Source organism: Frigoribacterium sp. VKM Ac-2836 (genome assembly GCF_013248995.1).
Lineage (GTDB): Bacteria > Actinomycetota > Actinomycetes > Actinomycetales > Microbacteriaceae > Frigoribacterium.
In genome coordinates, this window is record NZ_JABRPK010000001.1 from 1257779 (window position 1) to 1313371 (window position 55593).

Below are 55593 nucleotides of genomic sequence, written 5' to 3' on the forward strand. Positions count from 1 at the left end.
GGTAGAAGGTGCCGACGCCGGCGGCGACGAAGAGCCCGGCGATGATCCAGAAGCGGACCACGACCGTCACCTCGGCCCAGCCCTTGAGCTCGAAGTGGTGGTGCAGGGGGCTCATCAAGAAGATGCGCTTTCCCTTCGTGATCTTGAAGTACGCGCGTTGCAGGATCACCGACCCGGTGACGACGATGAAGAGACCACCGATGAGCACGAGCAGCAGCTCGGTGCGACTGAGGATGGCCAGCGCGGCCAACGCGCCGCCCAGGCCCAGCGAGCCGGTGTCGCCCAGGAAGATCTGGGCGGGCGAGGTGTTCCACCAGAGGAATCCGATGAGCCCGCCGCAGATGCAGGCGGCCACCACGGCCAGGTCGAGCGGATCGGCCACTTGATAGCAGGCCGCACGCGTCGCCTCGTCGAGACGGACGCTCGTGCAGAGCTGGTTGTTCTGCCAGAAACCGATGAAGATGTACGACGCGATGGCGAGGATCGAGGCGCCGGTCGCGAGTCCGTCCAGACCGTCGGCGACGTTGACGCCGTTGGAGGTGCTGACGGTGATCAGGACGACCCAGATCAGGAACAACCCGCCACCGATGATCGTGCCGAAGAACATGAAGTCGAGCCACGGGATGTCGCGCAGACCCGAGATCATCGTCGACGCGGGTGCGAGACCCCGTTCGTTCGTGAACGACAGGGCCAGGACGGCGAACACCGCCCCCACGACGACCTGCCCGGCGATCTTCGCCCACCCCCCGAGCCCCAGGCTGCGCTGGTTGCGCACCTTGAGGAAGTCGTCGAGGAATCCGACCACGCCGAGTCCGACCATCATGAACAGCACGAGCAGCCCGCTGAGCGTGAGCTCGTCCCCGCCGACCAGATGGCCGATGAAGTAGCCGAGCACGGTGCCGATGATCAGGACGATGCCGCCCATGGTCGCCGTACCGCGTTTGGTGTGGTGCGACTGAGGGCCGTCGTCGCGGATGAACTGCCCCCAGCCGAGTCGGTGGAAGAGCTTGATGAACGCGGGCGTCATCAGCAGCGTGAAGGCGAGGGAGAACCCGCCGCCGATCAACAGGGCGATCATGCCGTCACCCCGGCCAGGCGGTCGCCGAGGAGGCGCAGGCCGGCCGACTTGGACGACTTCACGAGCACCACGTCACCTTCTCGCAACGTGCTCTGCAGGAGGTCGTAGGCCTCGTCGATCGTGTCGACCAGCACGCTTTCTCCGTCCCACGAACCCTCGAGGCCCGCCGCCATGTGGATGTGTCGCGCCTCGTGCCCGACGACGACGAGTTGTCGGACGTTGAGCCGCACGACGAGACGGCCGACACGGTCGTGCTCGTCTCGCGCGTAGTCACCGAGCTCGGCCATCTCGCCCAGGACCGCGACCGAGCGGCGCTCGGGACCCGTGATCTGGGCGAGGGTCTTCAGCGCCGCAGCGACCGAGTCCGGGCTCGCGTTGTAGGCGTCGTTGACGACGGTCACACCGCCGGGGGCGTCGAGGACCTCCATTCGCCAGCGCTCGGCACGCGTCACACCTTCGAGGACCGTGACGGCCCGGTCGAGGTCGACCCCCCATTCGCCGACGACGGTGAGGGCCGCCAGGGCGTTCATCACGTGGTGCTCGCCGAGGATGCGCAACGACACACGGCGGCTCGTGCTGCCGTGCTCGAAGGTGAATGACGTGCCAGAGGCCGAGACGTCGAGGTCGGACGCCCGGTAGTCGGCCGACGGGCTCTGCCCGAACGTGACGACCCGGGCGGCGGTCACGGCCGCCATGCCGGCGACGCGGTCGTCGTCGGCGTTCAAGACGGCCGTCGCCGTGGCGGGCAGGTCGGTCACCATCTCTGCCTTGGCCGCACGCGTCCCGTCGATGCCGCCGAAGCCGCCGGCGTGGGCCAGGCCGACCTTCAGCACGACCCCGGTGTCCGGACGGGCGATGTCGACGAGCCGAGCGATCTCGCCCGGACCGCTGGCACCCATCTCGACCACGAGGTACTCGGTGGCCTCGTCGATGCGGAGCATCGAGATCGGCGCCCCGACGTGGTTGTTGAACGAGCCCTCGGGTGCGACGGTGGGCGCCACGTCGCTGAGGACGGCGCGGAGCATGTTCTTCGTGCTGGTCTTGCCGTTCGACCCGGTGATCCCGACGACCTTGAGCCGACCGAGAGCGCGGACGTGCTCGACGACCGCGGCGGCGAGGCGGGACAGCGCGACGACTCCGTCGTCCACGACCACGAGCGGCGCGCTCGTCTCGACCTCGTGCTCGGCGACCACGAGTGCGGCGCCCTTCGAGGTGGCCGCCTCGACGAAGAGGTGGCCATCGGTGACCTCACCACGCAGGGCGAAGAAGATGGACCCCGCGGTGACCAGACGCGAGTCGGTCTCGACCGTGCCGTCGACGGTGGTCTCGACCCGCGCCTCCTCGGGGTGCACCAGACGCCCGCCGGTGATCTCGGCGATCCGGCCGGGCGTGAGGGCGATCACTCGGACCACCCGGCCTCGCGCAGGGCCGCACGGGCCTCGTCGCGAGCGGAGTATGGGGTGCGCTCGCCCCGGATGTCGCGGTAGTCCTGGTGGCCGGGACCCGCCCAGAGGATCGAGTCGCCGTCGCCGGCCAGTGCCACGGCCGCTCGGATGGCGGCCTCGGGCGGGCTGACCTCGTGGATCTCGTGTCCGGGGTAGGCCTCGCGGGCGGCGTCGACCAAGGTCTTGCGGATCGAGGCGGGATCCTCGAAGCGGGGGTGGTGGTCGGTGACGACGAGGATGTCCGAACCAGCGGCGGCCACTCGGGCCATCTCGCCGCGCTTGGTCGTGTCCCGGTCGCCGTCGGCGCCGAACAACATGATGACCTTTCCGGGCGTGAAGGTGCGCACCGCTGCGAGGGTGGTCAGGAACGCGTCGGGGCTGTGACCGAAGTCCACGTAGACGCTCGGACCGGTGTCACCCGAGACCCGCTCGGTGCGCCCGGGAAGGTACGCCACGATGCCGCCGTCGGCGTCCACGGCCTGGCCGATGGCCTCGAGCTCGAAACCCGCCTCGACCAGCATGACGATCGCCAAGGCCGCGTTCGCGACCATGTGCCATCCGATCAGCGGGACGCGCGTGACGAGCGACCGCTGCTCGGGACCCGACAGGCGGAACTCGGTGTAGGCGGCCTGCTCGTCGAGGATCTCGACCGTCCAGTCCGCCTCGACGTCGGGAAGGATCGTGATGGTCGTCAACGGGATGCGGGCGTTGTCGACGACGCGTTGGCCGTAAGGCGAGTCGAGCGAGACGACGGCACGGCGTGCGCGGTCCGGCTGGAACAACGGCAGCTTGGCGTGGAAGTACTCCTCCATGTCGGCGTAGTCGTCGAGGTGGTCGTGGCTCAGGTTGGTGAACGCGGCGACGTCGAAGACCAGACCGTCGACGCGGTTGCGGCTGAGCGCCTGCGCGCTGACCTCGACGGCCACCGCACGCACCTCGCTCTCGCGCATCCGCGCCAGCAGAGCGTGCATCTCGCTCGCCTCGGGGGTCGTGAGGCGACTGACGACGGTGAGGTCGCCGATGTGCCGCTCGGCCGTGCTGCTGAGACCGGTGACGAGGCCGAGCTGGCGCAGGACTCCCTCGAGCAGATAGGACGTACTGGTCTTGCCGTTGGTACCGGTGACGGCGAAGAGCAGGGGGGCGTCGTCGCTGTCGGTGCGGTAGATCCACGCCGAGAGCTCACCGAGCGCGGCCCGGGGCGAGTCCACGAGGACGACCGGCAGGCCGCTCGACCGGGCCAGTTCGGCCCCGACGGCGTCGGTCAGCAGGGCCACCGCCCCGCCGTCGCGTGCCTGCTCGGCGAACTCGGCGCCGTGCCGGTGCTGACCGGGCACGCCCACGTACAGATCGCCGGGGTGGAGGTCCGCCGTGCTCAGCGTGATGCCGGTGATCTCGATGCCGTCGAGGGAACCCTCGTGCTCGAGTCCGAACTCGCTGACCAGTTGGGCGAGTGACCTCGCCGACGGATGTTCCGGTCGAAGGACCGGGGGGATCCGGGCGCTCAAAGAATCCTCTTCTCTCACCAGGTCTCGGGCAGGCTGGGTGCCGGCTCCGTCGACGGAGGGACCCGATACATCTCGAGGACCTGGGACATGATCTTGTTGAAGGTCGGCGCCGCAGCGGCCGACGTCTTGATGGTACTGGGCTTGGTGAAGGTCACGACGACGACGTACTGCGGGTTCTCGGCCGGTGCGATGCCCGCCACCGAGACGATGCGGTCTGAACCGTAGCCGGTTCCGTCGGAGCGCGCGACCTCGGCGGTGCCGGTCTTGGCGGCGACGCGGTAGCCCGGGATCGTCAGGACGTCCTTGAGGTCGCCGTCGCTGACGACCTTCTCGAGCATGTTGACGGTCGTGTCGGCCGCCCAGGGCGAGACGACGGTCGTGCCCTCGGCCGACGGGGTGTCGGTCACGGTGCCGTCGGGGCCCGTGCAGCCCGCGACGAGGTTGACCGGCAGCCTGACGCCGTGGTTGGCCAGGGTCTGGTAGATGCTCGCCAGGTGGATCGCGGTGGTCGAGATGCCCTGCCCGAACATGGTGTTGATGCTCGTCTGCTGGTCCCACTGTGACGCGGAACGGATTCCCGTCGTGGGTTCACCGAGGAAATCGACGCCGGTCGGATCGTTCAGACCGAACTTGACCATGTAGTCGTGCCGCTGTTGCGCCGACAAGGACTGGCCGAGCAGCGAGATACCGACGTTCGAGGAGTCGCGCAGGATGCCCGTGAGCGTGAGGTTCTCGGTCGGGTGGAAGGTGGCGTCGTGGATCTCGCCTCCCCACGGGAAGCTGCGGGAATACGGCACGGTGGCCCGCGTCGCAGGATCGGCCTTGCCCGAGTCGAGCAGCATGGCCGCGGTCATCGCCTTGAAGGTCGACCCCGGCTCGTACGACGAGGTGAAGGCCTTGCTGCCCAGATCGTCGACGGCGGTGCCGTTCACGTCGTTGGGGTCGACGGCGGGGTAGTCGGCGACCGCGAGCAACGAAGCGTCGCTCGCCTTCATCACGACTGCCGTCGCCGACTCGGCGCCGATGGCCTCGGCTTGTTCGCCGAGCGCCTGCTGGGTCATGTACTGGAGATCGCCGTCCACCGTGAGGCGGAGGGTGCCACCGGCCACGGCTTCTTTGGTCGTCACCGTGCTGCCGGGCAACTGGACGCCGTCGGCTCCGCGTTCGTAGGTCTCCGAGCCGTCGGTACCCGCCAGGCAGGAGTCCTGGCTGAGCTCGAGACCGGCTTGTGGCCCGTCGGTCCCGATGAACCCGGTGAGGTTTCCGGCCACCGCCCCGTTCGGGTAGGTCCGCGCGGCCTGGCGCTGGAAGTACACCCACGACACGTTCATCTCGCGGACCTCGCGGAAGGCGTCGACGTCCACGCCCTTGACCAGATAGGCGAAGTTCGCCTCGGGGTCGGTGGTGAGCGCCTTGGTCATGGCTGAGGCGTCGCCACCCGTGATCTTCGCGATGCGGTCGACGACCTGGTCGACCGTGAGCTCGTGGGTCGTGCCGTCGTCGCCCTTGACCTTGGCGGTGGTGGCGAAAGCCGGAGCCGCCGTGATGTTGTACCGGGTGACGCTGCCCGCGAGCACGGTTCCGTCGACGTCGGTGATGTCGCCGCGATCACCGTAGGTCGTCTGCACGATCTCGCGTTTGTTCTGGGACTGCTCGTTCAGTTCGGCCGCCTGGACGAGCTGGATGTCGGCCAGGCGCACGACGAACACGCCCACGAGCGCGATGATCAACGCCATCGCCAGGGTCACGCGGAGGCGGCGGCTTCGGGGAGCTGCTTTCACGAGAGGTTCCTCACCGCGGCCAGGCCTCTGCCCGACCCGCTGTCGTCGATCGATGTACCGTGACGGCACGCCACTAGCGCGTCTGGGGAGCCGCCAGCTCGTTCGCGCCCGACGCTACCGACTCGTCGGCCGATCCCCCGTCCGCCGCGCCTGCATCGGTCGGAACGGCCGCGGCACCCGCAGTCGTCGGGGCCCCGATGGACGTGGCCGCGGGGTCGGCGGCCGCGCCTTCGGCGGCGGCCGCGGGGGCCTTCGTCGTGAGGGGGACGCCTTCGAGCAGGGTGTTGGGGATGAGGTTGCCAGAGGTGGCTTCGTCGGCACCGGCGGCGGGGGCCGGCGAACCGTGGACCGCACCCGTGGCGAGATCGAGGTAGACGGGATTCGAGTTGCGGACCATGCCGAGTTCGTCCGCGTTGGCGGCGAGGTTCTGCGGCGAGGAGAGGACGTCGCGCTGCTCGCTGTACTTCTGCTGGTCGCGGACGAGCTCGGTCTTGGCGGCCTGCAGGTCGGAGATCTTGTAGGCACCGTCGCTCAGGGCGATGCTGATGGCCAGCTGCGCCAACAACAGGACGAAGAGCGCCGCCGTGGCGATGAGCGCATAGGCGATCTTCGGTCGAGCCCGCCGCTGCGACCGGCTCGTGACGATCTCGACCGGGCGGGCCACCGGCGTCGACGACGGCTGCGGACGGGTCGACGGGGTCGCGATGGCCAGGTTGCTGCTCATGCTGTTCTCCGGATTCGTTCGGCGGCGCGTAGTCTCACGGGCTTGGCACGGGGGTTGAGGTCGCGCTCGGTGTCGGAGGCCAGTTCGGCCCCCCGGACGAGGAGGCGGAAGTCGGGACGGTGCTCGGGCAGCTCCACCGGCAGGCCCTGCGGAGCCGTCGAGGTGGTGCGGGCGGCGAGTTCGCGTTTGACGAAACGGTCCTCGAGGGACTGATAGGCCAGCACGACGATGCGCCCGCCGAGGGCGAGACGGTCGAGAGCGACGGGGACGGCCGCTTCGAGCGAGGCCAGTTCGCCGTTGACCTCGATGCGCAACGCCTGGAACACGCGTTTGGCGGGGTGACCGGCGCGCTGAAGCGCCATGGGGGTCGCCGCGATGAGGAGGTCGACGAGCTCCCCGCTGCGGGTGAGCGGGGAGTGGGCCCGGTGCTCGACGATGCGTCGGGCGTAGCGGGGGGCCAACTTCTCTTCGCCGTACTGGTAGAAGATGCGACGCAATTCGCTCTCGGGGTATTCGGCGAGGATGCGTTCCGCCGTGACGGGTGAGGTGGGGTCCATGCGCATGTCGAGCGGCGCGTCCTTCGAGTACGAGAAACCGCGCTCGACACGGTCGAGCTGCAACGAGGAGACGCCGAGGTCGAAGAGCACCCCGTCGACCGTGTCGAGGTCGAGGTCGTCGAGGGCCTCGGCGATTCCGTCGTAGGTCGTGTGCACGAGGCGGGCCCGCTCACCGAAGGGGGCGAGCCGTTCGCCGGCCAGGGCGAGGGCCTCGGTGTCGCGATCGAGCCCGACGACCGTGAGCTCGGGGAAGGCCTGCAGCATCGCCTCGCTGTGACCGCCCATGCCGAGGGTGCAATCGACGACGACGGCGCCGGGACGCGAGACGGCAGGAGCCAGGAGCTCGAGGGTGCGCTCGAGGAGGACGGGAGTGTGGATCTGATCGGCCATGACGACGCGGGCTGTGCTCGTCGGCCCTGATCCCCATCCGTCGGGACCTGGCACCGGGGAAGGTGTGCCAGGGCTGACGGCTGAGGGTCGGGGCCCACGGGCTAGAAGAGCCCGGGGATCACCTCCTCGGTGGTGTTGGCGAACTCGGCTTCTTGTGCCTCGTAGTAGGTGTTCCACGCGTCGGTGGCCCAGATCTCGGCGCGGTTGCCCGCGCCGATCACCGTGAGGTCGCGACCGAGACCGGCGTACTCGCGCAACGTCGCCGGGATGGTCACCCGATGCTGCTTGTCGGGGATCTCGTCGCTCGCACCGGAGAGGAAGAGACGCATGTAGTCGCGGGCCTGCTTGCTCGTGACGGGTGCCTGACGGATGCGCGAGTGCATGTCTTCGAACTCACGCTGACTGAAGACGTAGACGCACCGCTCTTGCCCGCGGGTCATGACGAGGCCCGGAGCCAGTTCGTCACGGAATTTCGCGGGGAGGATGATGCGCCCTTTCTCGTCGAGCTTGGGCGAATAGGTGCCGAGGAACATGCGCCCGTCTCCCCTCACCCCCGCGCCTCTCTGTGGCACGTACCTCCACTTTACTCCACAACACCCCACCAATCAACGATCCAACCCGTCGAGCACGAGGTTTTGCCGCCACGATCCGCTCCACTTCGGGGGCCACGTAGGTGGAGGACGGTGGAGGGGAAACGACTCGAGGAGGCGCGGCCCGCGTGTCGAGGTCCTCGTGTCGGGTGGCCGGGCGCACGAAAAAGGGGCCGGCCCGAAGGCCGACCCCAGAGGTCGTGGTGCGTGTGGGCGCTAGGCGTCCCGCCCGTCGCCGTCCTGGCGGCGGTCCCACCGGTCGTTGAGACGGTCCATCAGACCGCCCTTGGCAGGGTGGGGCGGACGAGAAGTGGAGGATCGGGGAGCGGAGGGCATCGCCGACGTGGAGGCACCCTTGCGCTTGGGCGGTGCGATGGCGAAGAGGACGCCGGCGAGCATGACGACGAAACCCGCCACGCCGATGAGCGGCTGGCGGAAGATGACGCCGGCGACGATGACGGCGATGCCGACGAGCGCACCGAGGACACCGACCACGACGAGGGTGTAGTTGGGTCGGCCACCGCGGTTGCCGACCGTCGCCACGAAGTCGGAGTCGTTGTTGTAGAGACTCCGCTCCATCTCTTCGAGGAGCCGCTGCTCCTGTTCGGAAAGTGGCATCTTGGTGTTCCCTTCGAGCACGGGCTCTCAAGCGCGAGGCGGGAGCCTCGGGATCGACGCGATGAGTAGCTGCGAGTGTATGCCCGACAGCTATCGCTAGGCTAGGCAGCGTGGCTGAGAGTACGCGGTTAGTGGACGTCGTTCAAGAGCGCATCGATCGGTTCCTCGAGCGGCAGCGACCGACCCTGACGGGCATCGCTCCCGACCTCGACCCCTTCTCGATCTACTCGGGCGATCTGCTCCGTGGTGGGAAGCGCTTCCGGGCACTCTTCTGTTACTGGGGCTGGCAGTCGGTCGCCGGACTCGACACAGGATTCGATCCCCTCGGAGAGGCCCGCGACGAACGGGAGATCGACGCCGTCATGACGGCGTCGGCAGGGCTCGAGTTCTTCCACGCGGCGGCGCTCGTGCACGACGACATCATGGACAACTCCGACACACGCCGCGGACTGCCCGCGGCGCATCGGCGCTTCGAGTCCCTGCACCGCGAGGGTCAGTGGCTCGGGTCGGCCGAGGCGTTCGGTCGGTCGGGCGCCCTCCTCATGGGCGACCTGTTGCTGGCGTGGAGCGATGAGCTGCTGAGTGAGGCCCTCGACTCCCTCCCCTCCCGCGAAGCCGCCCGCTCGGCGCGCCTCGAACTGAACCGCATGCGGACCGAGGTCACGGTGGGCCAGTACCTCGACATCCTCGAGGAGAACGCCTGGCAGACAGTCGACGAGTTGCAGCTGCTTCCCCGCGCCCAGCGGGTGATCGTCTACAAGTCGGCGAAGTACAGCGTCGAGGCCCCTCTGACCGTCGGTGCGGCGATGGCCGGCGCCGACCGACCCGCGCTCGAGTCCTTGCGGCACTTCGGGCTACCCCTCGGCATCGCCTACCAATTGCGTGACGACCTGCTCGGGGTCTTCGGCGACCCGTCGGTCACGGGCAAGCCCGCGGGCGACGACCTGCGAGAAGGCAAGCGGACGGTCCTCGTGGCGACCGCTCGCCGGGCGCTGCCCCCGGGTGCCGTCCGCCTGCTCGACGAACTCCTCGGTGACCCCGAGCTCGACGACGACCAGATCAGCATGCTGCAGGCGACGCTCCGCGAGAGCGGCGCCGTCGATTCCGTCGAGCAGACCATCACCGATCAGGTCGAGCGCGCCGTGCACGCCCTCGAGAGATCCGGGCTCGCACCGTCGGCACGCACGCAACTGACGCGACTGGCCGAGACCGTCACGCGCCGCGCCTCCTGAACCCTCCGGCTCGTCCGGGCCGCGGGCAGACGGCGGGCCGGCGGGGCTAGAGCAGGCTCTGTGCCACGCGACGGACCTCGGCCTTGCGTCCGGCACGGAGGGCGGCGACCGGGCTCGTGCCGAGGGCCTCGTCGAACGACAACAGCCAGTCGAGCGCCTCGTCGTCGTCGAAGCCGTTGTCGGAGAGGACGGTCAACGTGCCCCTGAGGTCGTGCCGAGGCTCGGACCCGTCGAGGAAGACCGCGGGCACCTTCGTGACGCCGTCCACGCGGGTACCGACGAGGGCGTGCTCCTCGAGCAGGCGACGCACACGGCTCACCCCGAGGCCGAGTCGCTCGACGAGGTCGGGCACGGTCAGCCACTCGGTGTCGGCGAACCAGGGGCGTTCTGAGAGATCGGTCACGCGACAACCTTGCCACGGGTTCGCGACGCGTGCCGCGCCTCCTCGAGCCGCTCCCCCGGTGCACGTCACATTCGCAACATCCGCCCCACTGATTGACTTGAATATGCACCTGTGCCAACTTGGGACGACGTGGCACCGCGGCTCTCCGATCACCCAGCGACCGTGTCCCCGCCCCCGAACCGAGGATCAGCCCATGAACGACGTCAGTTCCGCCCGCCCCGACTCCGAGTCCGCTACGACACCGGACGGTCGCTCGACCAGCGCGTTCGGCCCCATCGGCGGACTCGAGGAGCGCAAGCCGCTCTCGCGCATGGCGCGGTCCATGCTGAACACGGTCCCGATCGTCGTCGCAGGTTCGATGGCACTCAGCATGGGTGTCACTGGCCCCGTGTTCGCGCTCGACCAAGGCCCCACGAAGAAACCCGACGCATCCCCCCGTCCCGTCCTCCCGCCCCGGCTCTCGGCCCCCGAGCAGAAGACGGCGTCGACGGTCGAGACCGCCTCGAGCTCGGCGACGGTCTTCGGAGCCGCCCCGGCCACGTACACCGTCCGATCGGGAGACACCGTGGCGAGCATCGCCGGCTCGTTCGGGTTGAGCACCGCGTCGGTGCTCGCACTCAACGGCCTGAGCTGGAAGTCCACCATCTTCCCGGGCCAGACACTCAGCTTGAGCGCGGCCACGAGCGCCGCGTCCAAGGCATCGTCCGCGCCCACGCCGACGAAGGCGACGGGCGGGCGATACGTCATCGTCCGCGGAGACACCTTGAGTTCGATCGCGCGAGCCCACGGCGTCACGACGAGTGCACTCATCCAGGCGAACGGGCTGGGCCTGTCGAGCATCATCTATCCGGGACAGTCGCTGTCGATCCCCTCGGGTGCACCCGCCGCCGCGACGCCGGCCCCCACGGCAGGGCCTGCGGTGGGCAGTTACGTCATCCAGCGGGGCGACACCATCGCGTCGATCGCCACCAAGTCGGGTACGAGCGTCAAGGCGCTCCTCGCAGCGAACGGCTTGTCCTTCACCAGCACGATCTACGCCGGCAAGACCCTCACCCTGCCGGGCGCCTCGGCCCCCACCGCGACGACCGTGGTCGCGTCGACGACGGCCACTCCGATCGGCGTGAGCGCGACGCTGACCGCGGAGCAGGCCGCGAACGCCCGCACCATCATCTCGGTGGGACGCCAACTCGGCGTCGGGGACCGCGCGATCGTCATCGCGTTGGCCGCGGCCGCGCAGGAGAGCAGCCTGCGCAACCTCGACCACGGTGACCGCGACTCGCTCGGCCTCTTCCAGCAGCGCCCGAGCACGGGATGGGGCACTCCTGCCCAACTGCGCGACCCCGCGCATGCGACCAAGCTGTTCTTCGGCGGTGCGACCAACCCGAACACGGGCAAGACGAGGGGCCTCCTCGACGTCAAGGGGTGGCAGTCGATGACCTTGACCAAGGCGGCGCAAGCCGTGCAGTACTCGGCCTTCCCCGACGCGTACGCCAAATGGGAGGCTCCCGCCACCACCTGGCTCGCGACCCTCGGCTGACTCGCAGACGACCTGCATTCCGGGCGGTTTGCCGCCCTGCGGTGAGTTGAGGCACCCGCAGGGCCCACGGTCCGTAAAATCACGAAGGTGAGCGTGAACCAGACTGACCCGATGATCGGCCGTCTCATCGAGGGCCGGTACGAGGTCCGTTCGCGCATCGCCCGGGGCGGCATGGCCACGGTCTACCTCGCGACCGATCTGCGTCTCGAGCGTCGGGTCGCCATCAAGATCATGCACGGCCACCTCGCCGATGACGCCTCGTTCAAGGAGCGGTTCATCCAGGAGGCACGTTCGGCCGCGCGCCTCGCGCATCCCAACGTCGTCAACGTCTTCGACCAAGGGCAGGACGACGACTCGGCCTACCTGGTGATGGAGTACCTGCCCGGCATCACGTTGCGCGAACTCCTGCAGGACCACAAGGTGCTCACGCCCCAACAGGCGATGGACATCCTCGAGGCCGTCCTCGCCGGTCTCGCCGCCGCCCATCGGGCCGGCATCGTGCACCGCGACCTCAAGCCCGAGAACGTCCTCCTGGCCGACGACGGGCGCATCAAGATCGGCGACTTCGGTCTGGCGCGCGCCGCGACGGCCAACACGGCCACCGGGGCCGCCTTGCTGGGGACCATCGCCTACCTCTCCCCCGAGCTCGTGACGCGCGGCATCGCAGACACCCGGAGCGACATCTACGCGCTGGGCATCATGATGTACGAGATGCTCACGGGCGAGCAGCCCTACAAGGGCGACCAGCCCATGCAGATCGCCTACCAGCACGCGAACGACACGGTTCCGACCCCCAGCTCGGCGAACCCGCACGTGCCGGTCGAACTCGATGAACTCGTCCTCTGGGCCACGGCGCGTGACCCCGAGCAGCGACCGCGTGATGCCCGTGCCTTGCTCGATCAGCTGCTCGACGTGCAGCGGGTCCTCGCCGATCCATCGGGTCCGCCGGCGAACAGGACGATGGTCCTGCCGGCGGCGGGGACGACCTCTGTCCTACCGACCGCCGGGACCGGCGAGACGCAGGTCCTGCCCAAGGCCCGGCACCGCACCGGTCCGGTCCGAGCCGAATCCGACGACGCCGCCACCACGCTCGCCGCAGGAGCCGATCGGCGGCGCCGACGTGGTCGAGTGCTCCTGGCCCTCGTCGTCGTGGTCGCCCTGCTCGCGGGTGGCGTGGGTTGGTGGTTCGGCTCGGGGCCAGGTGCCCAGGCGTCCGTCCCCGACGTGACGGGACAGGACCCGGCCGCGGCGTCGGCCGCCCTCACCTCGGCCGGGTTCGTGGTCGCGCCCGACCCGCAGTCGGACTTCTCCCCCGTGGTGCCCACGGGGCAGGTCACACGCACCGACCCCGATGCCTCGGCCCGTGTACAGAAGGGGTCGACGATCACCCTCGTGGTGTCCCAGGGCCCCCGGCAACTTCCGGTTCCCACCGTGGTCGGCGAGACCGAGACGGCGGCGACGGACGCGCTCACGGACTTCGCGCTGCAGCCGACGTCGATCCAGTTCGACGAAGCGGCCGCCGGCATCGTCCTGGCCGTGAGCGGCGTGGACGAGGCCGGCACCCCGGTCGATCTCGCCGGTGCGGCCCAGTACGGCGAGCAACAGCCGGTGACGCTGACCGTGTCGCTCGGCCCCGTCCCGGACGTGGCAGGCCTCTCGGTGACCGACGCCCAGGGGGCCCTCACCGAGGCCCAGCTGACGGGAGTCGAGAGCGGTACCGAGTTCAGCGAGGACGTCGCGTCGGGCGAGGTGATCCGATACGAGCAGCAGGCCGAGGGTCCGCTGAGACAGGGCGACACGGTGAATCTGATCGTGTCGAAGGGGCCACCGCCCATCACGATCCCGGACGTTCGAGGCAAGACCATCGACGCGGCGACAGCCCAGTTGCAAGGGCTCGGATTCCGCGTGAGCTACCCCCGCTGCACGGCCTTCACCTGCGCGTTCTACGACTGGGAGTCCAGGCTGCCCGTCACGGCGACCGACCCCGAGGCCGGATTGACCGCCACGAAGGGGGCGACCATCGCCCTGTCGTACCGGGTGGAGTGACACCGCACGGACCCCGTCGTCGAGGCGGCGACGGAACCATGGCGGCGTGACGGACGGCCCCGCGACCACTGGTCACGGGGCCGTGGTCGTGCCGTCGTCCCCTAGTCGGCAGCGAGCTCTTCGGCCACCAGGAAGGCCAGCTCGAGCGACTGCATGTGGTTGAGGCGCGGGTCGCAGAGGGACTCGTACCGGGTGGCGAGAGTGGCCTCGTCGATGTGCTCGGAACCCCCCAGGCACTCCGTGACGTCGTCGCCGGTCAATTCGATGTGGATTCCACCGGGGTGTGTACCTGCCGCACGGTGCGCTTCGAAGAACCCCTTGACCTCGTCCATGATCTCTTCGAACCGCCGCGTCTTGTAGCCGGTGGGCGTCGTCAGCCCGTTGCCGTGCATCGGATCGCTGACCCAGAGAGGCGTCGCGTCGGCCTTCTTGATGGCCTCGAGGAGAGGCGGCAGGGCATCGCGGATCGTGCCGGCACCCATGCGGGTGATGAAGGTCAGGCGACCGGGTTCGCGCTCGGGGTCGAGCTTGTCGATGAGGCGCAACATGTCGTCGGCCGTCGTCGTCGGGCCCAGCTTGACGCCGATCGGATTGCGGACGCGGGAGAGGAAGTCGACATGGGCGCCGTCGAGATCACGGGTGCGCTCGCCGATCCAGACGAAGTGGGACGAGAGGACGTAGGGCGTGCCCGTCCGTGAATCGATGCGGGTCAGCGGGCGCTCGTAGTCCATGAGCAGACCCTCGTGACTGGTGTAGAACTCGACGCGCTTGAGCTCGTCGAAGTCCGCGCCGGCCGCCTCCATGAAGCGGATCGCCTTGTCGATCTCGCGCGCGAGATGCTCGTACTGCGCGTTCGCCGGATTGCTGGCGAAGCCCTTGTTCCAGCTGTGCACCTGCCGCAGGTCGGCGAACCCGCCCTGCGTGAAGGCCCGGATGAGGTTGATGGTCGAGGCAGAGGTGTGGTACCCCTTCACCAGTCGCGAGGCATCTGCGCGGCGGGACTCGGGCGTGAAGTCGTAACCATTGACGACGTCGCCCCGGTACGCAGGCAACGTGACGCCGTCGCGGGTCTCGGTGTCGCTCGAGCGCGGCTTGGCGAACTGACCGGCCATGCGTCCCATCTTGATGACGGGAACGGACGCGCCGTACGTCAGGACGACCGCCATCTGCAGGATGGTCTTGACGCGATCGCGGATCTGGTCCGCAGTCGCGCCCGCGAACGTCTCGGCGCAGTCACCACCTTGCAGGAGGAACGCCTCGCCCCGGGCAGCCGACGCGAGTCGCGTGCGGAGTGTGTCGACCTCGCCGGCGAAGACGAGCGGCGGGAGGATGGACAGCTCTGCCGACGCGGCTTCGACGGCCGCACCGTCGTGCCAGGTGGGCTGCTGCTTGATGGGGAGCGTGCGCCAATGGTCGAGACCGTCGATCACGTCGGGATCGGTGACGACGAACGGTTCGGTGAGCTGGGCCACGGTCTTCCTTGCCAGTTGACGGTCTCGAGGCCGAACGACCTCGACAGGCGAGCCTACCGTGAAAGGGTCGAGCGCTTCTCTTTCACGCTCGTCGCGTAGACGTCGCTGTATTGCTGACCGCTGAGGGCGTTCAACTCGTACATGATCTCGTCGGTGATGGACCGCAGGATGAAGCGGTCGCCTTCCATGCCCTCGAAGCGGCTGAAGTCGAGCGGTTCGCCGAAGACGATGCCGACCCGGTGCAGGCGAGGGATCTTGGTACCGGTCTTCATGACCTTCTCGGTCCCGATCATGGCGACGGGGATCACGGGCACGTGACCCTCGAGGATCATGCGCGCGACCCCCGTGCGGCCACGGTAGAGCTTGCCGTCGGGGCTCCGGGTGCCCTCGGGGTAGATGCCGAGCTGCTCCCCGCGACCCAGCACCGAGAGCCCCGTCGCCAAGGACGCCTCGGAGGCCTTGCCCCCGGATCGGTCGATGGACAGTTGCCCCGTGGCCGTGAAGAAGAGTCGGATCGCCCAGCCCTTGATGCCCCGGCCGGTGAAGTAATCGCTCTTCGCGAGGAAGGAGATGCGGCGATCGAGGGCGAGGGGCAAGAAGATCGAATCGACGAACGAGAGGTGGTTGCTCGCGAAGATGACGGCACCCGAAGCGGGGACGTGCTCACGACCGCTGACCCACGGTCGGAAGATCGACAGCACGAGCGGACTCGCGACCATCGTCTTCAGGAACCAATAGAGCATCGGTGCTCCTCTCGTCGGGGCGTCGGGGCGTCGGGGCGTCGGGGCGTCGGGAGTCTAGCGGTCGGTGGCGTGGAGGCGGGCGAGGTCGGCGGCACCGACGACCCCCGCGTCGTTCACGAGCTCGGCGATCACGAACTCGGGCTCGGGGTGATACCCACGAGCGGGAAGGTGCTCGAGGTAGGCGGCCCGCACCGGCGCCAGCAGTAACTCGCCGGACTGTGCCACACCCCCACCGAACACGAACACCTGCGGATCGAGGATCGCACTCAACGACGCGGCGGCCTGACCGAGCCAGGTGCCGAGACGGCGGAGGGCCTCAACGGCACCGGCGTCGCCCGACTGGAGCAGGACGCTGACGTCGTGGCCCGAGAGCTCGCCGGACTCGTCACGCAGCTGCGCGAGGGCGCGACCTGTGCCGCCCTCGTCGGCCACCTCGCCCGCGATCCGGAGCAGGGCGCGGCCCGAACCGTACTGCTCGATGCAGCCACGGGCACCGCAGCCGCAGGGCAAGCCGTCGGGCACGATCCGCATGTGGCCGAGTTCGCCACCCGTGCCGAAGCCACCTCGCAGAAGGCGGTCCTGCGCCACGATGGCGCCACCGACACCCGTGCCGATGGTGAGCATGGTCATGTCGCTCGCGAGGCGGCCGGCGCCGAAACGGAATTCGGCCCAGCCGGCCGCGTTCGCGTCGTTGTCGATCGTGATGTGCAGGTCGAGCCGCTCGGACAACCGCGCCCGCAGGGGTTCGTTACGCCACGCGATGTTGGGGGTGTAATAGACGGTCGACTGGGCCGCGTCGATGAAGCCGGGCGCGGCCACCCCTGCGGCGACGACGTCGGGGTGACGGGCCTGCAACGAGGTGACCATGTCGACCACCGCGTCGACGATCGCACCGGCGTCGCCGGCCGGCGTCGCGACGCGCTCTTCGTCGACGATCTCGCCGAACTCGGTGACCACCCCGCCCGCGATCTTCGTCCCGCCGATGTCGATTCCGATTGCCTGCACGAGGATCGAGTCTATCCTCGACCGCCGATCACCTTCAGCACCGTCTCCGGCGAGGTCACGTTAGTGTTGTCGGACCATCGTTCGGTACCGAAGGAGCTGCCGTGAACGAACACATCGTCCCCCCCGTGGTCGCCGCCGACCCGTCCGCCAACGCGACCGACCTGCTGCTCGATCGGGTCGCCGCGACGCCCGACGAACCGCTCTTTTCCGTTCCGAACGGCACGGGTGGATGGCGTGACGTCACGGCCGCGCAGTTCCTCACCCAGGTGCGCGCCCTGGCCAAGGGCCTGATCGCCGCAGGCGTCGAACCCGGCGACAAGATCGGGCTGATGTGTCGCACGCGGTACGAATGGACGCTCATCGACTTCGCTACCTGGTTCGCGGGGGCTCTACTGGTTCCCGTGTACGAGACGTCCTCGCCCGCGCAGGTCCACTGGAACCTTAGCGACTCCGAGGCCGTCGCCGTCATCCTCGAGACCGCCGATCACTTCTCCCGCTTCGACGAGGTGCACCCCGAGCTCCCCGCCGTGACGCGTGTCTGGCAGGTGGACCTCGGTGATCTCGACAAACTCGCCGCGTCGGGCGTCGCCGTGTCCGATGACGAACTCGAACGCCGTCGCAGCGCGGCCGTCGCCACCGACGTGGCCACGATCATCTACACCTCCGGCACCACGGGGCGCCCCAAGGGATGCGTGCTGACCCACGCCAACTTCGTCGAGACCAGCCGCAACGCCGCCGTCGCCATGAGCGATGTCGTGGCCCCCGGGTCGTCCACCCTGCTGTTCGTGACGACCGCACACGTCTTCGCCCGATTCATCGCCGTGATGTCGGTGCATGCCGGCGTGAAGGTGGGCCACCAGGCCGACACGAAGCAGTTGCTGCCGTCGCTCGCTTCGTTCAAGCCGAGCTTCCTGCTCGCGGTCCCCCGGGTCTTCGAGAAGGTCTACAACTCGGCAGAGCAGAAAGCCGAAGCAGGGGGCAAGGGCGGCATCTTCCGCCAAGCCGTCGCCGTCGCCATCGCTCATAGCCGAGCCCTCGACGAGGGCACCGTGCCTCTGGGGCTCAGGCTTCGCTTCGCCTTGTTCGACCGCCTGGTGTACAGCAAGCTCAAGAAGGCCATGGGCGGCAACATCCGCTACGCCGTCTCGGGTTCTGCGCCGCTCGGCACGAGACTCGGCCATTTCTTCCGCAGCCTCGACATCCGCATCCTCGAGGGATACGGGTTGACCGAGACCACGGCACCCGCGGCCGTCAACCTCGTCTCGAAGTTCAAGATCGGAACCGTCGGACCGGCCCTGCCGGGGGTCGGCATCGCGATCGCCGACGACGGTGAGGTGCTCGTCAAGGGCGTCAACGTCTTCGCGGGGTACTGGAAGGCCGATGAGGCCACGGCCGAGGTCATGGACGACGGATGGTTCCGCACCGGGGACCTCGGGTCTCTCGACGGCGACGGGTATCTCACCATCACCGGCCGGAAGAAAGAGATCATCGTCACGGCCGGCGGCAAGAACGTCTCCCCCGCGGTTCTGGAGGACCCGATTAGGGCGAACCCCCTGGTCGGCCAGGTCGTCGTGGTGGGCGATCAACGTCCGTTCGTCGCCGCCCTCGTGACCCTCGACACGGAGATGCTGCCCGTGTGGCTCAACAACGCCGGGGAGGCCGCTGACATGCCTCTGACAGAGGCCGCCCGTCACCCGAAGGTCCGTGCGGAGATCCAGCGAGCCGTCGATGCTGCGAACGCGACCGTCTCTCGCGCCGAATCGATCCGGAAGTTCGAGATCCTGCCGGTGGAGTTCACCGAGGCCGGCGGGCACTTGACTCCCAAGATGAGCGTCAAGCGTGCCGTCGTCGTGAACGATTTCGCCCAACAGATCGCCGACATCTACATGGCCCATCCCGATACCGAGTCGGTGCGCACGGTCACGGCACGCGGGCGCTGATCAGACGCGCCACCAATCGGCGGACCGGATCTGCCGCATCGCCTCGCGTTTCGTCTCGGGCTCCAGGGTGAGGACGTACAGCGTGCCGTCGAGGTGGTCCGTCTCGTGCTGGAGGGCCTGGGCCATGAGCCCCGTGCCCTCGAGCACGACCTTCCCCCCGTCCAGGTCGACCCCTTCGACCCGGGCGTACTCGTAGCGGGGTGTCGGGAACCAGAACCCGGGCACCGAGAGGCAGCCCTCGTCGACGAGGGTCTTCTCGCCCGAGACCTCGACGACGACGGGGTTCAGGACGTATCCGACCTCCCCGTCGACGTTGTAGCTGAACGCACGGAGCGACACGCCGATCTGAGCCGCGGCGACTCCGGCCCGCCCCGGCTCGCGAACGGTGTCGAGGAGATCCTCCACCAGGGAGGCGAGTCGCGGGTCGCCGATCGTGACGGGGTCGGACGCCGACCGAAGGACGGGGTCGCCGAACAGGCGGATGGGTCTCACGCTCACGGCGCGCCTCCTGGGGGGTCTGGGTGCGGTGCGGACGACTCGTCACGACACCGTGCCGACGACGGGTGGACAGGCGCGGTCGCTTTCCGGAAGCGGACGCACGCCGCATCGACGTGGCTGTTGGGTGATTCAACAGTAGTGAAGGTATCGTCTGTGTCGTGCATGTACTCAGCGTCAGCTCCCTCAAAGGCGGCGTCGGCAAGACGACGGTGACGCTCGGACTCACGTCGGCCGCCTTCGCCAAAGGTCTCAGGACCTTGGTCGTCGACCTCGATCCTCAGTCCGACGTCTCGACCGGCCTCGACATCACCGTCTCGGGCCACCTCAACGTCGCCGACGTCCTCGCCTCCCCGAAAGAGAAGACGGTCCGGGCGGCCATCGCCCCGAGCGGGTGGACCAAGGGTCGTCAGGGCAAGGTCGACGTCATGATCGGAAGCCCGTCGGCCATCAACTTCGACGGGCCGCACCCCTCGATCCGCGACATCTGGAAGCTCGAGGAGGCACTCGCGAACGTCGAGGCCGACTACGACCTCGTCCTGATCGACTGTGCCCCGTCACTCAATGCCCTCACCCGGACCGCGTGGGCCGCGTCCGACCGCGTGACGGTCGTCACCGAACCGGGCCTCTTCAGCGTGGCCGCGGCCGACCGGGCCCTCCGCGCGATCGAGGAGATCCGTCGTGGTCTGTCTCCGCGCCTCCAGCCCCTCGGCATCATCGTCAACCGGGCGCGTGTCCAGTCGCTCGAGCACCAGTTCCGCATCAAGGAGCTGCGCGACATGTTCGGCCCCCTCGTCCTGTCGCCGCAGCTTCCCGAGCGCACGTCCCTTCAGCAGGCGCAAGGCGCGGCGAAACCCCTGCACGCGTGGCCTGGCGAGAGCGCCCAAGAAATGGCTCGCAACTTCGATCAACTCCTCGAGCGCATCATGCGGACGGCGAAGATCGGCGACTACGCCGAGCCCGCCGCCCGCTGACAGGTCGAACCGGCCCGCAGAACGAAGGCCCCGCACGACACCGTGCGGGGCCTTCGTCGTCGGCGACCGATGGGCGCCGTCGTGAGGGGTGTCAGCTGGCGCGCGTGCTGCGTCGAGCTGCGAGCTCGTCCGACGGGTCGGCTGCCGGCGTGCTGTCGATCTCGACGAGGCTCGACTCGACTTCTCGGAGCACCTTGCCCACGGCGATGCCGAAGACGCCCTGACCGCGACTGACGAGGTCGATGACCTCGTCGTCCGACGTGCACAGGTAGACGCTCGCCCCATCGCTCATGAGCGTCGTCTGGGCCAGGTCGTTGACACCGGCTTCGCGCAGCTGGTTCACGGCCGTGCGGATCTGCTGCAGCGAGATGCCCGTGTCGAGGAGGCGCTTGACGAGCTTAAGGACGAGGATGTCGCGGAAGCCGTAGAGACGTTGCGAACCGGAGCCAGCCGCGCCGCGGATGGTCGGTTCGACGAGTTGCGTCCGAGCCCAGTAGTCGAGCTGGCGATAGCTGATGCCGGCCGCCTTCGCCGCGACGGTGCCGCGGTAACCGCTGTCGGCGTCGTGTTCGGGCAAGCCGTCCGTGAAGAGCAGACCCAGCTCGTAGCGGGATTCCTCGGGGGAACCTGACTCACTCATGCTGTTGCCTTCCACGTTCTTCTGCCGGAGCTCAACGTTCAACATCGGGTTGATGGTTGTACAGGACTCACGGTACCCACAACGGGGAGCTGCCTGGGCGACATTCGCTCCGACGGGTCGGCGTGTCGAGGATATTCGCCCGGAGCGCGAACGTCTAGGCGTCGAGGCGACCCAGGGCGGAGCGGACGAGCCCCGCGCGGACGACGTCGACCTGCGCCGCCAGCTCGCGTGAGAGTTCGGCGACCCGGGCCCGTGAGGCCGCGTCGTGCTTGCGCGCCAGCGGAGCCAGAGCCGTCTCGATGAGGCCGAGTTCGCGATCGACCGAGGCGCGCACCGTCCTCAGATGGCGGGGCCCGATGCCCGACTTGCCCAGCTCGACCAGGGCCGACAGGACCACGACCGATTCGTCGCCGTAACGACCCGCGGCCGGCAGGAGCGACGCCGACACGGCCTCGTCGAGCAGGGCGGGTGATGCGCCGGTCTCACGGAGCAGCTCGTCGCGGCCGAAGCGGCGGCCGTGCGTCACGATCGAGACGGGCGCAGCCCCCGACGGGAGAGTTGCCGGACGACCGGCGTCGAGGTCGGCGAGGTGTTGACGGATCACCTTGAGCGGCAGGTAGTGGTCCCGCTGGAGCCCGAGGATGAAACGGAGCCGCTCGACGTCGGTGGGCGAGAACTTGCGGTAGCCCGAAGGGGTACGCACCGGGGTGACCAACTCGCGCTCTTCGAGGAAGCGCAGCTTGCTGTTGGAGAGATCGGGGAACTCCGGCTTGAGCCGAGAGAGGACCTGCCCGATCGTCAACAGGTCGGACGGCCCGGTCTGCGACGACCGGGCGGCGGCGGTGCGGGGCACGGCTACTTGATCGCCAGGTGCGCGAGGTCGACCCGCGAGGCGTAGAAGGTCAGGCGGAACTTGCCGACCTGGACCTCGGCACCGTCGGAGAGGCTGGCCTCGTCGATGCGGACGCCATCGAAGTAGGTGCCGTTCAGGGACCCGAGATCGCGCACGCTGAAGCTGGTGCCCTCGCGGCGGAACTCGGCGTGCTTGCGGCTGACCGTGACGTCGTCGAGGAAGATGCCGGCGTCGGGGTGACGCCCAGCGACCGTCACGTCGGAGTCGAGGAGGAACCGGGCGCCGATGTTGGGGCCGCGACGGACCACGAGAAGAGCGGACCCCGAAGGCAGTGCGGCGACGGCGTCACGCTCGTCGGCGGACACGCCGCCCTCGAGAGCGGCCAGTTGCGCCTGGAACTCTTCGTTGAAGCTGAGGGTCGTGTCGACCTCGCGAGGGGCGCCGTGGGCGCGGTCCTGCTCGCCTGGTACCGGGTTGGCGGGCTCTGCCATCGTGGACCTCCTTTGGCGTCCCAGCGTATCGGAACTCCGACCCTCGTCGGGAACGTATTTCGGCGACCCGCCCCCTGCGACGCGGCTCGCGCGCAGGTGAGACGGTCTCGGCTCCGTTCACCGCGCCTCCTCATGCAACTCCCCACCGCCTCAGGGCGTGGTCATAGGGATCTCTTGGGTGGGCACCGTTCCATGGACCCATCGTCACCACCACCGCCACAGGAGGCACACCATGAACGACCGCGACGGCGACATCACGACCGGCAACCCGGACGAGGCCACGCCCGTCACGCCTTCCGCGTCGACCGACTCGAGGGCGACCGAGGACGCCCCCCAGGCCCACACGCTCCCCCACGTGACCGGTTCGTCCGACGCACGCTACGTCTCGGCGGCCCCCCTCTGGATGGCCCAGGACGACAACCACCAGGCGTACGACTCGGCGACCGGCACGCCCTCGGCGGACGGCGGCGACGGAGCACGGGGCACGGTGCCCCCGACCTTCGGCCGCGCCCCTTCTGCCCGCCGCTCACGGAAGTGGCTCGCCCTCACCGGTGCGGCCGCGGCCGTCGTCATCGTCGCCGGCGCGGCGGGCGGCGGCGCGTACGCCGCCGGACGCTCGGCCGGCAGCGCGGCGGCACAGGCGGCGAGCGAACGACAGGCCCTCGAGTTGCTGCCCCAGCTCACGCGACCCGGCACCGGGTCCAATGATTCGACGTCCCCGTTCGGCGGCTCGGTACCGCAGGGAGGCCAGTCACAGGGCGGTTCGACGCAGGGCGGTTCGACGCAGCAGGGCACCTCCACCCAGACCAGCGCCACGGCGGCCACCGACGACGAGAAGGCCGGCGTCGTCACCATCGTCTCGACGCTGAACTACGACGCCGCGTACAAGTCCGCGGGCACGGGCATGATCCTCACCTCGGGCGGGCTGATCCTGACGAACAACCACGTCGTCCAGGGTGCGACCAGCATCCAGGTGACCGTCGAGTCGACGGGCGAGAGCTACACGGCCGACGTCGTGGGCACCGACGCCACCAACGACGTGGCCGTGCTGAAGCTGCAGGACGCGACCGGCCTCACCCCGGTGAGCTTCGACGCGTCCGCCGACGTGGCCACGGGCGACACCGTCCACTCGACCGGCAACGCCGAGGGCACGGGCGACCTGGTCACCGCCGAGGGCACGGTGCTCGCCACCGACCAGTCCATCACGGTGCAGAGCGAGTCCGGCTCGGGCACCGAGTCGTTGTCCGGCCTCATCGAGGTCGACGCCGACGTGGTCTCTGGCGACTCCGGCGGCCCGCTGCGCGACGGTGACGGAGACGTCGTCGGCATCGTGACGGCCGCTTCGCAGGGCTCGTCGACGATCACCGGATACGCCATCCCGATCGATCACGCCCTCGCCATCGCGAAGCAGATCCAGTCGGGCACCGGCAGCTCCACCGTGCAGATCGGCCTGCCCGCCTTCCTCGGCGCGCAGATCTCGAGCGCGGCCGCCGGCACCGCCGGCGGCGTGACGATCGCCGGGACCGTCGAGGGCAGCGCGGCCGCATCGGCCGGCCTGGTCGCCGGCGACGTCGTCACCGCTGTCGACGGGACGGCCGTCGCGGACTCGTCCGCACTCACGGCGGCGATCCGGGCGCACGAGTCGGGCGACCAGGTCTCGCTCAGCTGGACCGACACGGCCGGCACGTCGCACACCGCGACCGTGACGCTGGGCGACGGTCCCGCCGCCTGATCCGAGATCGGGTTCGAACGGCGCGCCCCACCGACGGGTGGAGCGGGCCGTCGACCGTGTCAGTCGAGACCGACGGCGCGGCGGAAGACGCCCGGGCGCACGACGGTCGCACCGACCGTGGCGACCCGGCCTGCGAGGGCTCGGTCAGCGGTCACGACGACGACACGAGACCTCGTGCCCGACACCCCCTGCACCTCGCGCACCCGTGCCACGATCGCCGAGTCCCCGTCGGCTTCGGCCCGGAGGACGGTCAGACCGGGGTACGTGTCGCCCACGGCGCGGGCGTCCCCTTCGACGACGGCGCTCATGGCCGGCCATCGCCAGGTGGGCGTCCCCGGCGGCTCGGCAGCGGAGGCGTCGGCGGTGGCGAACGCGCCGTCGCCCGCCGGTGACACGTCCGTGGCCGGGCGACGCGTCGTGACGACTGCCTGCCCTCGGTCGCTGTCCGATGCCACGAGCGACTCGGCCAGCCCGTGCCCGACTCCGCGTGACAGGGCGTCCAGCAATCGGCTCGTGGCCCCCGCCCGATCACGCCACCATCCGTCGGGCCGCGAACCGAGGACGTTCGCGACGTCGACCACGACATGTACCTCGGCGGCGAGCTCGGCGCGGAGCCTCGGCCAGGACGCCGCGAAGCCGGGGTGCAACGGCAGATCGGCCACCTCGGCGGCCGGCACCCACCCCAGGGCGATGCTCTCGGCATCCGAGACGACCGGCTCGAACGGGCGCGTCGCCCGGGCCACGACGGTCGTGTACGACCAGAATCCGAGGTCGAGTTCGGACGCGAACAGCAGGCGCAGGGCGTCGACCGGCACAGCGGCCTCTTCACCGCTCTCGCGGAGCGCACCCTCGACGGCGCTCTCGTCGTGGTGACGGGCGCCTCCGGGCAGGCCCCACGTCCCGCCGAAATGGCTCCAGTCGGCCCGGTGCTGCAGCAGGACACGGTCATCCGGGTCGACGACCAGGAGACCGGCGGCCCCGGCGCGACCCCAGAACCGACGCCCGTCGGGAGCTTCGACCCAGCCGTCCGCGGGTTCGTGCGTGTTCACGGGGTCGAGCTTGCCACAGTGATCAGGAGGCGGTGCTCACCTCGCGGGCAGGACGACACGTCGAATGGACGACCGCCGGGCAGCGGACCGAACCGATGCGGCGACCGCTCCGAAGGCATACCTGGGGCTGACCCGGAACCCGATGCCGGGCCAGCCCTCCCCCGCTCCCGACACCGCGCCTCCCCGGGGTCGAACCGGAACACGACGAGGGCCTCAGGGCTGCTGCACGGAGAAGACGTTGCCGGCCGGATCGGTGAACCAGGCGATGTCGGGGCCCCTGTCGGCGCTGCGACCGCGCATGACGCCGCGGGCGTCGGAGTGGCCGCCGTAGTGCTCGGGCTCGAGGCCGAGTTCGGCCAGGTCGTCGAGGGCCACGTCGACGTCGTCGACCACGAAGTTCAGCACGGTGAAGGACCCGACCACGTGGTCGGGCTTGCCGTAGACGAGGACCCACGCCGCGCCTCCCGGAAGACGGAGGCGGAACATCTGGCCCTCGACGACGACCTCCGTCTCGAGACCGAGGACGTCACGGTAGAAGGACGTGGCGGCCGGCACGTCGTCGACGCTGAAGCCGGAGTAGCCGGACTGTGGACGGAACACGGGTTGCTCCCTTCTCGGGCGGGACGTCCGGCGGACGCCGGCGTGGTGCCCAGCGTGGCCCTCGTCCGACCGATGCGCCACCCCCGGGTCAGACGAAGCGGATCGCCTGCTGCAATCGAGCGCGCACCTCGAAGACGTCCGAGATGCTGGTGCGATCGCCGAGTTCTGGCCCATGACGGAGCACCTGGGGCAGGAGGGAGCGGCGCACGACCCAGGTGCCCCCGGCGCGGCGCCCCACCTTCTCGAGAGCCGGCGCGAAGTCGTCGTCGGGCACCACGATCAGCTGGGCCGTGAACGACACCCGCGTGTCGCGCCGCACCGCGCGGGCCTGGCGGGTGAGATCGCGGACCGGTTCTTCGTCGGCGGGGATGCCTCGACCGACGAGCTCACCTCGCGACACCTGCACCTCGCTGCCCCAGTCGGAGGACTGGACCGCGAAGAGACCCGACGGACCGAGCACGACGTGATCGAGCTTGCCCTCGGGACCGGCGTCGACGTCGCTCCAGACGGTGAAGCCGATACCGAGGTCGGTGACGGCGGCGACGGTGGCCTCTTCGGCCATGGCATCGGCCAGGACGTGCCGGATCTCGGGGGGCGCACTGCGGACGAGGCGTTCGTCGTAGGGATCGTCGAGCGGGACGCCCCGACCGACCCACTCGCGCATCAGGCCGAGGTAACGCTCTCGGTTGGCGCCACCGGGATGACCGTGCACACGGGCCTTGGGCTTGGAGTCGGTCCGCGCCGGTTCACGCGCAGGCGGTGACCAGCCCGGGGCACTCGAACCCGCGGACCGCGCGCTGCCCGACGGGGAGGTGCTCCAGGAATCGGACCCGCGATCGTAGACGGCACGCGCCTCGGGAGTGCCCACCTGCTGCCAGGCCTGTTGCAGGTCGCGGAACGCCTGCGCGGTGCCGCCGAGGTCGGGGTGGGTCTGACGGGCGAGCCGCCGGTAGGCGCGACGCAGGTCGTCGGTCGACGCCGTCGAGGGCACGCCGAGCACCTCGTAAGGCGTGGCGGAGGCGGGACTGGGCGTCACGACCGCGACATTACCGAACGTCCGCTGGACGTCCGGTCGACGACGGCCAGGACGGGATCGGCCCGATGGTTCACCGCGACGGGGCAGCCGACGGCTTCACGGTCGACGACCGACGCGCCGAACGGGAGACCCGCCACGCACGCCATCGCAGACGGGCTCGTCGCACGAGTCGTCGCACCCACTGGGTGATGCGGTGGGCTGCCGGGAACTCGGTGCCCAGCACGGCGACGCCGAGGAAGACGACGAGCCAGCCGGGACCGGGGAGCGGGACGAGGACCAGGCCGACGACGACGATCACGGCCCCGAGCATCCCGACGCCGATCTTGTACAGCAAGCGGAGGCGCGGGTGCGGGTCCAGGCGGAGTCGCATCTTGGCATGGGCGTCGCGGAATGCACGTCGCCGACCGCCACGGCGCGGACCGGCCCCTCGGTGCTCGGTCGGGGGCACGCCGTCGGGGGTCTCGGGCTGCTCACTCATGACGGTGACGTTAGGGGGCGTTCCTGTGAGCAGGACGGCACACGAGGGGGTAGCCAGGGAACATGGATTACACACACCTCGGACGCACAGGGTTGTCCGTCTCACGGGCCGTGCTCGGCACGATGAACTTCGGGCCACAGACCACGGAGGACGACTCGCACGCGATCATGGACCGAGCCCACGAGCTCGGCGTCAACTTCTTCGACACGGCCAACGTCTACGGCTGGGAGAAGGGCGAAGGAATCACCGAGCAGATCATCGGACGGTGGTTCGCCCGCGGGGGCGGGCGACGGGAGAAGACGGTCCTGGCCACCAAGCTCTACGGCGACATGGGCGACTGGCCCAATGACGGCAGGCTCAGTGCGCTGAACATCCGTCGCGCGCTCGACGCGAGTCTGAGGCGTCTGCAGACCGACCACATCGATCTCTACCAGTTCCACCACGTCGATCGTGAGACGCCGTGGGACGAGATCTGGCAGGCGATGGAGGTCGCGGTGCAGCAGGGCAAGGTCCTCTACGTCGGCAGCAGCAACTTCGCCGGTTGGCACATCGCCCAGGCCCAGGAGGCCGCCAAGGCCCGACACTTCAGCGGACTCGTGAGCGAGCAGTCGATCTACAACCTGATCGTCCGCGACGTCGAGCGCGAGACGCTGCCCGCCGCACGTCACTACGGTCTCGGCATGATCCCGTGGTCGCCACTCAACGGCGGGCTGCTCGGTGGCGTCATCGAGAAGACCGAAGAGGGATCGCGCCGGCTCGAGGGGCGGAGCGCCGACTACGTCGCCGAGCACCGCGACCAGCTCGAGGCCTACGAGGCCTTCGCGCGCGAGCTCGGACACGCACCGGGCGAGGTGGCCCTCGCCTGGTTGTTGCACCAGCCGGGCGTCACCGGGCCGATCACCGGCCCGAGGACCATGGCGCAACTGGAGTCGGCGGTCGCGGCCGTCGACGTGAAGCTGGACGAGGCCGCGCTGACGCGGCTGGACGAGATCTTCCCCGGGCACGACACGTCGCCCGAGGACTACGCATGGTGAACCGGAGGACGACATGAAGACCAGGACCATCGGAGACGTGACGGTCAGTGCCATCGGCTTGGGCGGCATGCCCTTGTCCATCGAGGGCCGACCGGACGAGAAACAGGGCATCGCCACCATCCACGCCGCACTCGAGCAGGGCATCACCCTGATCGACACGGCTGACGCCTACCACCAGGCGGGTAAGGACGAGGTCGGCCACAACGAGTTGCTGATCGCCAAGGCGCTGAAGAGCTACCACGCCGACACGGACCAGGTGCTCGTCGCGACCAAGGGGGGTCACCTCCGCCCCGAGGCAGGGGCCTGGGCGCAGAACGGCGACCCCGGCTACCTGAAGGAGGCGGCCAGGGCTTCCGCGAAACGGCTCGGTGTCGAGACCATCGGGCTGTACCAGTTCCACCGGCCGGACCCGAACGTGCCCTACGCCGACTCCATCGGTGCGCTGACCGAGCTGCTCGACGAAGGCGTCATCCGTATGGCGGGCATCTCGAACGCCACTCCCGACCAGATCCGTGAGGCGAACGACGTCCTGGACGGCCGCCTGGTCTCGGTGCAGAACCAGTACTCGCCCGCCTTCCGGTCGAGCGAGGCAGAGCTCGTGCTGTGTGACGAGATGGGGATCGCCTTCTTGCCGTGGAGCCCCCTCGGTGGCATCACGAACGCGGGTGAACTCGGAGCCAAGCACGCCGTGTTCGCCGAGATCGCCAACGCCCGCCGGGTCACCCCCCAGGTGCTGACGCTCGCATGGGAGCTCGCCAAATCCGAATTGGTCATCCCCATCCCGGGGTCGACCCGACCGCAGACGATCATGAACTCGGCCACGGCCACGTCCATCAAGCTCGCGGCCGACGAGATCCAGCGACTCGACGCCGCCTGAGTCGACACCGGTGCGCCCGCCCCTCGGAGCGGGCGCACCGTCACCACCACCCCGAACGACGAGGAGACCCCATGGCCGACGCCAACCTGACCCGCCCCTACGACATCATCGGCATCGTGCCCGAGTTCGAGCTCACGAGCTCGGACCTCACCGACGGGGGCGAGCTGCAGCGCGCCCAGGTGAGCGGCATCATGGGCCCCGGCGGCGACGACGCCAGCCCCCAACTGAGCTGGTCCGGTGCGCCCGAGGGCACCAAGAGCTTCGCCGTGACGATCTACGACCCCTACGCCCCGACGGGGTCCGGCTTCTGGCACTGGGCCGTGGCGGACCTGCCGGCCGACACGACCTCGCTGCCCTCGGGTGCGGGTGACGACCAGGGTTCGGGTCTGCCCGAGGGCGCGATCCAGCTGAAGAACGACGGCGGGCTCGCTCGCTACGTCGGCGCGGCACCGCCCGAGGGTCACGGACCGCACACCTACTTCGTGGCGGTGCACGCCCTCGACGTCGAGAAGATCGGGGTCGACGAGACCGCCACCCCGGCGTACCTCGGCTTCAACCTGCACTTCCACACCCTGGCGCGCGCGGTGATCTCGGCGACCTTCGAGGTTCCCGAGGCCTGACCCGACACGCTCGACGTCGACACGAGGACGCCCCGCCACGATCTCGTGGCGGGGCGTCCTCATGTCGACCGGGAGATCAGGCCTCGCGGCCGCTCGGCATCTGCGTCTTGCGCGGATCGGTCTCGGCGAGGCCGTCGAAGATCGACTCGATGCGCGACAGCACGTCGGCTTCGAGGGTGACCCCCGACGCCTTCGCGTTCGATTCGACCTGCTCGGGACGCGACGCCCCGATGATGGCCGAGGCGACGTTCTCGTTCGAGAGCACCCACGCCAGCGACAGCTGGGCCTGCGTCAGACCCAGGTCGGCCGCGATCGGCTCGAGCTGCGCCACGGCGTCGAGCACGTCGTCGCGCAGCCAGCGCTCGATCATGCCGGCGCCGCCCTTCTGGTCGGTCGCCCGGCTCCCCTCCGGCAACTCGGCGCCCACCGTGTACTTCCCGGTCAGGACGCCTTGGGCGACGGGCGACCAGACGATCTGCGAGATGCCGAGCTCGGCCGAGGCCGGCACGACCTCGTCCTCGATGACCCGCCAGAGCAGCGAGTACTCGGGCTGGTTCGAGACCAGTTGGATCTTGAGCTCGCGAGCCAAGGCGTGCGCCTCACGGAGCTGCTGGGCATTCCACTCCGAGACACCGATGTAGAGCACCTTGCCCTGGCGGACGAGGTCGGCGAAGGTCTCCATCGTCTCGTCGAGGGGCGTCTCGACGTCGTACCGGTGTGCCTGGTAGAGGTCGACGTAATCGGTCTGCAGACGAGTCAGCGACCCGTTGATCGACTCGGTGATGTGCTTCCGGCTGAGCCCGGTGTCGTTGTGCCCCTTCGGCCCGGTGGGGCCGTAGACCTTGGTGAAGATCTCGAGCGACTCACGACGCTCGCCCTTCAGCGCCTCACCGAGGACCGTCTCGGCCTGGGTGTTCGCGTAGACGTCCGCCGTGTCGAACGAGCTGATGCCGACGTCGAGGGCGGCACGGACGCAGCGCGTCGCCGTGTCGTTCTCGACCTGGGACCCGTGGGTGAGCCAGTTGCCGTAGGTGAGCTCGCTGACCTTGAGCCCGCTGTTGCCGAGGTACCTGAACTTCATGGACGACCCTTCTCGGTGGTGACGCGTCGATGCGGCACCCCGTCGACGCTACGCTCCGACGACGCGACCGGGCGTCTGACCGCACCCGCGCCTCCTGCACCGCTACGCTCGCCCGGTGGCAGTGATCGGGGAGTTCTTCGGCGGGGTGGGCTTGCTCGGCCGAGGGCTGCGACTGTGGGCGACGTCCCCCCGGCTCATGCTGCTGGGCGCGGTGCCCGCCCTCGTGGTGGGCGCGGTCTTCACCGCCGGGCTCGTCGTCACCGGTCTCGCGGCAGACGACATCGCCCGCGCCGTGACTCCGTTCGCCGACGAATGGCCCCGGTGGTCCCGCACGCTCGTGCGTCTCGGCGGCGGTCTGGCCGTCGCGGCCCTGGCCGTGCTGCTCGCGGTCGTCGCGTTCACCGCCGTCACGCTGCTCGTCGGTGATCCCTTCTACGAGCGGATCTGGCGTCGCGTCGAAGAAGGCGCCGGCGACGCGCCCGCCGACGTCGACCGGGGATTCTGGCGAGGACTCGCCCGCAGCGCCGGGGACTCGCTCAGACTGCTGCTCGCGACCGCCGGCGTCGGTGTGCTGCTGTTCGTCGGCGGATTCGTGCCGGTGCTCGGCCAGACCGTCGTCCCCCTGCTCGGCGCCCTGACCGGCGGATGGTTCCTCGCGGTCGAGCTGACCGGGTACGCCTTCGACGCCCGGGGTCGCTCACACGCCGAGCGCCGCCGCGGGCTCGCCGTGAACCGGGCTCGCACCCTGGGGCTGGGCACCGCGACCTACCTGCTGTTCTTCGTCCCGCTCGGGGCCGTGCTCGTGATGCCGGCGGCCGTCGCCGCGGCCACCCTGCTCGCCCGCGAGGTCACGGCAGGACCGATCGCAGCACCGCCCGGCGACTCGACCGGGCGCCCGCCGACCCCGGCCGGCGACTACCATCCCCCGGCATGACCACCCCCGCCACACCGACCAACCCCGCCGTCACGCTGCCCGACGGGCGCGTCGTCCCGGCCCTGGGCCAGGGCACCTGGAACATCGGCGACTACCCGCGCCGCCGCGACGACGAGATCGCCGCCCTGCGGACGGGCCTCGACGCCGGCCTCACCATGATCGACACCGCCGAGATGTACGGCGGCGGCCGATCGGAGTCGCTGGTCGGCGAGGCGATCGCGGGCCGCCGCGACGAGGTCTTCCTGGTCGGCAAGGTGCTGCCCGGCAACGCCTCACGGCAGGGCACCGTCGACGCCTGCCACGCCAGCCTCGAACGCCTGGGCACCGACCGTCTCGACCTCTACCTGCTGCACTGGCGCGGACGCCATCCCCTCGCCGAGACCGTCGACGCCCTGGAGGGGCTGGTCGCCGAGGGCGCGATCGGCGGCTGGGGCGTCAGCAACTTCGACGTCGACGACCTGCACGAGCTGCTCTCGGTACCCGGTGGCGCGAACGTCCAGACGAACCAGGTGCTGTACAACCTGGCCCGTCGCGGACCCGAGTTCGACCTGCTGCCCTGGGCGCGGGAGCACGGCGTGCCCCTGACCTCGTACTCCCCCGTCGACGGCGGCGACCTGCTCGGGCACCCCGTGCTCGAGCAGGTCGCGACCGACCTCGGCGTCTCGTCGGCCCAGCTCGCCCTGGCCTGGGTGCTGCGCCTGGTGCCCGACCTGATGGTCGCCGTCAAGGCCGGATCGGCGGCGCACACCCTCGAGAACGCGGCGGCGCTGGCGACAGACCTCGACGACCAGGCGTTCGTGCAGCTCGAGCGCGCCTTCCCCGCGCCGACGGCCGCGGTGCCCCTCGAGATGCGCTGACCCGCGCCTCCCCGGCTCGCCCCTCGCGCGCGCATGCGACAGAGTGGACGGACCAGCCCGGGTGACATCGACGTCGCCTGGACGCGAGCTCCAGAGGACACCGCATGATCATCGACAGAGCCGACGTGATCGTCACCAGCCCCGACCGCAATTTCGTGACGCTCAAGATCACGACCTCGGACGGCGTCACCGGCCTCGGCGACGCCACCTTGAACGGCCGCGAACTCGCCGTCGTCGCCTACCTGACCGAGCACGTCGTCCCCCTGTTGATCGGGCGGGACCCCGCCCGCATCGAGGACACCTGGCAGTTCCTCTACCGCAGTGCCTACTGGCGGCGCGGCCCGGTCACGATGGCCGCGATCGCCGCCGTCGACGTCGCCCTGTGGGACATCAAGGCCAAGGTCGCCGGCCTGCCCCTCTACCAACTGCTCGGCGGGGCCTCGCGGACGGGACTGCTGACCTACGGCCACGCGTCGGGAAAGGACCTGCCCGAACTCTTCGACAGCATCCGCGACCATCAGGAGCAGGGCTACCAGGCGATCCGCGTCCAGACCGGGGTGCCCGGGCTCACGTCGATCTACGGCATCGCCTCCAACGCCACCTTCGACGCCAACAGCGGCGTGCGCTACGACCACGAGCCCGCCCAACGTGGCGCCCTGCCGAACGAGGAGGACTGGGACACCCGCTCGTACCTCCGGCACGTGCCGACCGTGTTCGAGGCCGTCCGGAACGAGTTCGGCCCCGAGATCCCTCTGCTGCACGACGGCCACCACCGCATGACGCCGATCCAGGCGGCACGGCTCGGCAAGAGCCTCGAGCCCTACGACCTGTTCTGGCTCGAGGACGTCACCCCCGCCGAGAACCCCGAGGCCCTCCGGCTCGTCCGCCAGCACACGACGACCCCGCTGGCCATCGGCGAGATCTTCAACACCGTCTGGGACTACCAGCAGATCATCCGTGAGCAGCTGATCGACTACGTGCGCAGTGCCGTCACGCACACGGGCGGCATCACCCACCTCAAGAAGGTGCTCGACTACGCCTCGCAGTACCAGATCAAGTCGGGCATGCACGGCCCGACCGACATCTCGCCGGTCGGCATGGCGGCCGCGATGCACCTCGGGCTCGCGATCCACAACTTCGGCATCCAGGAGTACATGAAGCACGGCGCGAGGACCGACGAGGTCTTCGAGCAGAGCTTCACCTTCGTGGACGGCATGCTGCACCCGGGCGAGCAGCCCGGGATCGGCGTCGAACTGAACGAACGAGCGGCCGCGGCCTACCCCTACGCGCAGGCCTATCTGCCGTACAACCGGCTGGCCGACGGGACCGTCCACGACTGGTGACCACGGCGAGGAGGCGCGGCGCGGGCGAGCGCGTCAGTCGCCGGCGTATGCGGCCGCCAGCTCGGCGATGACCAGTCGCCTCATGCCCATCATCGCGGTCATGGCCCGGGCGGCGCCCTCGGGGTCGGGTCCGCCGAGGTAGCGGTCCATCACCGATGGCACGACCTGCCAGGAGAAGCCCCAACGGTCCGTCACCCAACCGCACCGCCCCTCCTGCCCGCCGTCCGCCGCGAAGGCGTCCCAGTAGTGGTCGAGCTCGTCCTGCGTCTCGACCGAGATCGAGAACGACGTGGCCTCGGTGGGCCTAGGACCGCCGTCGCCGCCGTTCAACAGGCGGTACGCCTGGCCGTCGAGCTCGAGGTCGACGACGAGCGCCTGCCCGGCCATCGTGGCGTCGGGGAAGTCGTCGGGGTAACGCGACACCTCGAGGATCCGCGACGACGGGAACAGGGCGACGTAGAAGTCGGCCGCGGTCTCGATGTCACGACCGAACCAGAGAGTGGGGGTGATGCGGGGCATGACGCGCCTCCTCGGGGTGTCCGGCGGCGTCGTCGCCGCCTGGCGCTCAGGCTAGCCGCGCCGTGCGTCGAGGTCGAGACGTCACGACATGCCGCTCACCTCCGGAGGTGAGCGGCACGTCGTGACGTCTGGGCGGACCGTCTAGCCGATGAGGGCCTCGATCGGGCCGCGCACGAAGTAGACCAGGAAGCCGGCGGCGACGATCCAGAGCAAGGGGCTGATGGTGCGGGCCTTACCCGCGAACGCCCGCACGACGACCCAGCTGACGAAGCCGACACCGATGCCGTTCGCGATCGAGTAGGTCAGGGGCATCGTGATGACGGTGAGGAACACCGGGAGGGCGACCGAGAAGTCGGTCCAGTCGATCTGGCTGATCTGCGACACCATCAGCGCGCCGACGATGACGAGCGCCGACGCCGCGACCTCGAGCGGCACGACCTGGGTCAGCGGCGTGAAGAACATCGCGAGCAGGAACAGCGCGCCGGTCACGACCGAGGCGAAGCCCGTCCGGGCCCCCTCGCCGATGCCCGAGGCCGACTCGACGAACACCGTGTTCGACGACGAGCTGGTCGCACCACCAGCGACCGCGCCGACGCCCTCGACGATCAGGGCCGAGCGCAGGCGGGGGAAGGTGCCGTCCGCGTCGGCGACGTCGCCCGCCTTCGCGAGGCCGGTCATCGTGCCCATGGCGTCGAAGAAGTTCGTGAAGACGAGCGTGAACACGAGCATGACGGCCGAGAGCACGCCGATGCGGGCGAAGGCTCCGAAGCTGAACTGGCCGACGAGGGAGAGGTCGGGCAACGCCACGATCTGGGTGGGCAGAACCGGGGCGTTAAGGTTCCAGTCGTCGAGGTTCTGCCCGTTCGACGGCGGCACCTGGAAGATCGCCTGCAAGGCGATGGCGACGACCGTCGTCGCGACGATGCCGATGAAGATCGCCCCGCGCACCTTGCGGGCCATCAGGACGCCGATGACGAGCAACCCGATGACGAACGTGATCGTCGGCAGGGTCGCCACGGAACCGGCGTCGCCGAGCTGCACGGGGGGCGAGGACGTGCCGCTGGTGCGGACGAAGCCCGAGTCGACCAGGCCGATGAACGCGATGAAGAGGCCGATGCCGACCGTGATCGCCGTCTTGAGGGCGGCCGGCACGGCGGTGAAGATCATGCTGCGCAGACCGGTGACGGCGAGGATCGTGATGACGAGGCCGTTGATCACGACGAGGCCCATGGCCTCGGGCCAGGTGACGTCCTGCACGACGTTGACGGCCAGGAACGAGTTGATGCCGAGGCCGGCCGCGAACGCGAACGGGAGGCGCGCGACGGTGCCGAAGAGGATCGTCATGACCCCGGCGGTGAGAGCGGTGACCGCGCCCACCTGGCCGTTCTGCAGCCAGTTGCCCGCCACGTCCTTGGCCGCCTGGTCGGCACTGAAGCCGCCGAGGATGAGCGGGTTGAGGATGACGATGTAGGCCATCGTGACGAAGGTGACGACGCCGCCCCGGATCTCGCGGGCCCAGGTCGAGCCGCGCTGGCTGATCTCGAAGAACCGGTCGAGGGCGCCCGCGCCTCGGGGTCTCGGCGGCGTGGTGGCGGGAGCGGTCGTGGCCATGGCGATACGTCTCCGGTGAGATCGGATGTCGAGGGGGAAGAGAACAGGATAGGCCGTGGCGGGCGTGCACGATGCAACGTCGGAGAACGCACGGGGCCGCACCGGGCGGCGGACGGTCTAGGAGGCGCGGTGCACGCCGAGCGCGCGAGTCACGAGGGGCACCTGCAACGGCAGCCGCACGAGGGCGACGGCCGTGCGACCCGTCGTGGCCCGCTCGCTCTTCAGGGCACGGAGGGCCATCGAGACGTTGGCCGGGAAGACGGCCACGAAGAGCGCGGCAGCGGCGAGGCCGCCCGCCGGTCGCGTCCTCGGGGCGAGGAGGGCGGTGGCGATGCCGACCTCGGCGAGACCCGAGCTGATCGTCCAGAACCGGGCCGGACCCGGGACGCTCCGAGGGACGACGGCGTCGTAGGCCGCGGGTTTCGCGAGGTGCAGGAGGCCGGAGCCGCCCAGGATCGCGGCGAGGACGCGCGCGTCCCGGCGAGCGGTGGACGTCTGGCGGCGTGTGGGGCGGCGAGTCATGCGACCATCTTGCGCGCGCCTCCCGAGGTGGGGTGCGGGCGGCGCGCCGGGGACTCGTACGACTCGTCTGCTCGGCCCGGCTCAGACGGCCCGGCTGACCCCTCGGCTGGTGATGGCCGACATGAGGGCGTCGACGGGCTCGCGAGCGGCGCCCGGGTTGGCGACGAGCACGTAGTCGACGTCGCCCAGGGTGGGCAGCGTGAACCGGTCGCTGACCTTGACGAGGTCGGTGGGGATCAGCGAGAACGGGAACACGGCGACGCCCATCCCGGCCCGGACGGCGGCGAGGACACCGTTGACGTCCCGGGTGTTGCAGGTGATGCGCCAGGTGCGGCCGGCCCGCTCGAGGGCGTCGATCGCCATCTGACGGCTGAGGCTGGGCGCCTGGTAGGCGATGAGCGGCACGGGCTGGCCGGGTTCGACGACGAGCTTCTCCTGCCCGATCCAGACCATGGCGTCACCGGCCACGCGGGTGCCCTCGTCGGACTCGCCCGCCGTCTGCTTGACGAAGATGAGGTCGAGGTGACCGGCGGCGAGGCGGCGACGCAGAGGAGCGGACTGGTTGACGGTGAGCTCGAGGTTGATCTGCGGGTAGAGCTGTCGGAAGTGGCGCAGGATGCGGGGCAGCTGGGTGATGGCGAGGTCGTCGGCCGCCCCGAAACGCAGTCGGCCTCGCATGGCCGAGCCGCTGAAGTAGCTCTCGGCGGCGGCGTGCGCCGCCAGGATCGTCCGGGCGAAGCCGGCCATGGCGTCGCCGTTGTCGGTCAGACGGACGTCGCGCGTGTCGCGGGCGACCAGCGTGCGCCCGGCGGCCTTCTCGAGCCGGCCGACCTGTTGGCTCACCGTCGGCTGGCTGATGCCGAGGCGCTGCGCGGCCCGGGTGAAGCTGCGGGTCTCGGCGACGATCAAGAACGTCGCGAGCAGCGTGGGGTCGTACACCGCGCCTCCTGAGGTCGTTCGGGGTCGAGACCTCGACATTCACGAAGTCAATGAGATTGATCATCCCCCACCGGGGTCCGAATGACCAGGTCGGCCCTACCGTGGATGCAGACCGTGAACCGAACCACCAGCGCAGGAACGTGATGTCCGCCCCGCCCCGCACCGACTTCCCCCCGACCGCTCCTCTTCCGATCAGCACGACCCGCCCGCCGTGGCGGCACACCTTCATCGCCTTGAGCGTGCCGAACTTCCGACTCTGGACCGCCGGCAACGTCGTCGCGATGACCGCCGGCTGGATGCAGCGCATCGCCCAGGACTGGCTCGTGCTCGAGCTGACCGGCAGTGCCACGGCCGTCGGCATCACCGTGGCGATGCAATTCGCCCCGATGCTCTTCTTCGGCCTGCTCGGCGGGGTGATCGTGGACCGCTTCTCGAAGCGCGCCCTCATGCTCGTCACCCAGAGCGTCTTCGCCGTGCTCAGCCTGGGACTCGCCGCTCTGACCCTCGCGGGCGTCGTCGAGGCCTGGCACGTCTTCGCCATCGCCTTCGCCACGGGCCTCGTGACGGTGGTCGACAACCCGGCCCGCCAGGTGATCGTCACCGAGCTCGTCGGTCACGTCCACCTGCGCAACGCGATCAGCGTCAACTCGAGCGTGTTCCAGCTCGGCGGCATGGTCGGCCCCGCGATCGCCGGCGTGTTGCTCTTGGCGGTCGGGGCGGGCTGGGCGTTCGTCGTCAACGGCGTCGCCTGCCTGGTGGTGGTCGTGATGCTGACGATGCTGCGGACGGCGCAGATGACGCGCGTCGCCTCGTCCGCACGAGGACGAGGCCAGCTGCGGCAGGGCCTCGCCTACGCGCGGTCGAAGCCGACGATCGTCGTGCCCGTGCTGCTCGTCGGCGTCTACGCCGTGTTCGGCCTCACGATGCCCGTGCTGCTCGCGTCGTTCGCCGCGGACGTCTACGACGTGGGCCCGGGCGGCTACGGCCTGTTCAACTCGATGATCGCCGTCGGGGCCCTGACCGGCGCCCTGCTCTCGACCCGTCGTGCCACGATCCGGCTGCGCACCATCGTGCTCGGTGTGCTCGTGACGGGCGTGCTGCAGGCCGTGGCCGGGTCGATGCCGTCCCTCGTGCCGTTCGCCGTCGTGCTCGTCGGCGTGGGGCTCGCGTCGCTGCTGTTCTTGACGGCGGCCAACCAGCTGGTGCAGATGTCGAGCAACATCGCCATCCGGGGGCGGGTGATGTCGCTGTACATCCTCGTGCTGCTCGGCGGCCAGGCGATCGGCGGACCGCTGATGGGCGTGATCGTCGAGAGCTTCGGCACGCACGTCGGCATGATCGTCTCGGGCGGTGTGCCGGCCGTCGCCGCCGCCGTCACGGCGCTGGTGCTCGCCCGCCGGGGCCAGCTGACGCTGCAGGTCCGCACCCGGTGGCACGTGCCCGTCGTCACGATCGAGCAGCGCTAGACGAGTCGAGCGTCAGGGCCGGGAGCCACGGGTCAGGGCGGCGACGACGTCGCCCATGAGGTCGCCGGCCGCCTGCTCACCCGTGGCCGGCCAGTCGAAGGCGACGCCGAGCGTGATGCAGATGAGGACGCGGGCCAAGGTACGCGGATCGAGCCCGGTCACCTGGACGGCCTGCCCCTGGAAGACCTCCTCGACGAGACCGTGCAGGGCGTCGAGCACCTCGCGGCGCTGACGGACGAAGTCGGCCATCACCTCGGGGTGGGAGAGGGCGTGGGCCCGGAACTCGCTCATCAGCGCGAAGTCCTCGACCTGCCCCGGGCCGTAGGGCGCGAACGCCGTGCCGATCTTCTCGGGCAACTGCTCGAGCGAGGTGCCCGGGAAGAACATGCCCTGCAGGGCACCGAGCGCACCGTCGGTCTCGCGACGCATGAGGCTGCGGACCAGGTCGTCCTTCGAGGAGAAGTTCGAGTAGACGGCGCCCTTGCTGAACCCGGCCGACCGAGCGACGTCGTCCAGCGTGGTCGCGTGCACCCCGCGCCGTGAGAACAGGTCGGCCGCCGCGTCGAGCAGTCGCTGCTTGACCTCGGCTCGAGGGATGCGGGGAACGGGCGCCCCGCCGGTGGTGGCCATGCTGCGACCCTAACGGGTGCGGGTGATCCGCAAAGTCACCCGCGCCGCCGTCGAAGAAGTCGCATACCAGCGAGTATCGAAGCGCTAGCATCGTGATCGCCTGGTGAACCCGAAGCATCAGGAGACCGCGCGGGTGCGCGACCGTCCGAGCCTCACCATGTCGTCAGGCCGGTCGCGCACCCCGCACCCCAGTCGTCGTCCGGAGGTGTCCGGGGGGTGTCGACCCGCGCCTCCTCGTGTCGACCGCGACCGCGTCAGATCGCGGTCCGCCGCCCCGATCCCCCGAAGCCGATCGAGACGTCGAGGCGCCAGGCCTTCGGCTCGCCGGAGGCGTGGGTCGTCCCCACGAAGCGCAGCCGGTCGCCGGCTCCGAGGCTCAGCACGCCGTGCACGTCGAGGTTCTCGCCGAGCCGGAAGACGATCTCGTGCTCGTCGAGCAGCCCGTCGTCGACCCTGGCGCCGAAGGTGGCGCCGTCGAACGTCACCGGCACGTCCCGGAAGATCAGCGACGGCGGCTCGTCCGACCAGTCGGCCACCTCGGGCACCCGCCCGGCGACGATGCGGGCGTCCAGGACGCCGTCGTGGCCGAGGGTGACCGAGGAGGCGCGCAGGTCGATGCCGAGGTCGTCACCGTCGAGGCGAAAGCGGTTCTCCACGGCACCACGCTATCCAGCACGAGCGCCCGGCGGAATGGTCTGGCGACGCCGGAGGTTCGCCCGATCATGAAGAAACGCATCGGGTTCCTGTCGTTCGGTCACTACCAGGACGTGCGCGGCTCGGCGACGCCGACCGCCCGGGAGGCGCTGGTCCAGTCGATCGAGCTGGCCGAGGCCGCCGAGGACATCGGCATCGACGTGGCCGCGGTGCGCGTGCACCACTTCGTGCGGCAGGCCGCGAATCCGTTCCCGCTGCTCGCGGCGATGGCCGCGCGCACGAGCCGCATCGAGCTCGGCACGGGCGTCATCGACATGCGCTACGAGAACCCGCTCTCGATGGCCGAGCAGGCCGCGGCCGCGGACCTGATCAGCGCAGGTCGTCTGCAGCTCGGCGTGAGCCGGGGATCACCCGAGCCCGCCCTGCGGGGCTGGGAGGCATTCGGCCACGTCCCCCTCAACGGCGAGAGTGACGCCGACCTCGCCCGTCGGCACACCGAGCTGTTCCGGGCGGCGATCGACGGCGCCGACGTCGCCGAGTCCGACCCGAAGATGACCGGCTGGTCGCAGGGGCTCTCGGTCGAGCCCCGCTCCCCCGGCCTCGGCGAGCGCATCTGGTGGGGATCGGGTAGTCGGTCGACGGCCGTCTGGACCGGCGAACAGGGCATGAACCTGATGAGCAGCACCTTGTTGACCGAGGACACCGGGGTGCCGTTCGACGAGCTGCAGGCCGAGCAGATCTCCCTGTACCGCGAGGCCTACCGCGCCGCCGGGCACACCCGTGAGCCGCGGGTGTCGGTGAGTCGCAGCGTGATCCCGATCACGACGGACGAGGACCGCCGGTACTTCGGCGTCCGAGCCCAGTCCGACTCGCAGGACCAGGTCGGGCTGCTCGACGGCGTGCAGTCGCGCTTCGGCAAGAGCTATGTCGGCGAACCCGACGTGATCGCCGAGCAGTTGGCCGCCGACGCCGCGGTCCGGGACGCCGACACGATCCTGCTGACGGTGCCGAACCAGCTCGGGGTCGCCTACAACGCGCGCCTGCTGCAGACGGTGGCCGACCACGTCGCGCCGGCCTTCGGCTGGGTGCCGAACCTGGCCCGCGCGAGCTGAGCCGCTCCTCCTGCACCGCGCCTCCTGGGCTGCCGTCGCGGGCTGCGGTAGACAAGGGGGCATGTTCACCGACCTGCCCGAGCCCGCGCTGCGGGAGTACCGAAGCACGCAGACCGACCCCGAGGATTTCGACGAGTTCTGGGCGACGACGCTCGCCGAGACACGTGCCCACCCGCTCGACCTCCGCGTCGAGCGGGTGGAGACGGGCCTGACGACGGTCGACGTCTTCGACGTGACCTTCGCCGGGTGGGCGGGGCAGCCCGTTCGAGCGTGGCTGCGCGTGCCGGCCGGGGTGGCCGGACCCCTGCCGGCGGTCGTGCAGTTCGTCGGCTACGGCGGAGGGCGGGGCGCCGCGGTCGAGAACCTGTTCTGGTCCTCCGCCGGGTTCGCGCACCTGCAGATGGACACCCGGGGTCAGGGCTCGGGCTGGAGCCTCGGCGCCACCCCCGACCCGGACGGTTCGGGCCCCGCCCACCCCGGCGTCATGACGCGGGGCATCGACTCGCGTGAGACCTACTACTACCGGCGGGTGTTCATGGACGCCGTCCGGGCCGTCGAGGCCGCTCGGGGGCTCGACGTCGTCGACGCGACCCGCGTGTCCGTCGTCGGCGGCAGCCAGGGCGGCGGCATCGCCCTCGCCGTGGCGGGCCTCGTCCCCGACCTCGCCGCCGTCGCGGCGTACGTGCCGTTCCTCTGCGACTTCCGTCGGGCGACCGTCATCACCGACGCCGACCCGTACAAGGAGATCGGGCGTTACCTGGCGGTCCATCGGCACCGCGCCTCCTCGGTCCACGAGGTGCTCGCCTACTTCGACGGCGTCAACTTCGCCCGGCGGGCATCGGCGCCCGCCCTCTTCACGACGGCGCTGATGGACCCGACCTGCCCGCCGTCGACGGTCTTCGGCGCGTTCCACGCGTACGCCGGACCGGCGGACGTCACGGTGTGGCCGTACAACGGGCACGAAGGCGGCGGGTTCGAGGACGACCTGCTGGCGCTGTCCCTGTTCCGCGGCGTCAGGGCCTGAGCCCGAATCGGCCCGCCGAGATGTCACGACTGGCCGCTCAGCTTCACAGGTGAGCGGCCAGTCGTGACATCTCGACAGGGCCGGTGGAACAGTTCGAGGTCGGTTCTGGTTGGCTCCGGGCATGAAGTCGATCGTGTACTCCGAGACCGGACCCGCCCCCACCGTGCTGCAGCTCGTCGACCGCGACCTGCCCGAACCCGCCGCCGGCGAGGTGCGGGTGCGCGTCGTGTTCTCGGGCGTCAACCCCACCGACTGGAAGTCCCGCGCCGGCGGCGGCCCCGGCGAATCGCTGCCGTTCCCCGAGGTCACGCCGAACCAGGACGGCTCGGGCATCGTCGACGCGATCGGCGAGGGCGTCACCGGCCTGTCGGTCGGCGACCGCGTCTGGACCTATCTCTCGGCCCACCAACGCCCCACCGGCACCGCGCAGGAGTTCACCGTCCTGCCGGCCTCGCGCGTCGTCCCGCTGCCCGAGGGCGTCGGCCTCGACGTCGGCGCGAGCCTCGGCGTCCCCGCCATGACCGCCCACCGCGCGCTCACCGTGTGGGAGGACGGCCCGAGCCGCCTGACCGCCGGCAGCCTCGACGGTGCCGTCGTCCTCGTCGCGGGAGGCGCGGGTGCGGTCGGTCACGCCGCCATCCAGCTCGCGCGCTGGGCCGGAGCGACCGTCGTGACGACCATCAGCAGCGACGAGAAGGCCGCCCTCGCCACGGCCGCCGGCGCCCACCACGTCGTCAACTACCGCACGGGCGATGCCGCCGCCGAGATCCGCGAGATCGCACCCGACGGCGTCGACGTCGTCGTCGAGGTCGCGATCTCGCAGAACGCCGAGCTGCTCTCCGAGGTCGTCGCACACCGCGCCTCGGTCGCGATCTACGCCGACAACGGCGGCGACACGACGACCATCCCGATCCGCGCGAACATGATCACCAACACCCGGTTCCAATTCGTGCTGCTCTACACGGTGGGCGAGGAGGCGCTGCAGGCCGCCGTCGAGGACGTCACCGCGGCCCTGCGCGACGGCGTCCTGCCCGTCGGCGAGACCGCCGGCCTGCCGCTGCACACCTTCCCCCTCGCCGAGACGGCAGCCGCCCACGAGGCCGTCGAGGGCGACGTCGTCGGCAAGGTGCTGATCGAGGTCTCGGCCGAGTAGTCGCGGAGCGCCGCGGCGACGGGCGCGGGTGGCGCGGCGCTGGTTAGGCTCGCGGGGTGACCGACGCCGCCCGCCGACCCGCGCCTCCCGCGCCTCCCGTCCCGCTCAGCCCGGTGCAGGCCGACGCCGTTCGTCGTCGGGAGCTGCCGCCCGTCGAGGAGGTCCGTCACGGCGTCTGGTCGGTCGCGTTCGAGTTCGGCGACGGTATCGACGACCACTCGCTGGGCTACGTCGTCGAGGGCTCTGACGGCGCCCTGACCGTCATCGACCCCGGCTGGGGCATCGACGGCAACCTCGACCGCCTCGAGAGCGCCCTCGCCGACGTCGACCACTCGCTCGCCGACATCGACCTGATCGCCGTCACCCACCTGCACGCCGACCACCTGGGCGGTGCCGAGGCGCTGCGCCGGGTCTCCGGCGCCCGGATCGCCCTGCACGCCGCCGAGCAACGCGCGCTGGGCGGGCGCACGTCCGACGCCGCGGCCGCCGACGCCGACATCGCCCGATGGGGTGCCCCGGCCGCGGACGAAAAGGCGCTGGTCGCGTCGTGGGGGTCCGGTCGCCACCTGCCTGCGGTCACCGCCGATCTGCTGCTCGAGGACGGCGACCTGCTGCCGGTCGCGGGGCGCCTGCTGCGCGCGGTCCACACCCCGGGCCACACCGCGGGTCACCTCTGTTTCGTCGAGCCCGAGCAGCGCCTCGTCTTCACGGGTGACCACGTGCTGCCCCGGATCAACCCCGGCATCGGTCTCGGCGGTCGCACCGGGACGAACCCGCTGACCGACTACCTCGCCTCGCTCGACCGGATGGCGACGCTCGACGTCGCCGGGCCCGACGCCCTCGAGGTCTGCCCGGGCCACGAGTACCGCTTCACCGGCCTGCGCGAGCGGGCCGAGGAACTCCTCGCCCATCGGGCCGACCGCAGCCGTGACGCAGCCGCGGCCCTCGACGACCTCACCCGGCCCACGGTGTGGCAGGTCGCCGAGCGCATGTCGTGGAGCGGCGGCATCTCGTCGCTGCACGGCTACCGGCTCGGCTCGGCCCTCGCGCAGACCGAGTGGCACGTGCAGGCATTCGGACGAGCCCACGAGCTACGACCCGCCTGACACCTGCCCGAGTACGTCGCGAGGCGACCGGCCTACTCTCGAGCGCGGCCCCGGGGGACGCACCGCGCCTCCTGCCCGGGCCGACACCACGATCGAGGAGAGACATGAGCACGACCACGCCCCCCACCCGCACCGCCCTCGTCCTGGGCGGCGGAGGCATCACCGGCATCGCCTGGGAGCTCGGCGTGCTGTCGAGGCTGCTCGAGGCGGGCGTCCCCGTAGACGACGCCGACCTCGTCGTGGGCACGTCGGCCGGATCGGTCGTCGGGACGATGGTGCGGCTCGGTCGCGTCGACGAGGGGCTCCGCGAGCAGTTCGAGGACGTCGCCGACCTGCCGTCGGGCTCGATCGACCCCGAGGTCTTCCAGCAGACACTCGGCCAGGCCCTCGCGGGGGCGACCACCCATCAGGAGGCGCGTGCCCGGATCGGCGCGCTGGCCCGCGAGACACCCGTGGTCGCCGACGAGCCCGAGCTCGTCACCGCGATGCGGGACCGCTTCGGAGGCGCGGCCTGGCCAGGCGCGGCCCTCACCGTCTGCACCGTGGACGCCACCGACGGCACGTTCCGCCCGCTGGACGCCGGCTCGGGCGTCGACCTGTACCGGGCCGTGGCGGCGAGCTGCTCGGTACCCGTGGTCTGGCCGACGGTCGAGGTCGACGGCCGCCCGACGATGGACGGTGGCGTGCGGTCGGGGACCAACGCCGACCTCGCCGACGCCTACGACCGCGTGCTGGTGCTGTCCTGCGGCCCCGAACTCGACGTCTCACCGCTCGGCCCGACCCTGCCCCAGGTCGTCGCGGCCCGTCGCACCGCCGGGCGCGAGGTCCTCGTGGTCGAGGCCGACGCCGAATCCCTGCGGGCGTTCGGCACCGACGTGCTCGCCACCAGCACCCGACGCCCGGCCGCCGAAGCCGGTCGCCGGCAGGCCGACACCGTCCTCGACGACGTCCGCGCCTTCTGGACGGGCGTCTCCGCCTGAGCGCCGACGCGCGGACCGCGGGGGCGGCGGGCCGGTACCCTCGGCAGGTGACCACCGCCTCCCCCATGCTCCGCATCGCCCTCGTGTCGTTGCACACGTCCCCCGGTGCCGAGCCCGGGTCGGGTGACGTCGGCGGCATGAACGTCGTCGTGCGCAACCAGGCCGAGGCGCTCGGCGCCGCCGGGCACGAGGTCGAGATCCTGACCCGTCGCTCCTCGCCCGACGAACCCGCGAGCCTCGCCCTGTCGCCCGGCGTCACCCTGCGGTTCCTCGACGCCGGCCCGGCCGAGCCCGTCACGAAGGGCCGCAACGAGCTCTTCGTGGACGAGTTCCGCGACCGGCTCGCCGACCTCGGTCCGTGGGACGTCGTCCACTCGCACCACTGGTTCTCGGGCATGGCCGCCCTGCCCGTGGCCCGTGCCCTCGGCGTGCCCCACCTGCAGAGCTTCCACTCGATCGCCGCCCACGACTCGACGCCCCTCTCGCACGGTGAACGCGCGGAGTCGCCCGGCCGCCTCGCGGGCGAAGAGCTGCTCGCCCGCGAATCGGACGCCGTCGTCGCCATCAGCCACGCCGAGGCCGAGACCGTCACGTCCCGTCTCGGCGGCCGAGCCGACCTGGTCCACGTCGTCCTGCCGGGCGTGGACGGCGAACTCTTCCACCCGGCCGCACCCGGTCGTCCCGATCCCGTGCGGCCCTATGTCGTCGTCGCGGGCAGGCTCGAACCCCTCAAGGCCCCCGACCTCGCCATCCGGGCCGTCGCGGCCGTGCCGGCCGAGGTGCGCCCCGAACTCGTCATCGCCGGGGGCGCCTCGACCGAGTTCGCCGGCTACGAGTCCGAGCTGAGCGAGCTGAGTGACGAACTCGACCTCACCGTGCACTTCCTCGGCCCACGCTCACGCCCGGGGCTGGCCGCCCTGCTGCGCGACGCGGCCCTCGTGCTCGTGCCCTCGCACTCCGAGACCTACGGGCTCATCGCTCTCGAGGCGGCGGCCAGCGGGGTCCCAGTGATCGCCGCGGCGTCGGGCGGCCTCCGCGAGTCGGTCGTCGACGGCGTCACGGGAATCGTGCTCCCGCAGCGCGATCCGCAGGTCTGGGCCCGGGCCCTCACCCAGGTGCTCGCCGACGCGGGGCTGCGCGACCGACTCTCGCGTGCCTCCCGGTCCCACGCTCTCGACCACCCGTGGTCGCGTTCGGCCGACGACCTGGTCGGCGTCTACTGCGGCTTGCTGGCCCGACACGGTTCGCCCTGCGTCGCGGCCTCCGCCTGACGACCGCGTCGCGCCCCCGGGCCGCCACCAGCCCGTTGACGGGGGCCGGGCCTAGGCTCTGACCGTGTCGCGCGAAGGCGTCGGCACCCCCGCGCGCAGACCGCCAGACCGCCCGACCGCCACAGGAGGCCACCGATGACCGACGACACCCTGCTGCAGACCCTCATCGAGCAAGAAGAGCGTCTCGTCTTCCGACGGTTCACCCTCGACGTCGCCCTCGATCTCGGTACCCATCTGCTGGCCGAGGCACGCCGTCGCGACCTGGCCGTCGCGGTCACCGTCCGACACGGTCGACAGCGCGCGTTCCATGCGGCCCTCCCGGGCAGCAGCCTCGACAACGACGAGTGGCTCGACCGCAAGGCCCGCGTCGTCGAGCGCTACGGGCAGAGCTCGTACCGGGTGGGCGAGTCGTTCCGAGTGCAGGGCACCAGCTTCGACGAGAAGTCCCGGCTCGACACCGGCCTCTACGCCGCGCACGGCGGGCTCTTCCCCGTGCGGGTCACGGGTGTCGGCGTCGTCGGTTCGGCCGGGGTCTCCGGCCTGCCGCAGGCCGACGACCACGCGTTCGTCGTCGCCGTGATCGAGGACTTCCTCGACCACGGCTACGACGCCTGACGCCACCGCGGACGATCCCGTGGGCGACTCGACCGCAGGAGGCGCGGTGCCGACCCCCGAGGCCCCTTCCGACGACGAGGCGGCCGCGTCGCTCCGCGCCCTCGTCCAGCGGGCGGCCGCCGATCTCGCCGCCCGGGACGCCCGCACCGAGGCGCTCGCCCGGTACAAGCCGGCCCGGCGCATCGTCGTGGTGAAGACGGCGGAGTCCCTCGAACCCGAGGGGCGGGCCTGGCGCCTCGGGGTGCTGCTGCTCGGCTCCGACGGCCGGGTCTTCGAGACCGGGCGCATCACCCGGGCGGTCACGCCGACCCGCTCGCAGCACCTGTCCGCTCAGGTCGAGCAGCGCAAGGCCGAACGGCGGGCGGCCGTGCGCGGCCACTTCGCCGAGGGCGAGGTCGTCAACTACGGGTACGAGCCGGTGGACCTGTCGACCGGGGCGTTGCAGGCGGGCGAGCAGCGCCTCCTGGTCCGCGACGGGCGCGCGTTGGTCCGGTGGGGCGCGACCGCCGACGAGGTCCGCGACCTCGCCGCGTACCTCGCCGACCGGGCCGGACTGCTCTGACGCGTCGCACCATGGATTGGACGTCGCACCACCGAATCGCGTGGTGCGACGTTCACGACGTGGTGCGGCTCGCCGGTCAGCGGGCCGGGCCCGCGGGCTCGGAGTCGATGAAGGGCAGGTCGCCGAGGTCGATGTTCGGGTTGGCGTCCTGCGTCTCGACGAGTTCGTGCGCCTCGGCCTCGGTGGCCACGCTCGGCATCGAGCCGGGCAACGGGCGCTGCGAGGACTCCTTCATGAACCAGACCGCGACCGCACCGATCAACGAGGTCGCCATGAGGAAGAACGCCGGGACGAGTTCGTTGCCCGTCGCCTGCAACAGCGCCTGGATGACCAGCGGAGTCGTTCCACCGAACACGGCGATCGCGACGTTGTACGACACGCCCATCGCGCCGTATCGGCTCGCGGTCGGGAACAGTGCGGGCAGTGACGACGCCTGGCTCGACACCCACAGCGCGACGCTGACGGCCAACAGCGACAGACCGGCGAGCGTCGTCGCGATGCTGCCGACGCCGATCAGCACGAACGCGGGCAGGGCGAGCAGCAGGACCGACGCGGCGCCGAGCCACATGACCGGCCGTCGACCGATGCGGTCGCTCAGGCGCCCGGCCACGGGAAGCAGCAGGGCCAGCAGCACGAGCACCGGGATCGTCAGCAGCGTGCCGTGGAGCGGGTCGTAGCCGAGCGAGTCGGTCAGGTAGGTCGGCATGTAGCTGGTCAACGCGTAGCCCACGGTGTTCGATGCGGCGACGAGACCGATCGCGATGACGATGGGACGCCAGTGCTGCCGGATGAGCGCCAGGGTGTTGCGAGGACGGCCCTGCGCGTCGGCGATCTCGCCGACCTTGCTCTCTTGAGCGTCCTGGGTGGCCTGGAACGCCGGCGACTCCTCGATCTTCAGCCGGAAGTAGATGGCGACGACGCCGAGCACGCCGGCCAGCAGGAACGGCAGTCGCCACGCCCACTCCAGCATCTGCTGCTCGGTCGTCAGCAGCTGCAGCACCGACACGACGGCGGCACCGAGCGCGAAGCCCAGGTAGCTGCCGAGGTCGAGGATGCTCGCGAAGAAACCGCGACGCTTGTCGGGCGCGTACTCGCTGACGAAGGTCGTGGCCCCGGCGTACTCGCCGCCGGTCGAGAAACCCTGCAGGAGCTTGAGCACGACGAGGGCGATCGGGGCGAGGGCACCGATCGCGGCGAAGTCGGGCAGCACGCCGATCAGGAACGTCGCGCCCGCCATGAGGATGAGCGTGGTAGCCAGCACCTTCTGGCGCCCGACCCGGTCGCCGAGGCGTCCGAAGACGACCCCGCCGAGCGGGCGCGCGACGTAGGTCGAGGCGAAGACGCCGAGGCTGAAGAGGATCTGCAGGGACGGGTCGGCCTCGGGCAGGAAGACCCGGCCCATCGTGACGGCGAGGTAGCCGTAGACGCCCACGTCGTACCACTCCATGGTGTTGCCGACGACGGTGCCGCCGATGGCGCGCTTCATCATGGCCGGGTCGACGACCGTGACGTCGTCGACGCGTAGACGCCTCGGGCGCCGCCGTCCGGAGGCGCGGGTCGGGCGGTCGGGACGGGCCTCGCGGGCAGGGGTGGGTGGGGTTCCCATGAGCGACGTTCCTCTGGATCTCGGGCGCCGATCGGTCGGACGGGCGCCTCGGCGATCGAGCTGCGGAGGGGCGGAGCCCGGCTGCCGCAACCCGAGTGGTCGGGTCGACGGCGGGCAACGTTACCGGCATCTCGGCGGCAGATTGCCAGGGCATTCTGAGGGAATCCCACCGGCCGCCCAGCCCACGGGGACGGTTCGTGCACGGTGATCGCCTAGTGTCGATCGCGACTCGCGTACCGGGGGTGCGTCGGTGGCGCTCCGCCGGTCGACCCTCCCCCACCGACCCACCCGACCCCCAGGAGGCCCTGCCGTGCGCCGCGTGCTGATCGTCGTCTCCGTCGTCTTCGGCGTCGGACTCGTCGCCTTCGTCGTCGCGATCGCCATGGTCGTCTCGGCCCTCACCGCGCCTCGCGACGAGAGCGTCACCGCGATCACGTCCACGCCCGTGCCGGCGTGCCCCGAGGTCGACCCGGTGATGGTCGGTGACATCGAGGTGCCGGCGGGGCCCGTCGCCGGCTACTGCCAGGACCGCCTGGTGAACGCGGCCTACATCATGCTCGCGGCCCGGGCGCAGGGAATCGGTGAACACACCCAGGCGATCGGCGTCATGACCGCGATGGGCGAATCGAGCTTGCGCAACATCGACTACGGCGATGCCGTCGGGCCCGACAGCCGGGGGCTGTTCCAGCAACGCGACAACGGGCTGTGGGGCACCTACGAGCAGCGCATGGACCCGTACACCGCGGCGACGAGCTTCTTCACGAAACTCGTGTCGATCCCGGGCTGGAAGGACCTGACGCCGACCCAGGCCGCGCACGCCGTCCAGGTCAACGCCGACCCCGACCACTACACGAAGTGGTTCCCCGACGCCGAGGTGGTCGTGGCCGCCCTCTCGGGCTGACCCGCGCCTCCTCGGGTCGGGGAACCGACGCGGCTACTTCGCGCGGCGACCGATGCTGCGACGGTCGCGCCAGGCACCCGTGGACCAGAGCGACAGCAGGACGAGCAACGGCTGGAAGATCAGGCGGAACGCCCGCTTGCCGTCGGTGTCGAGACCGAACGCGTCCGTGTGGGTGACGAGCTGCGAGATGTTGCCGGGGAAGATCGCGGTGAAGAACGCCGCGGCGATCCAGCCCACCGTCACACGGTGCTTGGGGGCGACGACCAGGGCCGCTCCGATGCCGATCTCGACGACACCGGACGCGAGCACGACGAAGTCGTCGTCGAGGGGCAGCCACTCCGGCACCTGGGCCTGGAACGGCTCACGGGCGAAGGTCAGGTGGCTCGTCCCGGCGAAGATCAGGGCGCCGCCGAGGGCGACGCGGCCCAGGGTGCGGGCGAGGGATGTGGGGCGGGGGCGGGGACGTTTCGACATCCGACCAGTCTGCTCCTGTCGGGGCCTCGTCCTCACCACCCCATCGTGCCGGGCGCCCCTTTGAAGGGCCCGACCAGGTTCGCGGTGATCCAGCCGCCGTAGAAGTCGCCCTCTTGCGCCTGCACCACCTCGCCGTCGACCTCGCAGGAGTCCATCGCGCCGGGGTAGAGCGCGATGTGGTCGACGAGAGACTCGTAGCCGGGCCAGGGCTCGGGATAGGTCCAGCCCGACCGACGGGCGGTCACGCCGCCACCGGTGACGTCGACGTAGCCGGCCTGGCCCTTGAACTCGCACAGGCTGCGGCCCTCGGCGCGGCTCAGGGCGCCCGGTGCGAAGGACGACCGCGGCAGGTAGTAGACCGGCGGGTGGCTGGTCTCGAGCACGCGGAGGGCAGCCGTCGTGTCGGCGACCACCGCGCCGCCGAGGCGGACGACGACGCGCTCGCGACGCGGCTCGACCCGGGGCGGGCGGGGATAGTCCCAGACGGACTCCTGCCCAGGGCCGGGCTCGACGCGGACGGGGTGGGACGGGCGGGACGGGCGGCGGAAGGCGGGCATGAGCCCATGATGCGCCGGGGGGCTGGGACGCCGCAGCGGGTGGCCCGAGAACGCACGGCCCTGCCGCCGGACGACCGATCGGCGAGCTGGCGTCGGCGCCGCCCTGAGCTGACTCGCAAGCGCCCAGGCCGATGGTCGACTATCGGGACAGCGCTGGCGATCACACTCATGGGGCTCCTTGCCATCGCGGTGGCAGCGGCCCTGATCGCCAGGGGCCGCGACACTACTTGGTGTCGACGTGACCGATCGGGTTGGTGCGGAGCTGCAGAGCGTCCCGGGCCGCGGGCCAGGCGCCCCTGTCGACGCGGAGGGCCGTGCGGAGGTAGGCGGTGCTCATCCGCTGGACGACGGCGACCCGTTCCGGGTCCTCGTCGGTCGTCTCGGCCACGTCGTAGCCGACGATCCCGCCCAGGGCGTGTTCTGCGCCGTGCAGGGTGAGGAGGTCGGTGGCACCGGGGCTGTGCGTGTAGGCGTCGGTGAACCAGTCCGGTCCGCGGCTGGACATCGTGGACTGGTCGTGGTCGCCGGCGACGACGAGGGTCTGGGTGGTGAGCTCGCGAAACGACGGGCGCATGAAAGGGAAGTTCGCCTGTGCGAAGGGGTGCAGGTCGTCTCCGCCGAGACCGGTGGCGGCGAAGAGGACGCCCGCGGTGACGCGGCCGTCGGACATGTCGTCTCCGACGTGGCCCTCCTCGTCGACGATGCGTGCGCCGAGGAGCGCCTGAACCGTCTGCCCGCCCCACGAGTGACCTGTCGCGGCGATCCGGTCGCGGTCGACGCGGCCGACGAGACCGGGGACGGCCGCCACGATGGTGTCGAGCTGGTCGAGGACGCGGGACAGGTCGGCGATGCGCTCGGTCCAGATCGAGGGGAAGACGGGGTGGTCGAAACCGAATCCATTTCTTCTCGAGTCCAGGTGCGTGGGCTGGACGACGACGAAGCCCCGCGAAGCCCAGAACGCAGTGAGGGGCGCGTAGCCGTCGAGGTTCCAGCCGTTGCCGTGAGAGAACACGATGACCGGAAGGTCACTTCCCGTAGCGGGTGCCGACACTCGGACCTCGAGCGGGACAGGTCGGCCCGGGGCCGAGATCGCCACCGGAGAAACAGAGACCACCGGGTCGCCGGTGCCGATGATCTCGTCCAGTGAGGTAACGAGTGATGAGGACATCAAGAGGGCCTTTCGAGATGGGAAGCGCTCTGCGATACTGCTTATCGGAGCGCTGATCCGCAACAATACGGAACACTGCTCCGTTAAGCAAGCGCCCGATTATCGGGCTGAGGAGGCGCCATGACCGTTACGCAGGACAGCGACGGCACAGCCGTGCCGTCAAGGCCGGTGGGCCGCCCCCGTCGGAGCCAGCAGGCTCTCCTGGACGCGGCTGCCGAGGTGTTCGTGGAATCCGGCGTGGATGCCCCCGTGCGTGAGATCGCGGCGAAGGCGGGCGTGGGCATCGGTACCGTCTACCGGCACTTCCCGACGCGGCCCGAGCTGGTCGTCGCCGTCTACCGGCACCAGGTCGAGGCCTGTGCCGAGGCCGGGCCGCGACTCCTCGCCGAGAGCGCGACCCCGGAAGGAGCCCTTCGCACGTGGGTGGCGCTGTTCGTGGACTTCCTCGTGACGAAACACGGCCTCGCCACCGCCCTTCAGGGTGACGCCGCCGGGTCGGACGCACTCCACGCGTACTTCGTGGGCCGCCTCGTGCCGGTCTGCGGGTCGCTCCTCGCCGCGGCGCGCGCCGATCTCGGCCAATCGGGCGAGGAGGCGACCCTGGACGGGTACAGCCTCCTGAAGGGCGTCGGCAACCTCTGCATCGGTGCCGCGAGCGACTCGAGCTACGCCGCCGAGCGACTCGTCCAGGCCCTGATCTCCGGCGCACTCACCCGTGAATCATCACGGCTGGAAGGCACCCGCTGACCTCTCTTCTACCAGGCCATCTGTCCGTGTCAGCGGAAGTCGCCGACCTGCCTCTCGACCGGGACGGTGCCCTCGACAACGACATCACCCGTGTGCGCGGTGGTCACCGTCTCGATCAGGACGATCTCGACCTCTTCTTCCGCGACCGGGTTGTGATGCACGCCGCGAGGCACGACGTAGAACTGCCCCGGCTCGAGCACGACCTCCTCCTCGCCGGGCAGCTGGATACGAAGGCGCCCCGAGACCACGAGGAACATCTCGTCCTCCGCGTCGTGCGCGTGCCAGACCAGCTCGCCGAGCAGCTTCGCGACCTTCACGTACTGGTCGTTCACCTGCCCGACGACCCGCGGCGTCCAGTGCTCTCGGACCTGTCGCAGCTCGGCGACGACGTCGATCCCATGCAGAGTGGTCATGTATCCATCGTCGCTCCTGGATGGCATGACTTACAGGCCGGACCCGCCAACGAACAAGGCTCCACGTTGGAGGACATCAATGCTCGGCCCTCGGCAACGGACGTGAACCCCAGCCGCCGACAAGAGCCCGGTCGCGGACCCCCTAGCGGAGACTGCTGCCTCCGTCGTTCAGCCGTTCCCGAGACGGTGTGCTCCTCCTCCCTAGGTCCGTAAGTGGATCGGTTACGGGGAGACGCTGCGTCAGCTATCCCTCCCGCAGGAACCAGGATTACCCCCGGCGAAGTGCCGCCCTCAGGCGATCGACCGCATCTGCAGACGCGGCCGTCCCGACGTCGGAGAACGAACCAGCACCTGCCCACATACGGCGCGCCACCGTAGATGCCGCCCGGACTTCACGCCTAGTCGTAACGCCGACGAACTGTTCATCGAACCAGTCGGCAGCAGCTCACGTCGCGAATCCTCTTCCGCCTTGGCGACCGAGCGCACCTGCTCGATCGCTTCGGCGATCTCCACGAGGACCCCCGAGACCGTCCGAAGCTGTACGTCCATGCTCCGACCCTAGAACGTAGACGCCGCTTCGCTAACCCATCGCATTCCGAACGCTCTTCGCTCGGGGCGAGGGTCCGTTTGTGAGGACGGCGGCAGGCTTCGGACTTCTGGGTTGGGCGGTATTACGTGTTCGTCGCGACAATGAGGACGACGAAGTGCGACGGTGGATACGACTCCTGCGTCAGTACGGATTGAGACACCACGCGGGAATCTGCTGGTGGTGGGACCGTGGATTTGCTGCCGTCACCCGAATCGAATCGAACAGAGAAGCCAGCTTCCTCGACCTGGCCTCGCGCGTCGGCCAGGGGGAGGCCTCGGAGGTCGTTCTGTTCGAGGAACGATCGAACCGCGGTTCCATCGAGGTCCACCGCTCGAGGCTCGTTCGGCATCACCACGGAGGGGTCCGTCGAGGAGGGCGTCACGTAGGGATTCGCTGAGGTGGGCGGCATGTAGAGATCGTTTACCCCGGGGGTCGTGCAGCCACTGACGGCAAGAGCCAAAGCGGCCGAAGCGAGGGCTGCGGCACTCGAGCGGCGAATCGATGGCACGGTGGCTCCCCTGGATCTCGTCGAGGCAGCCTACGTGCCGACGACCGGCTGAGCCCAACATCCCCTATCGGGCAGTCACGTCCGTGTAAGGGTGGGGCCGTTGCGAAAGGAATGATCATGGCCAGGACGAGATGGGCAGAAGCGCCTCACGCCGTACGTCGCGCCGTCGAGGTCGCACTCGGCGCCGAGGTCATCGAGGCGGTCAGTCAGGCCGGCGGTTTCTCGTCCGGGAGCGCCGATCGGCTGCTTCTCGCCGACGGCCGCCGCGTCTTCGCGAAGGCCGCCGACCGTTCCCGCAACGTCGGC

Annotated in this window: 57 protein-coding genes (2 of these 57 only partly in view); 24 read left to right on the forward strand and 33 right to left on the reverse strand. The window is 70.3% G+C overall.

Features of this window, described 5'->3' with window-relative positions:
* The 8 genes from mraY to HRF36_RS05905 all read right to left on the reverse strand — a co-directional run.
* Positions 1 to 1078: the 5' portion of a phospho-N-acetylmuramoyl-pentapeptide-transferase gene (gene mraY / locus HRF36_RS05870; protein ID WP_173207467.1), read on the reverse strand. Its footprint begins 26 nt before the window's first position; the window shows 1078 of its 1104 coding nt (coding positions 1-1078); the start codon lies at positions 1076 to 1078; its stop codon lies beyond the left edge, outside the window.
* Positions 1075 to 2481: a UDP-N-acetylmuramoyl-tripeptide--D-alanyl-D-alanine ligase gene (murF, locus tag HRF36_RS05875; RefSeq protein ID WP_173207470.1), complete on the reverse strand. Its 1407-nt coding sequence runs from the start codon at positions 2479 to 2481 to the stop codon at positions 1075 to 1077. Before murF ends, mraY begins: the two co-directional genes overlap by 4 nt.
* Entirely contained in the window at positions 2478 to 4028 is a 1551-nt protein-coding gene (locus tag HRF36_RS05880; protein WP_173207473.1) for a Mur ligase family protein, read from the reverse strand. The genes murF and HRF36_RS05880 overlap by 4 nt, the downstream gene beginning before the upstream one ends.
* Before the next feature lie 14 nt (positions 4029 to 4042).
* Entirely contained in the window at positions 4043 to 5809 is a 1767-nt protein-coding gene (locus tag HRF36_RS05885; protein WP_371740037.1) for a peptidoglycan D,D-transpeptidase FtsI family protein, read from the reverse strand.
* A 73-nt stretch (positions 5810 to 5882) separates the two neighbouring features.
* On the reverse strand, positions 5883 to 6533 hold the full coding sequence (locus HRF36_RS05890; RefSeq protein ID WP_217270874.1) for a hypothetical protein: 651 nt from the start codon (positions 6531 to 6533) through the stop codon (positions 5883 to 5885).
* A complete protein-coding gene (gene rsmH, locus HRF36_RS05895) occupies positions 6530 to 7480 on the reverse strand; it encodes a 16S rRNA (cytosine(1402)-N(4))-methyltransferase RsmH (protein ID WP_173207476.1) in 951 nt (316 codons plus the stop codon). The genes HRF36_RS05890 and rsmH overlap by 4 nt, the downstream gene beginning before the upstream one ends.
* Positions 7481 to 7581: 101 nt before the next feature.
* On the reverse strand, positions 7582 to 8013 hold the full coding sequence (gene mraZ / locus HRF36_RS05900; protein WP_043594917.1) for a division/cell wall cluster transcriptional repressor MraZ: 432 nt from the start codon (positions 8011 to 8013) through the stop codon (positions 7582 to 7584).
* A 273-nt stretch (positions 8014 to 8286) separates the two neighbouring features.
* Entirely contained in the window at positions 8287 to 8688 is a 402-nt protein-coding gene (locus HRF36_RS05905; RefSeq protein ID WP_173207479.1) for a DUF3040 domain-containing protein, read from the reverse strand.
* Positions 8689 to 8798: 110 nt separating this feature from the next.
* Here HRF36_RS05905 and HRF36_RS05910 point away from each other — a divergent pair, with 110 nt between their 5' ends.
* The gene (locus tag HRF36_RS05910) at positions 8799 to 9920 is read left to right on the forward strand and encodes a polyprenyl synthetase family protein (RefSeq protein WP_173207482.1); all 1122 of its coding nucleotides are present in this window, start codon (positions 8799 to 8801) and stop codon (positions 9918 to 9920) included.
* A gap of 46 nt (positions 9921 to 9966) precedes the next feature.
* On the opposite strand, the gene HRF36_RS05915 is transcribed toward HRF36_RS05910, so the two are convergent.
* A complete protein-coding gene (locus tag HRF36_RS05915; RefSeq protein ID WP_371740038.1) occupies positions 9967 to 10323 on the reverse strand; it encodes an Rv2175c family DNA-binding protein in 357 nt (118 codons plus the stop codon).
* Between the two features lie 193 nt (positions 10324 to 10516).
* Between HRF36_RS05915 and HRF36_RS05920 the strand changes: the two genes are divergently transcribed.
* Both HRF36_RS05920 and pknB read left to right on the forward strand, forming a co-directional pair.
* Complete coding sequence (locus HRF36_RS05920) at positions 10517 to 11860, forward strand: LysM peptidoglycan-binding domain-containing protein (RefSeq protein WP_173207485.1); 1344 nt, start codon at positions 10517 to 10519, stop codon at positions 11858 to 11860.
* An 87-nt stretch (positions 11861 to 11947) separates the two neighbouring features.
* Positions 11948 to 13906, forward strand: a complete 1959-nt coding sequence (gene pknB, locus HRF36_RS05925; protein WP_173207488.1) for a Stk1 family PASTA domain-containing Ser/Thr kinase — start codon at positions 11948 to 11950, stop codon at positions 13904 to 13906.
* Between the two features lie 101 nt (positions 13907 to 14007).
* On the opposite strand, the gene HRF36_RS05930 is transcribed toward pknB, so the two are convergent.
* The 3 genes from HRF36_RS05930 to HRF36_RS05940 all read right to left on the reverse strand — a co-directional run bounded on the left by HRF36_RS05930 (position 14008) and on the right by HRF36_RS05940 (position 17126).
* Positions 14008 to 15336 (reverse strand): class II 3-deoxy-7-phosphoheptulonate synthase, encoded by a 1329-nt coding sequence (locus tag HRF36_RS05930; RefSeq protein WP_173208045.1) that lies wholly within the window; start codon positions 15334 to 15336, stop codon positions 14008 to 14010.
* 95 nt (positions 15337 to 15431) lie between these two features.
* Positions 15432 to 16121 (reverse strand): 1-acyl-sn-glycerol-3-phosphate acyltransferase, encoded by a 690-nt coding sequence (locus HRF36_RS05935; protein ID WP_173207491.1) that lies wholly within the window; start codon positions 16119 to 16121, stop codon positions 15432 to 15434.
* A gap of 54 nt (positions 16122 to 16175) precedes the next feature.
* The gene (locus HRF36_RS05940) at positions 16176 to 17126 is read right to left on the reverse strand and encodes an ROK family glucokinase (protein ID WP_173207508.1); all 951 of its coding nucleotides are present in this window, start codon (positions 17124 to 17126) and stop codon (positions 16176 to 16178) included.
* A 101-nt stretch (positions 17127 to 17227) separates the two neighbouring features.
* On the opposite strand from HRF36_RS05940, the gene HRF36_RS05945 reads away from it, so the two are divergent.
* Positions 17228 to 19066: a long-chain fatty acid--CoA ligase gene (locus HRF36_RS05945; RefSeq protein ID WP_173207511.1), complete on the forward strand. Its 1839-nt coding sequence runs from the start codon at positions 17228 to 17230 to the stop codon at positions 19064 to 19066.
* Here the strand turns inward: HRF36_RS05945 and HRF36_RS05950 are convergent, their stop codons facing one another.
* Positions 19067 to 19564, reverse strand: a complete 498-nt coding sequence (locus tag HRF36_RS05950) for a peptide deformylase (protein ID WP_173207514.1) — start codon at positions 19562 to 19564, stop codon at positions 19067 to 19069.
* Between the two features lie 158 nt (positions 19565 to 19722).
* Here HRF36_RS05950 and HRF36_RS05955 point away from each other — a divergent pair, with 158 nt between their 5' ends.
* Complete coding sequence (locus tag HRF36_RS05955) at positions 19723 to 20535, forward strand: ParA family protein (protein ID WP_054146774.1); 813 nt, start codon at positions 19723 to 19725, stop codon at positions 20533 to 20535.
* 91 nt (positions 20536 to 20626) lie between these two features.
* Here the strand turns inward: HRF36_RS05955 and HRF36_RS05960 are convergent, their stop codons facing one another.
* From HRF36_RS05960 to HRF36_RS05970, 3 genes are all read right to left on the reverse strand, one after another.
* The gene (locus tag HRF36_RS05960) at positions 20627 to 21175 is read right to left on the reverse strand and encodes a MerR family transcriptional regulator (protein ID WP_123518364.1); all 549 of its coding nucleotides are present in this window, start codon (positions 21173 to 21175) and stop codon (positions 20627 to 20629) included.
* Between the two features lie 154 nt (positions 21176 to 21329).
* The gene (locus tag HRF36_RS05965; RefSeq protein ID WP_173207516.1) at positions 21330 to 22028 is read right to left on the reverse strand and encodes a MerR family transcriptional regulator; all 699 of its coding nucleotides are present in this window, start codon (positions 22026 to 22028) and stop codon (positions 21330 to 21332) included.
* Positions 22029 to 22030: 2 nt separating this feature from the next.
* Positions 22031 to 22519 carry an FHA domain-containing protein gene (locus HRF36_RS05970; RefSeq protein ID WP_173207518.1) on the reverse strand — a complete coding sequence of 163 codons (489 nt, stop codon included), beginning with the start codon at positions 22517 to 22519 and terminating at the stop codon, positions 22031 to 22033.
* A gap of 232 nt (positions 22520 to 22751) precedes the next feature.
* Here HRF36_RS05970 and HRF36_RS05975 point away from each other — a divergent pair, with 232 nt between their 5' ends.
* Positions 22752 to 24251 (forward strand): S1C family serine protease, encoded by a 1500-nt coding sequence (locus HRF36_RS05975; RefSeq protein WP_173207521.1) that lies wholly within the window; start codon positions 22752 to 22754, stop codon positions 24249 to 24251.
* A 59-nt stretch (positions 24252 to 24310) separates the two neighbouring features.
* On the opposite strand, the gene HRF36_RS05980 is transcribed toward HRF36_RS05975, so the two are convergent.
* The 4 genes from HRF36_RS05980 to HRF36_RS05995 form a co-directional block, all read right to left on the reverse strand.
* On the reverse strand, positions 24311 to 25300 hold the full coding sequence (locus HRF36_RS05980) for an NUDIX hydrolase (protein WP_173207524.1): 990 nt from the start codon (positions 25298 to 25300) through the stop codon (positions 24311 to 24313).
* 213 nt (positions 25301 to 25513) lie between these two features.
* Positions 25514 to 25900 (reverse strand): VOC family protein, encoded by a 387-nt coding sequence (locus tag HRF36_RS05985; protein ID WP_371740039.1) that lies wholly within the window; start codon positions 25898 to 25900, stop codon positions 25514 to 25516.
* Between the two features lie 88 nt (positions 25901 to 25988).
* On the reverse strand, positions 25989 to 26936 hold the full coding sequence (locus HRF36_RS05990) for a DnaJ domain-containing protein (protein ID WP_173207530.1): 948 nt from the start codon (positions 26934 to 26936) through the stop codon (positions 25989 to 25991).
* A gap of 70 nt (positions 26937 to 27006) precedes the next feature.
* Positions 27007 to 27414 carry a TIGR02611 family protein gene (locus tag HRF36_RS05995; protein WP_173207533.1) on the reverse strand — a complete coding sequence of 136 codons (408 nt, stop codon included), beginning with the start codon at positions 27412 to 27414 and terminating at the stop codon, positions 27007 to 27009.
* Positions 27415 to 27476: 62 nt separating this feature from the next.
* Between HRF36_RS05995 and HRF36_RS06000 the strand changes: the two genes are divergently transcribed.
* The 3 genes from HRF36_RS06000 to HRF36_RS06010 all read left to right on the forward strand — a co-directional run bounded on the left by HRF36_RS06000 (position 27477) and on the right by HRF36_RS06010 (position 29945).
* Positions 27477 to 28448 carry an aldo/keto reductase gene (locus HRF36_RS06000; protein WP_173207536.1) on the forward strand — a complete coding sequence of 324 codons (972 nt, stop codon included), beginning with the start codon at positions 27477 to 27479 and terminating at the stop codon, positions 28446 to 28448.
* A 13-nt stretch (positions 28449 to 28461) separates the two neighbouring features.
* Positions 28462 to 29325, forward strand: coding sequence for an aldo/keto reductase (locus HRF36_RS06005; RefSeq protein ID WP_173207538.1), 864 nt, complete (start codon positions 28462 to 28464; stop codon positions 29323 to 29325).
* Positions 29326 to 29396: 71 nt separating this feature from the next.
* Positions 29397 to 29945, forward strand: a complete 549-nt coding sequence (locus HRF36_RS06010) for a YbhB/YbcL family Raf kinase inhibitor-like protein (protein ID WP_173207541.1) — start codon at positions 29397 to 29399, stop codon at positions 29943 to 29945.
* A gap of 76 nt (positions 29946 to 30021) precedes the next feature.
* On the opposite strand, the gene HRF36_RS06015 is transcribed toward HRF36_RS06010, so the two are convergent.
* Positions 30022 to 31026 (reverse strand): aldo/keto reductase family protein, encoded by a 1005-nt coding sequence (locus HRF36_RS06015; RefSeq protein WP_173207544.1) that lies wholly within the window; start codon positions 31024 to 31026, stop codon positions 30022 to 30024.
* Positions 31027 to 31141: 115 nt separating this feature from the next.
* On the opposite strand from HRF36_RS06015, the gene HRF36_RS06020 reads away from it, so the two are divergent.
* From HRF36_RS06020 to manD, 3 genes are all read left to right on the forward strand, one after another.
* Positions 31142 to 31960, forward strand: a complete 819-nt coding sequence (locus HRF36_RS06020; protein ID WP_217270876.1) for an EI24 domain-containing protein — start codon at positions 31142 to 31144, stop codon at positions 31958 to 31960.
* Positions 31957 to 32817, forward strand: a complete 861-nt coding sequence (locus HRF36_RS06025) for an aldo/keto reductase (RefSeq protein ID WP_173207547.1) — start codon at positions 31957 to 31959, stop codon at positions 32815 to 32817. Before HRF36_RS06020 ends, HRF36_RS06025 begins: the two co-directional genes overlap by 4 nt.
* 104 nt (positions 32818 to 32921) lie before the next feature.
* Positions 32922 to 34160 carry a D-mannonate dehydratase ManD gene (manD, locus tag HRF36_RS06030; RefSeq protein ID WP_173207550.1) on the forward strand — a complete coding sequence of 413 codons (1239 nt, stop codon included), beginning with the start codon at positions 32922 to 32924 and terminating at the stop codon, positions 34158 to 34160.
* A 33-nt stretch (positions 34161 to 34193) separates the two neighbouring features.
* Here the strand turns inward: manD and HRF36_RS06035 are convergent, their stop codons facing one another.
* The 4 genes from HRF36_RS06035 to HRF36_RS06050 form a co-directional block, all read right to left on the reverse strand.
* Positions 34194 to 34679, reverse strand: a complete 486-nt coding sequence (locus HRF36_RS06035) for a VOC family protein (protein WP_173207553.1) — start codon at positions 34677 to 34679, stop codon at positions 34194 to 34196.
* A 141-nt stretch (positions 34680 to 34820) separates the two neighbouring features.
* Positions 34821 to 36290 (reverse strand): NCS2 family permease, encoded by a 1470-nt coding sequence (locus tag HRF36_RS06040; RefSeq protein WP_173207555.1) that lies wholly within the window; start codon positions 36288 to 36290, stop codon positions 34821 to 34823.
* A 117-nt stretch (positions 36291 to 36407) separates the two neighbouring features.
* Positions 36408 to 36812, reverse strand: a complete 405-nt coding sequence (locus HRF36_RS06045; RefSeq protein WP_173207558.1) for a hypothetical protein — start codon at positions 36810 to 36812, stop codon at positions 36408 to 36410.
* A gap of 81 nt (positions 36813 to 36893) precedes the next feature.
* Positions 36894 to 37751 carry a LysR substrate-binding domain-containing protein gene (locus HRF36_RS06050; RefSeq protein WP_173207561.1) on the reverse strand — a complete coding sequence of 286 codons (858 nt, stop codon included), beginning with the start codon at positions 37749 to 37751 and terminating at the stop codon, positions 36894 to 36896.
* 143 nt (positions 37752 to 37894) lie between these two features.
* Between HRF36_RS06050 and HRF36_RS06055 the strand changes: the two genes are divergently transcribed.
* On the forward strand, positions 37895 to 39217 hold the full coding sequence (locus HRF36_RS06055; RefSeq protein WP_173207564.1) for an MFS transporter: 1323 nt from the start codon (positions 37895 to 37897) through the stop codon (positions 39215 to 39217).
* Positions 39218 to 39229: 12 nt separating this feature from the next.
* Here the strand turns inward: HRF36_RS06055 and HRF36_RS06060 are convergent, their stop codons facing one another.
* Both HRF36_RS06060 and HRF36_RS06065 read right to left on the reverse strand, forming a co-directional pair.
* Positions 39230 to 39847 (reverse strand): TetR/AcrR family transcriptional regulator, encoded by a 618-nt coding sequence (locus HRF36_RS06060; RefSeq protein WP_173207567.1) that lies wholly within the window; start codon positions 39845 to 39847, stop codon positions 39230 to 39232.
* A 254-nt stretch (positions 39848 to 40101) separates the two neighbouring features.
* On the reverse strand, positions 40102 to 40503 hold the full coding sequence (locus tag HRF36_RS06065; protein WP_173207570.1) for a hypothetical protein: 402 nt from the start codon (positions 40501 to 40503) through the stop codon (positions 40102 to 40104).
* Between the two features lie 66 nt (positions 40504 to 40569).
* On the opposite strand from HRF36_RS06065, the gene HRF36_RS06070 reads away from it, so the two are divergent.
* The 8 genes from HRF36_RS06070 to HRF36_RS06105 all read left to right on the forward strand — a co-directional run bounded on the left by HRF36_RS06070 (position 40570) and on the right by HRF36_RS06105 (position 48324).
* Entirely contained in the window at positions 40570 to 41613 is a 1044-nt protein-coding gene (locus tag HRF36_RS06070) for an LLM class flavin-dependent oxidoreductase (RefSeq protein WP_173207573.1), read from the forward strand.
* A gap of 61 nt (positions 41614 to 41674) precedes the next feature.
* Positions 41675 to 42637 (forward strand): acetylxylan esterase, encoded by a 963-nt coding sequence (locus HRF36_RS06075; protein ID WP_173207576.1) that lies wholly within the window; start codon positions 41675 to 41677, stop codon positions 42635 to 42637.
* Positions 42638 to 42758: 121 nt separating this feature from the next.
* Positions 42759 to 43790, forward strand: coding sequence for an NADPH:quinone reductase (locus HRF36_RS06080; protein WP_173207579.1), 1032 nt, complete (start codon positions 42759 to 42761; stop codon positions 43788 to 43790).
* A 56-nt stretch (positions 43791 to 43846) separates the two neighbouring features.
* Positions 43847 to 44896, forward strand: a complete 1050-nt coding sequence (locus tag HRF36_RS06085; protein WP_173207581.1) for an MBL fold metallo-hydrolase — start codon at positions 43847 to 43849, stop codon at positions 44894 to 44896.
* Between the two features lie 104 nt (positions 44897 to 45000).
* Positions 45001 to 45876 (forward strand): patatin-like phospholipase family protein, encoded by an 876-nt coding sequence (locus HRF36_RS06090; protein WP_173207584.1) that lies wholly within the window; start codon positions 45001 to 45003, stop codon positions 45874 to 45876.
* Positions 45877 to 45923: 47 nt separating this feature from the next.
* On the forward strand, positions 45924 to 47147 hold the full coding sequence (locus HRF36_RS06095) for a glycosyltransferase (RefSeq protein ID WP_173207587.1): 1224 nt from the start codon (positions 45924 to 45926) through the stop codon (positions 47145 to 47147).
* A 135-nt stretch (positions 47148 to 47282) separates the two neighbouring features.
* Complete coding sequence (locus HRF36_RS06100) at positions 47283 to 47762, forward strand: heme-degrading domain-containing protein (protein WP_173207590.1); 480 nt, start codon at positions 47283 to 47285, stop codon at positions 47760 to 47762.
* A 19-nt stretch (positions 47763 to 47781) separates the two neighbouring features.
* Positions 47782 to 48324, forward strand: a complete 543-nt coding sequence (locus HRF36_RS06105; protein WP_173207593.1) for a hypothetical protein — start codon at positions 47782 to 47784, stop codon at positions 48322 to 48324.
* A gap of 76 nt (positions 48325 to 48400) precedes the next feature.
* Here HRF36_RS06105 and HRF36_RS06110 read toward each other — a convergent pair whose 3' ends face one another.
* Entirely contained in the window at positions 48401 to 49930 is a 1530-nt protein-coding gene (locus HRF36_RS06110; protein ID WP_173207596.1) for an MFS transporter, read from the reverse strand.
* Positions 49931 to 50240: 310 nt separating this feature from the next.
* Between HRF36_RS06110 and HRF36_RS06115 the strand changes: the two genes are divergently transcribed.
* On the forward strand, positions 50241 to 50831 hold the full coding sequence (locus HRF36_RS06115) for a hypothetical protein (RefSeq protein ID WP_173207599.1): 591 nt from the start codon (positions 50241 to 50243) through the stop codon (positions 50829 to 50831).
* A 33-nt stretch (positions 50832 to 50864) separates the two neighbouring features.
* Here HRF36_RS06115 and HRF36_RS06120 read toward each other — a convergent pair whose 3' ends face one another.
* The 3 genes from HRF36_RS06120 to HRF36_RS06130 all read right to left on the reverse strand — a co-directional run bounded on the left by HRF36_RS06120 (position 50865) and on the right by HRF36_RS06130 (position 53030).
* Positions 50865 to 51305: a hypothetical protein gene (locus tag HRF36_RS06120; protein ID WP_173207602.1), complete on the reverse strand. Its 441-nt coding sequence runs from the start codon at positions 51303 to 51305 to the stop codon at positions 50865 to 50867.
* Between the two features lie 32 nt (positions 51306 to 51337).
* Positions 51338 to 51862: a DUF427 domain-containing protein gene (locus HRF36_RS06125; protein ID WP_173207605.1), complete on the reverse strand. Its 525-nt coding sequence runs from the start codon at positions 51860 to 51862 to the stop codon at positions 51338 to 51340.
* Between the two features lie 223 nt (positions 51863 to 52085).
* Positions 52086 to 53030, reverse strand: coding sequence for a chlorophyllase (locus tag HRF36_RS06130; protein WP_173207606.1), 945 nt, complete (start codon positions 53028 to 53030; stop codon positions 52086 to 52088).
* Positions 53031 to 53150: 120 nt separating this feature from the next.
* On the opposite strand from HRF36_RS06130, the gene HRF36_RS06135 reads away from it, so the two are divergent.
* On the forward strand, positions 53151 to 53777 hold the full coding sequence (locus HRF36_RS06135; RefSeq protein WP_173207609.1) for a TetR/AcrR family transcriptional regulator: 627 nt from the start codon (positions 53151 to 53153) through the stop codon (positions 53775 to 53777).
* 29 nt (positions 53778 to 53806) lie between these two features.
* Here HRF36_RS06135 and HRF36_RS06140 read toward each other — a convergent pair whose 3' ends face one another.
* Both HRF36_RS06140 and HRF36_RS06145 read right to left on the reverse strand, forming a co-directional pair.
* Entirely contained in the window at positions 53807 to 54190 is a 384-nt protein-coding gene (locus HRF36_RS06140) for a cupin domain-containing protein (RefSeq protein WP_173207612.1), read from the reverse strand.
* Positions 54191 to 54481: 291 nt separating this feature from the next.
* A complete protein-coding gene (locus HRF36_RS06145; RefSeq protein ID WP_173207615.1) occupies positions 54482 to 54739 on the reverse strand; it encodes a hypothetical protein in 258 nt (85 codons plus the stop codon).
* A 665-nt stretch (positions 54740 to 55404) separates the two neighbouring features.
* Here HRF36_RS06145 and HRF36_RS06150 point away from each other — a divergent pair.
* Positions 55405 to 55593, forward strand: partial view of a phosphotransferase gene (locus HRF36_RS06150; protein WP_173207618.1) — the start only. 714 nt of this gene lie beyond the right edge of the window; the window shows 189 of its 903 coding nt (coding positions 1-189); it begins with the start codon at positions 55405 to 55407; the stop codon falls past the right edge of the window.

What these genes read in the sequence shown, in the direction of transcription:
- HRF36_RS06075 (WP_173207576.1), top strand. Translation starts at nt 41,675, where the DNA reads ATGTTCACCGACCTGCCCGAGCCCGCGCTGCGGGAGTACCGAAGCACG.
- HRF36_RS05920 (WP_173207485.1), top strand. Translation starts at nt 10,517, where the DNA reads ATGAACGACGTCAGTTCCGCCCGCCCCGACTCCGAGTCCGCTACGACA.
- HRF36_RS05935 (WP_173207491.1), bottom strand. Translation starts at nt 16,121, where the DNA reads ATGCTCTATTGGTTCCTGAAGACGATGGTCGCGAGTCCGCTCGTGCTG.
- HRF36_RS05960 (WP_123518364.1), bottom strand. Translation starts at nt 21,175, where the DNA reads ATGAGTGAGTCAGGTTCCCCCGAGGAATCCCGCTACGAGCTGGGTCTG.
- HRF36_RS06005 (WP_173207538.1), top strand. Translation starts at nt 28,462, where the DNA reads ATGAAGACCAGGACCATCGGAGACGTGACGGTCAGTGCCATCGGCTTG.
- HRF36_RS06125 (WP_173207605.1), bottom strand. Translation starts at nt 51,862, where the DNA reads ATGCCCGCCTTCCGCCGCCCGTCCCGCCCGTCCCACCCCGTCCGCGTC.
- HRF36_RS06025 (WP_173207547.1), top strand. Translation starts at nt 31,957, where the DNA reads ATGACCACCCCCGCCACACCGACCAACCCCGCCGTCACGCTGCCCGAC.
- HRF36_RS06070 (WP_173207573.1), top strand. Translation starts at nt 40,570, where the DNA reads ATGAAGAAACGCATCGGGTTCCTGTCGTTCGGTCACTACCAGGACGTG.
- HRF36_RS05970 (WP_173207518.1), bottom strand. Translation starts at nt 22,519, where the DNA reads ATGGCAGAGCCCGCCAACCCGGTACCAGGCGAGCAGGACCGCGCCCAC.
- HRF36_RS06055 (WP_173207564.1), top strand. Translation starts at nt 37,895, where the DNA reads ATGTCCGCCCCGCCCCGCACCGACTTCCCCCCGACCGCTCCTCTTCCG.
- HRF36_RS05890 (WP_217270874.1), bottom strand. Translation starts at nt 6,533, where the DNA reads ATGAGCAGCAACCTGGCCATCGCGACCCCGTCGACCCGTCCGCAGCCG.
- HRF36_RS06000 (WP_173207536.1), top strand. Translation starts at nt 27,477, where the DNA reads ATGGATTACACACACCTCGGACGCACAGGGTTGTCCGTCTCACGGGCC.
- HRF36_RS06035 (WP_173207553.1), bottom strand. Translation starts at nt 34,679, where the DNA reads ATGCCCCGCATCACCCCCACTCTCTGGTTCGGTCGTGACATCGAGACC.
- HRF36_RS06015 (WP_173207544.1), bottom strand. Translation starts at nt 31,026, where the DNA reads ATGAAGTTCAGGTACCTCGGCAACAGCGGGCTCAAGGTCAGCGAGCTC.
- HRF36_RS06120 (WP_173207602.1), bottom strand. Translation starts at nt 51,305, where the DNA reads ATGTCGAAACGTCCCCGCCCCCGCCCCACATCCCTCGCCCGCACCCTG.
- HRF36_RS05905 (WP_173207479.1), bottom strand. Translation starts at nt 8,688, where the DNA reads ATGCCACTTTCCGAACAGGAGCAGCGGCTCCTCGAAGAGATGGAGCGG.
- HRF36_RS06010 (WP_173207541.1), top strand. Translation starts at nt 29,397, where the DNA reads ATGGCCGACGCCAACCTGACCCGCCCCTACGACATCATCGGCATCGTG.
- HRF36_RS06060 (WP_173207567.1), bottom strand. Translation starts at nt 39,847, where the DNA reads ATGGCCACCACCGGCGGGGCGCCCGTTCCCCGCATCCCTCGAGCCGAG.
- HRF36_RS06135 (WP_173207609.1), top strand. Translation starts at nt 53,151, where the DNA reads ATGACCGTTACGCAGGACAGCGACGGCACAGCCGTGCCGTCAAGGCCG.
- HRF36_RS06110 (WP_173207596.1), bottom strand. Translation starts at nt 49,930, where the DNA reads ATGGGAACCCCACCCACCCCTGCCCGCGAGGCCCGTCCCGACCGCCCG.
- HRF36_RS06130 (WP_173207606.1), bottom strand. Translation starts at nt 53,030, where the DNA reads ATGTCCTCATCACTCGTTACCTCACTGGACGAGATCATCGGCACCGGC.
- HRF36_RS05975 (WP_173207521.1), top strand. Translation starts at nt 22,752, where the DNA reads ATGAACGACCGCGACGGCGACATCACGACCGGCAACCCGGACGAGGCC.
- HRF36_RS06100 (WP_173207590.1), top strand. Translation starts at nt 47,283, where the DNA reads ATGACCGACGACACCCTGCTGCAGACCCTCATCGAGCAAGAAGAGCGT.
- HRF36_RS06145 (WP_173207615.1), bottom strand. Translation starts at nt 54,739, where the DNA reads ATGGACGTACAGCTTCGGACGGTCTCGGGGGTCCTCGTGGAGATCGCC.
- HRF36_RS06140 (WP_173207612.1), bottom strand. Translation starts at nt 54,190, where the DNA reads ATGACCACTCTGCATGGGATCGACGTCGTCGCCGAGCTGCGACAGGTC.
- HRF36_RS06045 (WP_173207558.1), bottom strand. Translation starts at nt 36,812, where the DNA reads ATGACTCGCCGCCCCACACGCCGCCAGACGTCCACCGCTCGCCGGGAC.
- rsmH (WP_173207476.1), bottom strand. Translation starts at nt 7,480, where the DNA reads ATGGCCGATCAGATCCACACTCCCGTCCTCCTCGAGCGCACCCTCGAG.
- HRF36_RS05995 (WP_173207533.1), bottom strand. Translation starts at nt 27,414, where the DNA reads ATGAGTGAGCAGCCCGAGACCCCCGACGGCGTGCCCCCGACCGAGCAC.
- HRF36_RS06080 (WP_173207579.1), top strand. Translation starts at nt 42,759, where the DNA reads ATGAAGTCGATCGTGTACTCCGAGACCGGACCCGCCCCCACCGTGCTG.
- mraZ (WP_043594917.1), bottom strand. Translation starts at nt 8,013, where the DNA reads ATGTTCCTCGGCACCTATTCGCCCAAGCTCGACGAGAAAGGGCGCATC.
- HRF36_RS06040 (WP_173207555.1), bottom strand. Translation starts at nt 36,290, where the DNA reads ATGGCCACGACCGCTCCCGCCACCACGCCGCCGAGACCCCGAGGCGCG.
- manD (WP_173207550.1), top strand. Translation starts at nt 32,922, where the DNA reads ATGATCATCGACAGAGCCGACGTGATCGTCACCAGCCCCGACCGCAAT.
- HRF36_RS06090 (WP_173207584.1), top strand. Translation starts at nt 45,001, where the DNA reads ATGAGCACGACCACGCCCCCCACCCGCACCGCCCTCGTCCTGGGCGGC.